A 53,534-nucleotide genomic window follows, 5' to 3' on the forward strand; every position below is an offset into this window, starting at 1 on the left:
CAGTCCGTCATCGTCAACCTGACGGGCGGGCGCATCGCCTCCCAGCGCCTCTCCTCCACCGTGACCGCCCGCGGCACCGTGGGCGAGGCCGAGATCCAGCGCACGCTGCGCCTGGCCACCGCCGGCGGCGTCGGCCAGGGGCGCATCACGCTCCACTCGATCCCGCTCTCCTACACGCTCGACGCCCAGGCCGGGATCGCCGATCCCACGGGCATGCTCGGCGAGAAGCTCTCCGTCGACCTCCACGTCGTCGGCGCCCAGGGCGCGGCCGCGCGCAACCTGATGCTGGCCGTCGAGCGCTGCCACCTCGACGTCGAGGCGGTGGTCGCCACGCCTTACGCCGCGGGGCTCTCCGCTCTGTCGGACGACGAGGCCGAGATGGGCGTGGTCGTCGTCGATTGCGGCGGCGGCACCACGTCCGTGGGCGTCTTCGAGGCGGGCCATCTCGTGCATGCGGACGCGCTCGCCGTCGGCGGGCACCACGTCACGATGGACGTCGCCCGCGGGCTCGCCACCAAGCTTTCCGCCGCCGAGCGCCTCAAGACGCTCCACGGCGCCTGCATCGCCTCCGCCGCGGACGAGCGCGACCTCATCCACGTCCCGACCGTGGACGAGGACGAGCGCGACGTCGCCGCCCACCTGCCGAAGTCGCACCTCGTGCGCATCGTCAGGCCGCGGGTCGAGGAGATCCTCGAGCTCGTGCGCGACCGCCTGGCGGAAGCCGGGCACGGGCCGCGGCCGGGCCGGCGCATCGTCCTCACGGGCGGTGCGAGCCAGCTCGCGGGGCTGCCGGAGACGGCGCGCCGCATCCTCGAAGGACCGGTCCGCATCGGCCGCCCCCTCGGGATCAAGGGTCTCCCCGAGGCCGCCAAGGGTCCCGCCTTCACGGCGGCGGTGGGGCTCCTCGTCTACCCGCAGGTCTCCCACGCCGAGCGCTTCGACGCGCGCGGCGGGCAGGCGGGCGGCGCCGAGGGACAGGGCTACATCTCGCGCGTCGGGCGATGGCTGCGCGAGAGCTTCTGAGTGTGAACACGTCCGGGCCGGCGTAACGGGCTCGGGGACACGAGACAGGGGCGGCGCGAACCAGGCGCCGCGGGACACGGGACAGGGCACGAGAGGGCAAGCCTATGGCTCAGATCAATCTGCAGGCTCCGGACATCCGGGAGCTCAAGCCGCACATCACGGTGTTCGGCGTCGGCGGCGCCGGCGGCAACGCCGTCAACAACATGATCGATTCCGGCCTCCAGGGCGTCGAGTTCGTCGTCGCCAACACGGACGCGCAGGCGCTCGCCTCCTCGCGCTCGAGCCGCATCGTCCAGATGGGAGTGGCGGTGACGGAAGGCCTCGGCGCGGGCTCGCAGCCCGACGTCGGTCGCGCCGCCGCCGAGGAGGTGATCGACGAGATCCGCGATCAGCTCTCGGGCGCGCACATGGTGTTCATCACCGCCGGCATGGGCGGCGGGACCGGCACCGGCGCGGCTCCGGTCATCGCGCGGGCCGCCCGCGAGATGGGCATCCTCACGGTGGGCGTCGTCACCAAGCCCTTCCAGTTCGAGGGCTCCCGGCGCATGCGCCTGGCCGAATCGGGCATCGAGGAGCTGCAGTCGAACGTCGACACGCTCATCGTCATCCCCAACCAGAACCTCTTCCGCGTCGCCAACGAGCGCACCACCTTCGCCGACGCCTTCGCGATGGCCGACCAGGTGCTCTATTCGGGCGTGGCCTGCATCACCGACCTGATGGTGAAGGAAGGCCTCATCAACCTCGACTTCGCCGACGTGCGCGCCATCATGCGCGGCATGGGCAAGGCGATGATGGGCACGGGCGAGGCGTCCGGCGACAACCGCGCCCTCCAGGCGGCCGAGGCGGCCATCGCCAACCCGCTCCTCGACGACGTGTCGATGAAGGGCGCGCGCGGCCTGCTGATCTCCATCACCGGCGGCCCCGACCTCACCCTCTACGAGGTGGACGAGGCGGCGACCCGCATCCGCGAGGAGGTCGACTCAGAGGCGAACATCATCCTGGGCGCCACCTTCGACGAGACCCTCGAAGGCGTCATCCGCGTCTCCGTCGTCGCCACCGGCATCGACCACGAGTTCGCGCAGGCGGCCCTCGAGGTCTCCGCCACCGAGCAGCGCATCGCCGAGGTCGCCGAGCGGCTTCGCGCCGAGGCCCGCGCCCGCGCCGCCCAGGCGGCGCAGACCGCTCAGACCGTCGCTCCGGCCCAGCCCGCGACGACCACCGTCGTCCCGCAGGTCCCCGCCCAGCGCGCCGCCGCTCCGGTGACGCAGGTCCAGGCTCCCGTCCAGGCTCCCGTCCAGGCGCCCGCCGCCGAGCCGGTCGTCGAGACGCGTGCCGAGCCCGTCATCGAGGCGCATGCCGAGACCGTCGCCGAGGCGCGCGTCGAGGCTCCCGCCCCGGCGATCGCCGCCGAGCGTCCGGCCTCTCCCGCGGTGACCGCGGCCGAGCGCGCCGTCGCCGAGGCGATGGCGGGCCTCGCCGCCCAGCCGCAGGCGCAGGCTCCCGTCCACGCAGCGGTTCAGGCCCCGATGCAGGCCGAGGCCCAGGCGGAGCCCTCGCACGACGACATCTTCGTGCCGCCGCAGGCCGAGCGCGTCCATCGCGCGCCGCGCATGCCGCGCGTCGACGAGCTGCCGCTGCCGGCGCAGAACCAGCTGCGTGCCCGCGAGGCCCAGCCGGAGGCCGAGCAGAAGCGCGGCCTGCTGCACCGCCTCGCCACCGTCGGCTTCGGCCGTCGCGAGGAGCCGGCGCCCTCTCCGGCGCCGCGCCAGCAGGCCCCGGCCGCCGCCGCCCCGCGCCAGCAGGCCCCGGCGGTGCGTCCGCAGGCTCCGGCCCACGGCCATGCGCCCGCCCCGCAGGCGAGCGCGCCGGCCGCGCCGGTCCAGCCGCGCGAGCCGGGCATGTCCCCGGTCCACGCGGAATACGCCAAGCGTCCGGCGGCGCCTCAGGGCTATCGCCCGGCCCAGGGCAATCTCGATCCCCACGGCCGTACGCCGGCGCCAGCGCAGCCGCGCTCGCTCGACGACGACCAGCTCGAGATCCCCGCCTTCCTGCGTCGTCAGGCCAACTGACGACGTCTCCCGGCGGCGGTCCGCAAGTCCCCTCTCGCCACCGCCGCCGGCCCTGCCCGATTCCCGCCCGAAAGCGCCCCGGACGCCCCGCGTCCGGGGCGTTCGCGTTGCGGAACCCGAGGCGAAGAACTCAAGAAATACAAGACGATAGGACTTTGCGGCGAAAGCGCGGCGACTTGTAACAGAACGTTAGACAACGTGATTTGGCCGGGGCGAAAGCCGCGACTATGGTGCGCCGCATACAGGAAGAGGCGGTCGCGCTCCCACGCGGTCCGCCCAGGGGCGACACAGACGGACAGGCGGATCACCGGCCGAGGGCTCTCAGAGCCCGCGACGAGGACGCTTTGTCCGGGAAGAGAACGATGAGCCAGATGCACCAGGTCACGCTGCGCGCACCCGTCGAGATCAGCGGAGTGGGCGTCCATTCCGGCGAGAGCGTCTCGGTGACCCTGCATCCCGCCGAACCCGGCCACGGCATCGTCTTCCTCCGCACCGGCCTCCCCAACGGCATCGACCGCCTGATCGAGGCGCGGCACATCAACGTCTCCGCCACCGAGCTGTGCACCGTCGTCGGGTCCCGCGAGAGCGGCGCGGTCGCGACGATCGAGCACCTGATGGCGGCCCTCGCCGGCCTCGCGATCGACAACGTGCTCGTCGAGATCGACGGCGCCGAGATGCCGATCCTCGACGGCTCCGCCGCGCCCTTCGTCGCCGCCATCGAGAGCGTCGGCACCATCGCGCAGGCGGCCCCGCGCCGCATCCTCAAGGTCCGCCGCCCGGTCCGCGTGGAGAAGGGCGCCTCCTTCGTCGAGCTGCTCCCCGCCGAGAAGGGCCTCAAGCTCGACGTCGAGATCGACTTCGCCGATGCGGCCATCGGCCGCCAGCGCCGCGTGTGCGACCTCACCCCGGCGACCTTCCGCCGCGAGATCGCGGCCGCGCGCACCTTCGGCTTCATGCGCGACGTCGAGGCGCTCTGGAAGGCGGGCTTCGCGCTGGGCGCCTCGCTGGAGAACACCGTCGCCGTGGGCGAGGACGGCGTGATCAACCCGGAGGGCCTGCGCTTCGCCGACGAGTTCGCCCGCCACAAGCTGCTCGACGCCATCGGCGACCTCGCCCTCGCCGGCTATCCCCTCGCCGCCACCTACCGCGCCCATCGCGGCGGCCACCGCCTCAATTTCGCCGTCCTGGAAGCCTTGTTCGCCGATCGTGCGAACTACGAGATCGTCGAGGCGGGGACGCGCCGCGAGCCGGTCGAGGCCATCCTGCCGCTGCAGGTGGCGGCCTTCGGCGGCCGCGCCGGCTGACACGCTCCCTCCCCGCTCGCGACCACGAGGCGCACGCGCGCGAACCCGCTTTGCGGATCCGCGGGTCTGAGGTAAACAGCGCGGCAACGAGACGACGGCGCGGCGAAGCGCCTGGACGCGAATCCTTCCGGAGGTTGATCGGGGCATGTCTTTCGCGAATGCGTATCGAGGCGCGAAAGCGGGCGCCGTCCGTTCCCTCGCCATCGCGGGGCTCGCGCTGACGCTCGCGGGCTGCGAGACCGTCTCGGCCCTCAATCCCTTCGGCGGCGGCGAGACCTACGAGCCGGAGATCGTCGAGACCCGCCCGGCCGCGGAGCTCTACAACGAAGGCCTCTCCCTCATCGACCGCGGGCAGTACCAGTCCGCCGCGGATCGGTTCGAGGAGATCGAGGAAGCCTATCCCTTCAGCGACTTCGCGCGCCGCGCGCTCGTCATGCAGGCCTACGCCCAGTTCGCGGGCGGCGCCTACGACGACAGCAGCAACACCGCCCAGCGCTACCTGCAGCTCTATCCGGGCCAGGACGACGCGGACTACGCCCAGTACATCCTGGCGATGTCGAACTACAACCAGATTCCCGACATCACCCGCGACCAGACCCAGACGGCCCAGGCGCTGCGCGCCTTCCAGGAGCTGATCGACCGCTATCCGAACTCGGACTACGTCGAGGACGCCCGCGCCAAGATCGTCTTCGCCCGCGACCAGCTCGCCGGCAAGGAGATGGAGGTCGGCCGCTTCTACCTGGAACGCCGCAACTATACCGGCGCCATCAACCGCTTCCGCACCGTCGTCGCCGAGTACCAGACCACCCGCCATTCCGAGGAGGCGCTCGCGCGCCTCACCGAAGCCTATATGGCCATGGGCATCGTCGACGAGGCGCAGACGGCAGCCGCGGTCCTCGGCCACAACTTCCCCGAATCGCAATGGTATCGCGACAGCTACGCCCTCCTGCAGTCCGGTGGGCTCGAGCCGCGCGAGAACCGTGATTCCTGGATCAGCCGCGCCTTCCGCGGGTTCACGCGGGCGGTGGTCGGCGTCGGCGGCTGAGCCGGCGCGCCCCATGCTCGTCCAGCTCTCGATCCGCGACATCGTCCTGATCGACCGGCTCGAGCTCCAGTTCGGAGAGGGATTGTCGGTCCTGACCGGGGAGACCGGGGCGGGCAAGTCGATCCTGCTCGATTCGGTCTCGCTCGCGCTGGGCGGCCGCGGCGACGGCGCGCTCGTGCGCCACGGCGAGAAGCAGGGCGTCGTCACCGCGATCTTCGACGTGCCCCTCGACCATCCCGCCCGCGCCGTCGCGGCGCAGGCGGAGATCGACACCGAAGGCGAGCTGATCCTGCGCCGCGTCCAGATGGCGGACGGGCGCACCCGCGCCTTCATCAACGATCAGGCCGCGAGCGTGCAGGTGCTGCGCGCCATCGGCGCGACCCTCGTCGAGATCCACGCCCAGAACGCCGACCGCGCCCTCGTCGACCCGACGACCCATCGTGAGATTCTGGACGCCTATGGCGGCCTCTCGCAGGACGTCGCCGTGGTCGCCGCCTGCGCGGAGCGCGTGCGCGACGCCCGTCGCACGCTCGAGCGCCACCGCGCGCGCATCGAGGCCGCGCGTCGCGAGGCCGACTTCCTGCGCCATGCCGTCGAGGAGCTCGCCGCGCTCGCGCCCAAGCCCGGCGAGGAGGAGACGCTCGCCGAGCACCGCGCCACGATGATGCAGTCCGAGAAGGTCGCGAGCGACCTGCAGGAGGCGTTCGACGCCGTCGCCGGCAACGCCTCCCCCGTCGCCGCTCTCTCCGCCGCCGTCCGCCGGCTCGAGCGCCGCGGCGCCCAGGCGCCCGCCCTCGTCGACCCGCCGGTGAAGGCCCTCGACGCCGCCCTCGTCGCGCTCGACGAGGCGCGCGCCGCGCTGGAGGAGGCGATCCGGGCGGCCGAGTTCGATCCGCACGAGCTCGAGCGGGTGGAGGAGCGGCTCTTCGCGCTTCGCGCCGCCGCCCGCAAGTACGACGTTCCCGCCGACGAGCTCGCGGCGCTCGCCGAGCGGCAGGCCGCGGACCTCGCCGAGATCGACGCCGGCGAGGAGACGCTGCATCGCCTCGAGGCGGCGCTCGCCGAGGCGGACACGGCCTACGTCGCCGCGGCACGGGTGCTCAGCGAGAAGCGCCGCGCGGCGGCTCACGCGCTCGATCAGGCGGTTCTCGCCGAATTGCCGCCGCTGAAGCTGGAGCGCGCCGCCTTCATCACCGAGATCTCGGTGGACGACGACAGCCGCGACGCCGCCGGCATCGACCGCGTCGAGTTCTGGGCCCGCACCAATCCGGGCACGCGGCCGGGCCCGATGATGAAGGTCGCGTCCGGCGGCGAGCTCTCGCGCTTCATGCTGGCGCTCAAGGTCGTCCTCGCCGATCGCGGCTCGGCGCCGACCCTCGTCTTCGACGAGATCGACACCGGCGTCGGCGGCGCGGTGGCGGACGCCATCGGCCAGCGCCTCGCGCGCCTGTCGCAGCGCGTGCAGGTCATGGCCGTGACGCACGCGCCCCAGGTCGCCGCCCGCGCCGGCGCGCACTACCTCATCTCGAAGGAGCCCGTGGACGGCTCGGACCGGGTCGCGACCCGCGTCACCCCGCTGCGCGAGGCGCCGCGGCGCGACGAGATCGCCCGCATGCTCGCCGGCGCCACCATCACCGACGAAGCCCGCGCCGCCGCGCGCAAGCTCTTGGAAGCGGCGGTGCGGTGAAGGCGGGCCGCCGGGCCCGCCACGCCCGCCGCCTCAGTCACTCCAGCTCGAACAGCTCCAGCCCCGCGCGCATGGCGATCATGCCGGCACGCTCCAGCGCGCGGGCGTCTCCCCGCGCCAGCGCTTGGCAGACGAGCGCCGACGCGCGTCGTCGCGCCGCGTCGCGGGTCGCAGGCTCGCGCGCGTCGAGCCTCTCCACCGAGGCCGCAGCGATGGCGTCCATCAGCTCGGCCAGGAGCCGCAGCGCGCAGGCCGCCTGCGGGTCGCGCGCGGCGAGCCGCTCTTCCGCCTGGCGGACGAGGTCGCCGACGCCGATCGCCGTACGGGTGATCTCCGCGAGACCTTCGATCGTGTCCACCGCCGAGACGAGCCCGGCCGCGGAGACCCCGGCGAGCGACCCCGGGACGGGCTGCGGCAGCCCGGGCGTCGTGCCGGCTCCAGGCCCCGGCAGGCTGCCGTCGAGCCAAAGCCGCGCTTCGTAGCGGGCACGACAGGCCTCGCTCTCGTGCGCGTCCTCGGAGAGGATCGCGCGGGCCGCGTCGTCCGCCCGGCGCCAGGCGTCGGCGAGCGTCGCCTCGTCGCCGACGTCGGGCGTATGAGCCGCGACCCGCTCGCGCGCCTGCGCCTCCCCGGCGGCCTCGCGCAAGGCCTTCAGAAGCTCTGCCTTGGAGATTTCGGGAGTGCTCGGAGCCATGGTCTTCCGTGTCTGCGTCCTTCCGCGTGCGCGCGGCCCGGCACGCTAGGGGAAGCTACGGATAACGATCAGTCCGGGTTTCCGTACTCCTCAACGGATGATGCCCCGCCGGATGGCCTCGGCCACCGCGTGGGTTCGGTTGCGCGCACCGAGCTTGCGGCGTGCGGCGCGCATGTGCTTCTCGACGCCGTGCGTGGAGATCGTCATCAGGTCACCGATCTCGTCCTCCGTGCGGCCCTCCGCCGCCCATTGCAGCGCCTCGAGCTCGCGTGGCGACAGCCGCACCACCTCCTCGACCTCCGCGTCCAGCACCGGCGCGGAGGCCTGTGCGTTGCGCAGCTTCTGCGAGTGAGCGACGGAATAGGTGGCGAGGAGCGCCAGCGTGCCGCGGGTCTCCGGTGCGACCTCGACCTGCGCTCCGGCGAAGGACACGCCGGCGAGGCGCCCGTCGAGCGTCGTCAAAGGGACCGTGAGCCCGTGGCGAAGGCCGAAATCGCCGGCCTCGTCCATCACGCGCTGCGCCGCCCAGTCCTGGACGCACAGCGGCGTCAGCTCGCTCCACAGGAACGGTCGGCTCTGCTCGCGGACACGCCGGATCGCGGGGTCCGTGAAGAGGTAGCCGCGGCCGAAATAGCGGCGCACCCATCCCTCGGGCCAGTCCGAGACCAGAACGTTCTCGATCTGCTCCGTGCGAGAGGCACCGGGCGCCGGCAGCGTCCCGGCGAGAACGCGCTCGAAGCCCCAGCGGCGAGCGACGCCGATGAGCGCGTCACGCAGCTCGGCTTCCGTCCGAGCCCTGTCGATCGCCGCCACGTCGGCGAGCGTACGGTCGAGCGGGTTGTTGCGCACGCGCGGGTCCTCCATCGGAGATGGTGGCGCAAGGCGTGCGCGGAAGCAAGCCTCACTGTCGTGCGCCGACCTCTTCGAGAGCGCCCGCGACGCCCCGCGTCCCGATCCCGCGCAACGCCGCGACGAGAGCCGCGATACCCTCCTCCGGCGAGCGGTCGTTGACGATGGTCACGTCCGCCTCGATCGGCGCGAGGCCGTCGGAGCGGGCGAGGCGGGCCTGCGCGTCCTCGTCGCGCCCCCGCGCGGCGATGCGCGCTGCGAGCACCTCCCGCGGCGCCGTGACCTCCACGACGACGACCCCCGGCAGCGCCGCGCGCGCCGCCTCCACCCGCGAGCGCGAGCCGTTGACGACGCACACCGCGCCGTCCTCCACCGCCTGCGTCACTTTGCGCGGGATGGCGTAGCCGAGCCCGTGCGCGCGCCACCACAGCGCGAAGCGGCCGGTCGCGACGCCCTCGTCGAAATCGGCCTGCGAGATCGTGTCGTGCGCTTCGTGCGCGCTCACAGGCCGCGTCACCAGGCGATGCGGGAAGCGGATGCGCTCGTCTCCCGCGAGCGCCGCCCGCGCGCCGTCGATCAGCGTGTCCTTGCCGACGCCGCTGGGGCCGACGACGAGGACGAGGGCGCCCGGCCCGCTCCGGTCTGCCGCCCCGCTCACGCCACCCGCTCCCCTTCGCGCCAGACCTGGCGCACGACCGGCGTCTCGCCAGCGATGCGCACGCGCACGAGATCGGCGCGCAGCCCCTTCGCGATCGCGCCGCGATCGCCGAGCCCCGTGGCGCGGGCCGGGTTGAGCGTCACGGTGCGGATCGCCTGCGGGAGCGAGATCGATTCGACCCGCTCCGGCAGGCGGAACGCCGCCATCAGCAGGCTCGCCGGCACGTAGTCCGAGGAAAGGATGTCGAGGAGCCCCTCCTGCGCCAGGGTCTGGGCGGCGACGTTGCCGGAATGCGAGCCACCGCGAATGAGGTTCGGCGCGCCCATCATCACGGTGATGCCGCGCGCGCGGCAGGCCTGCGCGGCCTCCACCGTCGTGGGAAACTCCGCCAGCGACACGCCCGCTTCGTACGAAGCGTCGACGTCCTCGCGGGTGGTGTCGTCGTGGCTCGCCATGGGAATGCCGCGCGCCTGCGCCATGGCGACGAGGGCGGGCCGGTTCGCCGCCACCGCGGCGGCGTTGCGCGCGACGCGCCGGGCGACGAGCGCCTCCGTCTCCTCGCGGCTCTTGTCGTTCTTGCCGCTGTAATAGACGAAGTACTTCTCGAGATCGCGGAACTGGCGCTGCCCCGGCGTGTGGTCCATCAGAGACAGCAGGCCCACCGGGAACACGGCCGCGAAGTTCTCCACCGATTCGAGGATGTCCGGCGAGGGGATCTCGCAGCGCAGATGCGTGTAGTGCTCGGCCCGGAAGAGCTTGTGGCGGCGCGCCTCGTCGAGCGCCTCGGCAATGGTGAAGAGCTCGCCGCCCAGGCTCGGCGCGTCGAGATCCGTGCCCGCCCGCAGCGAATCGAAGACCGTCGTGATGCCCGAGGTGACGATCTGCGCGTCGTAGGCGAGCACGGCGCCCAGCGGATGCCAGCGCACCTTCGGGCGCGGGGCGTAATGGCTCTCGAGATGGTCCGTGTGCAGCTCGACGAGCCCGGGGATCAGCATGTCCCCGCCCATGTCGAAGCCCGTCTCGGGCGCGCGCCCCTCCCCCACCTCGGCGATCGTGCCGTTCTCCACGGCGACGAAGCCGCGGATGACCGCGTCCGGCAAGACGATCTCGGCGTTCTCGATGACGTAGCTCTTCGGGCTGTCGGTGTGCATCTCTCGGGCTCTCGGGCGGTGGCTCAGGCGGCGTGTCTAGACTTGAAGCGTGTCACGTCGACGACGCGGGTCGCGACCGCGTCGCGCACGTCGGCATCGTGGAAGATGCCGACCAGCGCACAGCCCGCCTCCCGCTTCTCGCGGATCAGCTCTATCACGACGGCGCGATTCGCGGCGTCGAGGGATGCGGTCGGCTCGTCGAGGAGGAGCACGGTGCGCGGCGCGATGAGCCCGCGTGCGATGTTCACGCGCTGCTGCTCGCCGCCCGAGAAGGTCGCGGGCGGCAAGTCCCAGAGCCGCTCGGGCAGGTTCAGGAGCGCGAGGAGGTCGCGGGCGCGGGTGTCCGCGCGCGCGGCGTCGAGGCCGCCCTCGCGACCTTCCGCCGCGATCACCTCGCGCGCGCCCACCCGGGGGATCACGCGCAGGAACTGGCTGACGTAGCCCATGGTCGTGCGCCGCAGCCGCATCACCTCCCGCGGTGAGGCGCTCGCGACGTCGACCATCTCGCCGTCGGCCGAGCGCACGCGGATCGCGCCCGCGTCGCAGCGGTAATTGCCGTAGATCATCTTCAGCAGCGAGGACTTGCCCGCCCCCGACGGCCCGCCGAGGACGACGCACTCGCCGGCTTCCACCGCGAAGGTCACGTCCTCGACGACGTCGAGCCGCGTGCCCTCGCGCAGATGCAGGGTGAAGGTCTTGGAGACGCGCTCCAGGGAGACGAGGTCTTCTCTCATGTCGGGCCCCTCCTCACGCCGCCAGCACGGACGAGACGAGCAATTGCGTGTAGGGCTCGTGCGGATCGTCGAGCACCTGGTCGGTGAGCCCCGTCTCGATCACGCGGCCGTGGCGCATGACCATGATCCGGTGCGACAGGAGCCGCGCCACGGCGAGATCGTGCGTCACGATGATCACGGCGAGGCCGAGCTCCGCGACGAGGCCGCGGATCAGGTCGAGGAGGCGCGCCTGCACCGACACGTCGAGGCCCGACGTCGGCTCGTCCATGAGGACGAGGCGGGGATGGGTGACGAGGTTGCGGGCGATCTGCAGGCGCTGGCGCATGCCGCCCGAGAACGTCGTCGGCTTGTCGTCGATGCGCGCGACGTCGATCTCCACCCGCGCGAGCCAGTCCTCGGCGCTGGCGCGGATCTTCCCGTAATGGCGCTGCCCCACCGCCATCAGCCGCTCGCCGACGTTCCCGCCGGCGGAAACGCGCATGCGCAGGCCCTGCGCCGCGTCCTGGCGGATGAAGCCCCAATCGGTGCGCATCAGCACCCGGCGGCGCGCCTCGTCGAGGTCGAACAGGCTCTCCACCGCGCCGTCGCGCATGCGGTAGGACACGGCGCCGTCGCTGGGCTCCATCTCGGTGGAGAGCACCGAGAGCAGCGTCGACTTGCCCGAGCCCGATTCGCCCACGATCGCGAGGACCTCGCCGGGGAAGAGATCGAAGGACACGTCCGCGCAGCCGACATGCGGGCCGTAGAGCTTGGTGAGGCCGCGGGCCTCGAGGAGGGCGCCCTCACGCATGATCGTTCTCCGTTCCTGCCGCTCCCGCGAGCATCGTCCCCCGATGCCCCGCCGCCCGCCGCTCCTCGCAATGATCGCTGTCCGAGCACACGAACATGCGCCCGCCCCGGTCGTCGAGGACGACCTCGTCGAGATACACGCCCGTCGCCGCGCAGAGCGCGCAGGGCTCGGCGAAGCGCTGGATGGTGAAGGGGTGGTCCTCGAAGTCCAGCGAGCGCACCCGCGTGTAGGGCGGCACCGCGTAGATGCGCTGCTCGCGCCCCGCGCCGAAGAGCTGCAGCGCCGGCGACATCTCCATCTTCGGGTTGTCGAACTTCGGCGTCGGCGAGGGCGCCATGACGTAGCGCCCGTTCACCTCGACGGGATAGTCGTAGGTCTTGGCGATGTGCCCGTGCTGGGCGATGTCCTCGTAGAGCTTCACGTGCATGACGCCGTACTCCGCGAGCGCGTGGAGCGTGCGCGTCTCCGTCTCCCGCGGCTCGAGCAGGCGCAGCGGCTCGGGGATCGGCACCTGGTAGACCAGGATCTGCCCCTCGCGCAGCGGCGCCTCCGGGATGCGGTGGCGCGTCTGGATCATCGTCGCCTCGGCCGTGTGCGTCGTCGTCGCGACGCCGGCGGTGCGCGCGAAGAACTTGCGGATCGAGACCGCGTTCGTCGTGTCGTCCGAGCCCTGGTCGATGACCTTGAGCACGTCGTCGGGGCCGATGACGGAGGCCGTCACCTGCACGCCGCCCGTGCCCCAGCCGTAGGGCATCGGCATCTCCCGCGAGGCGAAGGGCACCTGGTATCCGGGGATCGCGATGCCCTTGAGGATCGCGCGGCGGATCATCCGCTTCGTCTGCTCGTCGAGATAGGCGAAGTTGTAGCCGGTGGCGGCGTCGGCGGCTCCTCGCGGAGCGCCGGCCGTCTCGATCGTGGTCTCGGCGCTCATTCCGCGGCCTCCTTCGTCTCGGATGCGCTCTCGTCCTGCGTGCTCTCGCCTTGCGCCGACGCGGCCCGGCGCACGGCGATCTCCGCGCGCATGCCGCGCACGAGATGGAGCTCCGCCTGGAAGTCCACGTAATGCGGCAGCTTCAGGTGCTCGACGAAGCCCGTCGCCTGGACGTTGTCGGCGTGCGAGAGCACGAATTCCTCGTCCTGGGCGGGATTGCGGCGCTCCTCGTCGAGCTCGCCGGCGCGCAGCGCCCGGTCGACGAGGGACATGGCCATGGCCTTGCGCTCGTTCTGGCCGAACGCCAAGCCGTAACCGCGGGTGAATTGCGGGGGCACCTCGGCGGAGCCCTTGAACTGGTTGACCATCTGGCACTCGGTGACGAGCATCTCGCCCAGCGGCACCTCGAAGCCCAGTTCCTCGGGCACGAAGCCCACCTCGACAGTACCGATACGCACCTCGCCCACGAAGGGATGGTTCTTGCCGTAGCCGCGCTGCGTCGAGTAGCCGAGCGCGAGGAGGAAGCCCTCGTCGCCCCGCGTCAGCGCCTGGAGCCGCAGGTCGCGCGACGCCGGGAAGCCCAGGGGCGCACGGGTGAGGTCGGCGACCGGCGCATCGGCGTCGGCGCTCTCGCGCTCGATCAGGTCCTCGCCGGCGAGGAGATCGGTGACGCGCGGCATGCGCGCGGCGTCCTCCTCGCGCGCCGCGTCGAGGGCGGCCTCCGGCGCCGGCGGCGGCTCGACGCCGGCCGCGAGGGCGAAGTCGACGAGGCGATGCGTGTAATCGAAGGTCGGCCCCAGCACCTGCCCGCCCGGCAGGTCCTTGTAGGTCGCCGAGATGCGCCGGCGCACCCGCATGGCGCCCGTGTCGAGGGCCTCGCAATAGCCGAAGCGCGGCAGCGTCGTGCGGAAGGCGCGCAGCAGGAAGATCGCCTCGATCAGGTCTCCCCGCGCCTGCTTGATGGCGAGCGCGGCGAGCTCGCGATCGTACAGCGATCCCTCCGTCATCACCCGGTCGACGGCGAGCGCGAGCTGCTCGGCGATCTGGTCCGTGCCGATCTCGGGCACGGAGCGGTCGCCGCGCCGCGCGTCCGCCAGGAGCGCGTGGGCGTTGTCGATGGCGGCCTCGCCGCCCTTCACCGCGACGTACATGGGCTCACTCCCGGATCATGGTGGTGCGCGGCAGGCCGGCGACGCGATCGCCGGCCGTGAGGAGCACGTCGACGCCCCGTGGGAACAGCGCTCCGTTCGCCCGAAAGCGCGCGAGGAAATCCTTCGGCAGAGGCGAAGCGGCGAGGCGCGCGCTCTCGCGAATGCCGGGCCCCTCCAGGTGGAGCCCCGCGCCGCTCTCCAGCCGCTCGCAGGCGAGCACGAGGGTGGTCGAGCGGTCGGGGAAGGCCTGCTCGCCGAGCGCGAAGGCCTCGAAGCCCGGCATGCCGGCCGGATCGGCGATCAGCGCGAAGGCGGCCTCGCACCCGTCGGTGACGATCCGCGCGCCGGTGTGGAAACGCAGCCAGTCCGCCACCGCCGGCACGCGCGCCAGCGGCACGTCGAGCCAGAGCGGCGCCTCGTGGTCGGCGAGGGTCAGCGCGATCGCGGCGAGCGCCGGGGTCAGCGGCGCAGGCGGCGCGATGGCGACCGGCAGGCGCTGGAGCGTGCCGGGGCGCGCGAGCGCCTCCATCACGGCCCGGAAGGCGCCTTGCGCCTCGATGACGGGATCGGCGAAGCCGGGTGCGAGGGCGAGCGTATCCATCTCAGTCCTCCCCGCGGACCATCGTGAAGAAATCGACCTTCGTCGCGGCGACCTGGCGCGCCTCGCGGGCGCGCTCGGCGGCGACCCGGTCGGCCACAGGTGCCAGCGCCACCTCGACGGCGTCCGGTCGCGCCTGGAAGAGCGCGTCCAGGATCGCCGCCTTTCGAGCGCGGACGGCGTCACGCCCCAGATGGTAGGCGAACCCCGCCTCGCCGGTGGGCAGGCGCACGGCGGCGCGGGTGACCGTCGCCTCGCCGGCGTTGAACGGGCGCCCGTCGCCGCCGATGCGCCCGCGCGTCATCACGAGCCCGGTCTCGGGCCGACGAAGGTCCGCGACGTCGGCGGGTGCGTCGAGGGCGGCGAGCGCCGCGTCGAGCTCGTCGGTGCGCGCCAAGGCGCACAGCCGCATCGCCGCTTGCCGGGCGCGGACGCCCTGCGGGGTTGCGGCACTCGTGGTAGAGGAGGTCATGACCGCTCCGAACGGGTTGGCCGAAAAGTTGTCTAGTGATATAGACAATCCGCCAAGCCGGTCAAATGAAGTTTCGGTGACAGATGCCCGACCCCTCGCCCTCGCCCCCGCCCTCGCCTGCATCCCCGTCCCTGATCCGCGGCGCCGGCGTCGCCGCCTGGCGCCAGATCGTCGACGGGATCGAGGCGGACATCGCCTCCGGGCGCCTGGCGCCGGGGGACAGGCTGGCGCCGGAGACGAGCCTCGCCGAGCGTTTCGGCGTGAACCGCCACACCGTGCGGCGCGCCCTCTCGGAGCTCGCCGCCCGCGGCCTCGTGCGCGCGACGCAGGGACGCGGCACCTTCGTCGAGGCGCGCACGCTCGCCTACCCGATCGGCCCGCGCACCCGCTTCACGGAGATCGTCGCCGGCGCGGGACGCCAGGCCTCCGGCGAGCTGATCTCGGCCCGGGAGACCGCGGCAAACGCGTGGGCGGCCGAGCGGCTGGGCCTCGCCGCGGGCGCGCCGGTGCTCGAGCTCGTGACGATGCGCGCCGCCGACGGCACGCCGATCTCGCTCGCGACGAGCACCTTCCCGCTGCCGCGCTTCGCGGGGCTCGACGCCCTCTTCAGGGAGACGCGCTCCCTCACCCTCGCCTATCGCCGCATGGGCATACCCGATTATCGCCGGCTCACGAGCACGGTCACCGCCCGCCCCGCCGCGCCCGAGGAGGCCGCCGCCCTCGACCTCGCACCGGGCCGCATCCTCCTCGTCCTCGACAACGTCAACACCGACCCGGAAGGGACCCGCATTCAGGCGACCCGCGCGCTGTTTTCGGCGGATCGGGTGGAGATGGTGGTGGAGTGGTGAGTCACCCCAGCTGGAGAGCGACGACGAGAATGAGTGCCGCGACGGCTATGACGAGGCATCGACGGGCGTAGACGGGAACGTGCTTGCGCCAGCCCGGGTCGATGGGCTTCGATCGACGGAGGCGCTCCGTCACGATGGCAGGAAGAACCCAGTGGCGAAAATGCTCCTGGGTCAGCGCGCCCGAATGATCGTATCGGAAGAAGCGATCGACGATCGGCGCGCCATTGAAGCCGCATGTACCCACGGGTCCGTAGACGCTCGGCTTCACCGTCGCCGCCACGAGCGGCCACACGTCGTGGACGCCACATTCGTTCACGACGAAAGTCTCGACGCTATCGAAGAGCCCCGCATCGATAGGGTGACAGATTGCTCCGGCGAGAAAGACTCCGGTGATCCGGCGTTCGATCCTGGGCACAAGCCGCGCGAGAACGCTCGTACCGTAGCTGTGGGCGAAAAAGAAGAGGCGCGCGTCGGGGTGCCTGGCGACGATCGTCGCGATCCTTCCGAGAACGAATTCCTCGATGAGCCGCGCCTTCGAGCCGGTGAGGAACGCCCACGTGTCGAGACGACCGAAGTTGACGGCCTCGATGGCGACCCGCCCGCTGACGAACCGGTCCGCTTCGGCTTGGAACGTGTGGCGCCAGAACCCGTCGTCCCGCATGCCATGCAAGACGACGACGAGCCGCTCCGGGGGTGGCGGAGCGACATCCGTCTCCTGGACGAATGGCGCGATACCGATCTCACGGAAATGATCTGCCATACGCAGCCCCCGCTTCTGCGAGGGCGCCTTAGCCTAAAGCTCGACCAGGGGTCAAATCTAAATCTCGGACGCTATCCGAGCGCGTGCTTTCGGCTCTGCTTAGGCACCCACTGGTTCTTCTGCCGCTCCGCATTCCGCAGGGCGGGCATGGTGACGAAATGCCGATCGCCGTTCTCGTCCGTGAGCGATGCGATGCGGCGACCGTCCACGATCTCGTCCACCGCCCACTCCATCAAGGTCAGCGCGTTGTTGAAGAGGTCCTTGCGCGTCGCGATCCCGCAGACCTCCATCATCCAGTTGAGACGCGCGACCTCTTCGGGAGAAAGGTCGAGCTGGACGCGGGTCTTAGCCGCTCCACTATCGCCCTCGGGCATGATCATCCTCATCCGATGAGTAGTCGATGGGGGTAGAATAGCCGATGGTGCGAATTTCGTCGAACGAAAAGCGGACGACTAAATCCCCTCCCGCTCCAGAAACGCCTCAACCCCGAGCCCCCTGAAAGCCGGCAGCGCGCGGCGCAGGCGCTCGTGGTCCCAGTCCCACCAGGAGAGCGCGAGGAGGCGCTCGGCGACGTCCTCGGGGAAGCGGCGGCGGATGGGGCGGGCGGGGTTTCCGACGACGATCGTGTAGGGCGCGACGTCCTTCGTCACGATGGCGCCCGCCCCCACCACCGCCCCGGTGCCGATCGTGCGCCCGGGCAGGATCACCGCCCCGTGGCCGATCCAGACGTCGTGGCCGATGGTCACGGGGAACGAACGCCGCCATTCGAAGAACGCCGCCTCGTCCTCCTCCAGATCGGGCCAGTAGGCGGAGGCGCGGTAGGTGAAGTGCGCCTGGCTCGCCCGTTCCATCGGATGGTTGCCGGGGTTGATGCGCACCATGCGGGCGATCGAGGTGAACTTGCCGATCGTCGTGTAGGCGACCTCGCCATCCTCGACGATGTAGGAGTAATCGTCGAGCACGCTCTCGGTCAGGCGCGTGCGCGCGCCCACCTCGGTATAGCGGCCGAGCCGCGTGTCGACGATGCGGGCGCCCTCGTGGACGAGGGGCGTTTCGGACAGGCGCTTCACGGGTCTCGGCTCCTCTGGCGGGCTCTCGGGGCGGGCTCGTAGCGCGACGACGGAAGCGGGCTCCCTAGCGCGCCCGTCCGACGGTCTCGTGACGGTGCCCGCGTCACGCGCTTCCGCGTCTCGCCGCTTGCCCTTCCGCGCGGGATTGGCGACAAACGCAGCCGTGACCGACGACCGCTACAATCCCTCCCGCCCCTTCCTCGCCGCCAGCGTCGCCGTCGTGCGCGACGGCCGCGTGCTCCTCGCCGCCCGGGGCAAGCCGCCCATGCGCGGGATCTTCACCCTCCCCGGCGGCCTCGTCGAGACCGGCGAGACCCTCGCCGAGGCGGCCCTGCGCGAGCTCGGCGAGGAAGTGGGCGTCACGGCCGAGATGATCGGCCCGATCCGCCCCGTCGAGATCATCGAGCGCGACGGGAGCGGACGCGTCACCGCGCATTTCGTCATCCAGGCCCACGCCGCGCGCTGGCGCGAGGGCGAGGGCGTCACGGGGCCGGAGGCGACCGCCATCCGCTGGGTCGACGGAGCCGAGGTCGAGAGCCTCCCCACGACGCCGGGCCTGCCCGCCATCGTGCGCACCGCCATCGCCATGGCGGAGGCCGCCCGATGAGCCGTGCCCGCGCGCGCGCCGGCGCGCTCCTCCTCGCCGCCGCGCTCGGCCTCGTCGCGCCCGCCCTGGCGCAGGACGCCCCTCCCCCCGTCGAGCCCACACCCGCACCCGCCTACGAGCCCGATCTCATGCGCTTGTCGGAGGTGATGGGCGCGCTCGCGTTCCTGCGCGATCTGTGCGGCGACGCCGACGCGCCCGAATGGCCGGCTCGCATGCAGCGCCTCATCGAGGCCGAAGGCGAGACCCGCGCCGAGCGCCTCGCCGGCGCGTACAATCGCGGCTACCGCGCCTTCGCGCTCACCTATCGCGTCTGCACCCCCGCCGCCGAGCGCGCCATCGCGGGCTACCTCGTCGAGGGCGAGCGGCTCTCGCGCTCCGTCGCGCGGCGGTTCGGCGGGTGACGCCTCAGCGCGTCTGGCAATCCGCGCAATAGAACGTCGAGCGTCCCGACTGCACGATGCGCGCGATCGTGCCCCCGCAGCCGGCGTTGCGGCAGGGCTCGCCCTCGCGGTCGTAGGCGCGAAAGCCGTGCTGGAAATAGCCGAGCGAGCCGTCCGCGTGCGCGAAGTCGCGAAGCGTCGAGCCGCCGGCCGCGACCGCCTCGTTCAGCACGGCGCGGATCTCCTCCGCCAGCCGATGCGCGCTCGGGCGTGGGCGCCCGGTCTTCGTCGCGATCGAGCCCGCCGGCGCCTCCGGATGCAGCCCGGCGCGGTGGAGCGCCTCGCAGACGTAGATGTTGCCCAAGCCCGCGATCAGCCGCTGGTCGAGGAGCGCGGCCTTGAGCGGGGCGATCTTGTGCACGAAGAGCCGCGCCAGCGTCTCGCCCGAGAGCGCGTTGCCGAGCGGCTCGATGCCGAGCGCGGCGAAGTGCTTGCACGAGGCGAGCTCGGCGGAGGCGACGAGGTCCATGTAGCCGAAGCGCCGCACGTCGTTGTAGGTGATGCGCGTGCCCGTATCGAGCTTGAACACGACGTGGTCGTGGATCGGCATCGTGCCCGGATCGTGGTGGAACTCGCCCGGCACGATCGTGCGCTCCGGCAGCGCCACGGTGAAGCGCCCCGTCATGCCCAGATGCATGATCAGGCTCTCGCCGGTCGAGAGGTCCGCGACGAGGTACTTCGCCCGCCGGGAGAGCGCCTCGACCCGCGCGCCCTCGAGCCGCGCCACGAAGCGCTCGGGGAACGGAAACCGCAGGTCCGGCCGGCGTTGCTCGACCGACGCGAAGCGCGCCCCCACGAGGGCGGGCTCGAGGCCACGGCGGACGGTCTCGACTTCGGGAAGCTCGGGCATTTCGTCGCTGATCTCGGGCGGATGGCGTTGCGCGGGGCGTGCGGGTGGGAAAAGCGGGCCGGCCGCCTAGATCAGATAGCCTCGGGCGGGCACTTTCGCTATGTCTCCCCGCGACGACGACGACGAGGGCCGGCAGGCGACCTTCGAGAACGGACGAGAAGCATGGCCGACGAGACCCAGGCGCGCACCGATCCCGGCACCACCCATTTCGGCTACGAGACCGTCGCGCTCGGCGAGAAGCAGGGGCGCGTCGACGAGGTGTTCCGCTCGGTCGCCTCCCGCTACGACCTGATGAACGACCTGATGTCGGTGGGCCTCCACCGCGCCTGGAAGGACGCCATGGTGTCCGCGCTGCGTCCGCCGCGCACGCGCCCCTACCGCCATCTCGACGTCGCCGGCGGCACGGGCGACATCGCCTTTCGCGTCCTCGACGAGGCCGGGCCGGCGGCGCACGTCACCGTGCTCGACATCAACCCGGACATGCTGGCGGTGGGCCGCGAGCGGGCAGGCGAGCGCTACGGCCCGCGCGCCGAGTTCGTCGAAGGCAACGCCGAGAGCCTGCCCTTCGAGGACAGGAGCTTCGACGGCTACACCATCGCCTTCGGCATCCGCAACGTGCCGCGCATCGAGGCCGCGCTCGCCGAGGCGCACCGGGTGCTCAAGACCGGCGGGCGCTTCCTGTGCCTCGAGTTCTCCATGCCCGACATGCCGGGCTTCGACCGGATCTACGACGCCTATTCCTTCAACGTCATCCCGCGCCTGGGCAAGGCGGTGACGGGGGACGCGGAGAGCTATCGCTACCTCGTCGAATCGATCCGCCGCTTCCCGACGCCGGGCGTCTTCGCCGACATGATCGAGGAGGCCGGCTTCCGGCGCGTCACGCACCGGGCCATGACGGGCGGCATCGTGCGCCTGCATTCGGGCTGGAAGATCTGATGGGCGTGCGTTCGTGATCGGAGCCGCCGTCCACATCGCGCGCATGGCGCGTGCCGGGTTCGTGCTCGCCCGCGAGGGCGCGCTCGCGCTCGTCGATCCCTCCGTCCTGCCGCCCCTGCCGCGGCTCGGTCTCAAGCTCGCCCGCCTCGTGGAGCGCCGCGACGCCGGCTCCTCCGAGAGCCGGCTCGCCGCGGCGCTGACGCGGCTCGGGCCCTCCTACGTGAAGTTCGGCCAGTTCCTGGCGACGCGCCCCGACATCGTCGGCTTCCAGGCCGCACGCGATCTCGAGAGCCTGCAGGACCGCCTGCCGCCCTTCCCCCGCGAGGAGGCGGTGCGCGTCGTCGAGGAGGCGCTGGGGCGTCCGATCGAGGCGATCTTCTCGCATTTCGGCGAGGCCGTCGCCGCCGCCTCCATCGCCCAGGTCCACCGCGCGGTGATGAAGACGCCGGAGGGCACCGAGCAGGTCGTCGCCGTGAAGGTGGCGCGCCCGGGCGTGCGCCAACGCTTCTCGCGCGACCTCCAGGACATGCGCTTCGCCGCGCGCGTCTTCGAGGGCTACGCGCCGGAGGCCCGGCGCCTGCGCACCGTCGAGGTAGTGGAGACGCTCGCGCGCTCCGTCATCATCGAGATGGACCTGCGCCTCGAGGCCGCCGCCCTCTCCGAGCTCGCCGAGAACACCAAGAACGACATTGAATTCCGCGTGCCCAAGCCCGAATGGGACCTCACCGACCGCGAGGTGCTCACGCTGGAATGGATCGACGGCATCAAGCTCAACAAGCTCGACGAGATCGACGCCGCCGGCCACGACCGCGTGGCTCTGGCGCGCATCGTCATCCAGAGCTTCCTGCGCCAGGCGATCCGCGACGGCTTCTTCCACGCCGACATGCACCCCGGCAACCTCTTCGTCGACGCGAGCGGACGGCTCGTCGCGGTGGACACCGGCATCATGGGCCGGCTCGGCCATCGCGAGCGGCGCTTCCTCGCCGAGATCCTGCTCGGCTTCATCCAGCGCGACTACGTCCGCGTGGCGGAGGTGCATTTCGAGGCGGGCTACGTGCCCCCACGCCATTCCGTGCTCGACTTCGCCCAGGCGATCCGCGCCATCGGCGAGCCGATCCACGACCGGCGCGCCGACGAGATCTCCATGGCGCGCGTGCTGGCGCTCCTCTTCGAGGTCACCGCCATCTTCGAGATGCAGACGCGCACCGAGCTCGTCATGCTCCAGAAGACCATGGTGGTGGTGGAGGGCGTCGCCCGTCGGCTCGACCCGCATCTCGACATGTGGACCATCGCGGAGCCCGTCGTGCGCGAATGGATCGAGCGCAATCTCGGCCCCATCGGCCGCATCGAGGACGTCGGCCGCGGCGCGCGCACGCTGTTCGGCGTGCTCCAGGACCTGCCCGACATCGCAGTCCGCGCCGAGCGGCTGCTGGTGCAGCTCGAGCAGGGGACCGAGCGCGGCATCGCGCTCGCGCCGTCCTCGATCGAGCGCGCCGGCGAGGCCGCGGCGGGCCGCGGGCGGGCCGTCGTGCTGGGCGTGTGGGTGATCGCGATCGCGCTGGTGCTGTCGTTGTTCTAGCATTGAAATCAGCATCATCTGATGCGATATTCCGTGCGTCATTGGAGGCCCCCATGCGCACGACGATTGCGCTCGACGACGACCTCGTCGCACGAGCGAAGTCCCTCACCGGCATCAAGGAACACCCCGCGTTGATGCGTGAGGCGCTGAAGGCGCTCGTCGCGCGTGAAAGCGCGCGCCGCTTGGCGCTGCTCGGTGGATCCGAACCCGACCTCGAAGCTCCGCCTCGCCGCCGTAGCGAACCGGAATGATCTGCGCAGACACCTCCGTCTGGGTGGATCATTTCCGGGCGGGGGACGAGCGGCTGATGGCGCTGCTGGCCGAAGAGCGCATCGGGATGCATCCCTTCGTGATCGCGGAGCTGATGCTGGGGAGCCTGCGCAACCGTCATGCAGTTCGCGAAATGCTGGAGGATTTGCCCGAGCTCATCGTCGCGGGCGACACGGAGATCATTCCGTTCATAGAACGATCGCGGCTTTTCGGGCGGGGGATCGGCTTCGTCGACGCACATCTGCTCGCCGGCGTCTGCCTCACGCCGGGAGCGAAGCTCTGGACGCGCGACAAGCGGCTGGCGCGCGCGGCGTCGGATCTGAACGTCGCCGCACCGTTCGACTGAGCGCGATCGTGGACGCCCCCACCACCATCGGCCTCGACCTCGGCACCTCCGCCCTCAAGGCCGTCCTCGTCGACGCCGACCAGCGCGTCCTCGCCACCGCCGAGGTCCCCCTCGGCACCCAGCGCCCGAAGCCGCTCTGGTCGGAGCAGCACCCGGACGCCTGGTGGGACGCCACCCTCGCCGCGCTGGCTACCCTCCGCGCCCAAGCGCCCGAGGCCTATGCCGCCACGCGGGCCATCGGCCTCTCGGGCCAGATGCACGGCGCCGTGCTCCTCGACGACGCGGACCGGCCGATCCGCCCGGCGATCCTGTGGAACGACGGCCGGGCGCACGAGGAAGCCGCGGCGCTCGCGCGAGAACACCCGCACCTCGCGGCGATCGTCGGCGTGAAGCCGATGCCCGGCCTCACCGCGCCGAAGCTCGCCTGGCTCGCGGCGCACGAGCCGGAGGCGTTCGCCCGCATCCGCACGCTCCTCCTGCCGAAGGACGTGATCCGCCTGCATCTCACGGGCGAGCACGCCACCGACATGTCGGACGCCGCCGGCACCTGGCTCCTCGACCAGGCGCGGCGCGACTGGTGCGACGCCGCGCTCGACGCGGTCGCCCTCGAGCGCACGCGCCTGCCGCGCCTCGTCGAGGGCACAAAAACCGCCGGAACGGTCCGCCCCGCGCTCGCGGCGGAGCTGGGGCTTCCCGAGGGGGTGATCGTCGCGGGCGGCGGGGGCGACGTCGCGGCGGGCGCGGTCGGCATCGGCGCCGTCGGCGAGGGGGACGCCTTCGTCTCGCTGGGCACCTCGGCGCAGATCTTCGTGGCGAGCGCCGCGTATCGCGCCGCGCCCGAGGCCCTCGTCCACGCCTTCTGCCATTGCGTGCCGCAGCGCTGGTTCGCCATGGCGGCGATGCTCAACGGCGCGAGCGTCATCGCCTGGGCGGCGCGGCTGCTGGGCCTCTCGGTCGCGGACGCGCTCGCGCTGGCCGAGCGCGAGACGACGGCGCCCGGCCGCGTGCTCTTCCTGCCCTACCTCGCCGGCGAGCGCACGCCCCACGACGACCCGTACGCGACGGGCGTCCTCGTCGGGCTCTCTCACGACACGAGCCCCGCCGACATCGTGCGCGCCGTCCTCGACGGTCTCGTGCTCTCGCTGGTGGACGGCCGCGACGCCCTCGCCTCCGCCGGCGTCTCGATCGAGACCGCCGGGCTGATCGGCGGCGGGGCGAGGAGCCCCTACCTCGCCAGCCTGCTCGCATCCGCGCTCGGCACGCCCCTCGTCCGCCATCGCGGCGCCGAGACCGGCCCAGCCTTCGGCGCCGCCCGCCTCGCCGCTTGCGCCGCGACCGGCGACCCGATCGCCGCGGTCGCGACACCGCCGCCGGTGCTCGACGTCACCCCGCCCGATCCTGCGCTGCGCGACGCCTACGCCGCGCAGCTGCCGCGCTGGCGGGCGCTCTATCGGGCGCTCCGTGAGGAGTTCCGGCGCTCGCACCTGTCTCGTCCCTCGGGCTCATGACCCGCGGCGGCTCGGACGTTCGGGCATTCCGCCGTCGGCGCCTTCGCGGGCCGATCCTGCCGCGCGTCCGTGCTGACGTGCGAACTGCATCGGCGGGATGCCCACGAACCGGGTGAACGCAACGCTGAAGGAGCTGGCGGATCCATAGCCGACGGTCTCCGCGACCGCCTTCACGCTACCCTCCCCGCGTCGCAGCATGTCCCTGGCGAGGGCCATCCTCCAGGACAGCAGGTATTCCATCGGCGGCAGCCCGACCTCCTTGTGGAACCTGTCGAAGAAGACCGAGCGCGAGAGGGATGCCTCTCGGGCCAATTGCGTCACCGTCCAGCGACGTCGCGGGTCCGCGTGAATGCAGCGGATCGCGCTCGCCAGCCGGGCGTCGGCCAGCCCGCGGAGCAATCCCGGATGAGCAGCGGTGCCCGAGGCCGCCCGCAGCGCCTCGATGAGCAGCACATCCAGCAGGCGCCCGAGAACCATCTCTCTCGCTGGTCGCTCGTCCTGCGCCTCGTTCCTGACGAGCTGAACCAAGGTCGCGATCCGCGCGAGCCCCCGGACATGGATGACGTCGGGGAGGAGGAGCGAAAGGAGAAGCCCGGCATCCGGCGAGCCGAAAGCCAGGCGGCCCGCCAGCATGCGCACGTTCGCCGGCCCTTCCGGATCGCCGTGCCTCACCTCGTCGTCGAGGGTCGTATGGACCGACTGCCCCTTGGGCGGGCCGCCGTCGAGGCTCGACATCGTGATGTGGCGAGCGGCCGGCACGAGCACGAAATCGTTCTGCTCGAGCAAGAGCCGCGACCGCCCATCGGCGGACAGGAGCACGGCTCCCTCCATGATCGCGCAGAACAGAGGATCCGCGGCCACCGAGACGTCGATGCGCCACGACGCGGCGCCGCTCGCCTGCTTCGAGAACGGCAGGCTCGGTTGAAGCAGCGCCACGACGTCGGCGAACGGATCGATCATTTCAGGACGCTCGCGAAAGCCAACTGGACGGCTGATGATAGGCAGTCTGCCGAGCAACGTCCACATGTCTCCCGCCACAGGCACCAAAGGAGACAGCATGAACACCGTCCTCATCACCGGCTGCTCGTCGGGCTTCGGGCTCGATATCGCCAAGCACTTTCTCGATCGGGACTGGAACGTCGTCGCGACCATGCGCACGCCCGACGCGAGCGTCCTCCCCTCCTCGGAGAACCTGCGCATCCTCCCCCTCGACGTCCGCAGCGACGAGAGCGTCCATCGGGCGGTCGAGGCGGCAGGTTCGATCGATGTCCTCGTCAACAATGCCGGCATCGGCTGGCTCAATGCCCTAGAAGGCACGCCGATGAGCATCGCCCGCGACATCTTCGAGACGAACACGATCGGGACGATGCGCACCATGCAGGCGGTCCTGCCGCAGTTTCGCGAGCGTCGCTCGGGCACGATCGTCAACGTGACGTCGACCGTCACGGTGAAACCGCTTCCGCTTCTGTCGGTCTACACGGCGAGCAAGGCTGCGGTGAATGCCTTTACCGAATCCGTCGCGCTCGAGCTCGAGCCCTTCGGCATCGCGGTCCGCATCGTGCTGCCGGGCCTCGCGCCCGAGACGAGCTTCGGCAAGACCGCGTTCGGTCGCATCCAGGGCGTGGGCGGGTTTCCGGCGGCCTATGCGGACTACACCGCCGCGGTCGTCGCGAACGTCCAGCAGCCCAGTGGCCCCGTCACCCGTTCGACGGACGTCGCCGAGGCTGTTTGGCGCGCCGCCACGGACCCGAACTGCCCCATGAGGCTCCCCGCAGGTGCCGACGCCGTGGCGGCGTTGGACCGGGAAGCCTGACGAGGTTCTCGACAGGCAGCGGCAGTACCGGCCTTCCGACCCGCCAAGGGTCGGAAGGCCCCCTCTTCGAGCGTGGTGACGACGCGCGGACGCGCCAGGACCGTCTCCTGGCAGGCTCCTCGTGGAGCGGCATCTCCGCCCCCGCCGGTTCGAGCGGCGGGCTGCCGGTTCGGCCGATCGCGGTGCTCCGGCTCGGTCGATCGGACATCGTCGTCATCCACCGACCCTCGCCCGCATCAGCGTGTTCTGATCGATGAGGTAGCGCTCCGACAGCGCGAGCCCGGCGGCGCCGAGCGCCCGCGCCACGGGGCCGACGGCGCCCGCCCGCAGCGCCGGCATGACGATTCCAGTGGCCGGCAGGCGCGCCATCTCGCGCGCGGTCGCGTCGATGAGCCGGTCTCGCACGGCGGCCGGGAAGATACCGTCGACCACCGCGGTCTCGATCTCGACCAGCGCCGCGGCGGAGACGATCGCCATCGCGAGACCCGCTCCCGCCTGCTCGATCCAGGCCGTGAGATGCGGCTCGAAGGCGCTCCAGTCCCCCTGCGCGCGCCAGATCCCGGACGTGTCGATGCCCACGCGCTCGAGCTTCCGCTCGAGGTGGAGCAGGGAGGCCTCGTCGAGCAGCTGGCGGGGGCGCCCGTCCGGCCCGCGCAGCGGCAGGGAGCCGATGGCGGCGGCATTACCGTTCCGCCCGACGAAGAGCCCGTCGTTGAGCGCCAGCCCGCCGCCGACGAACGTCCCCACGAAGATCGTCAGCGCGTCCCCCACGCGCTCGCGCCCGCCGAACAGGATCTCCGCGGCGCAGGCGGCATTGGCGTCGTTGTGCAGCCCGACGGGCCGCGCGAGGCGCTCCGCCAGATGCCCGCGCACGTCGGCCTCGCGCCAATCGTCCATGGCGCCGGGCGGCGCGCCGACGATGTCGCTCCAGCTCCAGATCTCGAAGGGCGTGGCGATCCCCGCCCCCGCGAGGCGCTGCGCCCCCACACCAAGGCCGGCGACGAGGTCGTCCACCGTCCGGTCGATGAAGCCGAGAACCGCGGCGAGCTGCGGATAGGGATAGGCGATCGCGTGCTGAGCCCGCACGCGGCCGAGGAAATCGACCAGCACGACGTCCGTGGACCGCCGCCCGATCTTCACCCCGATCGCGTAGGCGCCGTCGGGATCGAGCGACATCGGCACGGAGGGCTGGCCCACGCGTCCCCGCTGGGGCGTTCCGCGCCGCACCAGCCCGTCCGCCTCGAGATGCCTCACGATCACGGATGCAGCCTGCGCCGACAACCCCGTCAGCCGCGCGATTTCGGTCTTCGTCAAGGGCGCGCCGCGCCACAGGAGCGAGAGCACGAGCCGCTCGTTGTAGGCGCGCACGCCCGTCTGGTTCGAGCCCCGGTGCAGCACCGCGGCGGCCTCTCTCGTGGTCTCGGCCCGCATGGTCGCCAACGCCCCCTCGCTCCAGGATGCGTCGGGGCGCCGCAGGGGTCAATTGATAATTCACAGTGATTTAATTATTGACACGCGATCGCGGCGGGTGTGCACTCCCCTCACGGCCGCATCGAACGGCCGATCGAGAACACACGGGAGGAACGACGATGCGCAATACGATCGCGCTCGCGCTGGCGAGCGTCGCCGGCGCGGCTCTGACGACGGCTCTCATCGCCACGCCCGCGGCGGCGCAGGAGACCACGGCCTGCCTCATCACCAAGACCGACGCCAACCCCTTCTTCGTCAAGATGCGCGAGGGCGCGGAGGCCGCGGCCGCCGAGCACGGCATCGAGCTCCAATCCTATGCCGGGCGCATCGACGGCGACGTCGACAGCCAGATCCAGGCGATCGAGAGCTGCATCGCGGCCGGCGCCGCCGGCATCCTGATCACGCCGTCGGATTCCGCCGGCCTCGTCCCCCTCGTCCAGCAGGCCCGCGACCAGGGCATCCTCGTCATCGCGCTCGACACCCCCTTCGAGCCGGCGGACGCGGCGGACGCCACCTTCGCCACCGACAACCGCCTCGCGGGCGAGCTCATCGGCCGCTGGGCGGCGGCGCAGCTCGGCGACGCGGCGGCGGACGCGAAGATCGTCTCGCTCGACCTCAACGCCATGGTCCCCACCGTCGATTACCTGCGCAACCAGGGCTTCCTCGCCGGCTTCGGCATCGACGTGAAGGACCCCGACGTCATCGGCGACGAGGACGACCCGCGCTACGTCGGCCGCGACGTGACGAACGGCAACGAGGAAGGCGGGCGCACCGCCATGGAGAGCCTGCTCCAGGCCCATCCCGACCTCAACGTCGTCTACACGATCAACGAGCCGGCGGCGGCGGGCGCCTACGAGGCGCTGCGTGCGGTCGGCCGCGAGGGCGACGTGATGATCGTCTCGGTCGACGGCGGCTGCCCGGGCGTGCGCAACGTCGAGGAGGGCGTCATCGGCGCCACCTCCATGCAGTTCCCGCTGCTGATGGCCTCCCTCGGCATCGACGCCATCGCGCAATACGCCGCCGACGGCACCCTGCCCGAGCCCTCGCCCGGCCTCGACTTCTTCAACACCGGCGTCGAGCTCGTCACCGACGAGCCGGTGGACGGCCTGGAGTCGATGTCCGCCGCCGAGGGCCTCGAGCGCTGCTGGGGCTGAGGCGCGGACCACCGCGCCGGCACCGCCCCACGGGGCGGTGCCGCTCCTGCCGTCTCGACGTCGCGTGACGAGGACCCGCATGCATCCCCCCGACACCACGGCCGAGAGCCACGCCTCGTTCGAGCAGCGGCGCACCGCGCTCGGTCGCGTGCAGGCCTTCTTGCACGCCTACCCCACCATGGTGCCCGTCGTGGTGCTCGGCCTCTCCCTCGTCGCCTTCGGGCTGATCGCCGGGGAGCGGTTCTTCTCGCCCTTCAACCTGTCGCTGATCATGCAGCAGGTTACGGTGATCGGCATCCTCGCGGCGGCGCAGAGCCTCGTCATCCTCACGGCCGGCATCGATCTCTCGGTGGCGGCGATCATGGTGCTCACCACGGTGGCCATGGGCCAGCTCGCCGTGGAGCTCGGCCTGCCGGCGGGCATCGCAATACCGCTCGGCATGGCTGTCGGCATCGCCTGCGGCACGCTGAACGGCCTCCTGGTGACGCGCCTCAAGCTCCCGCCCTTCATCGTGACGCTCGGCACGTGGAACGTGTTCTTCGCCCTCAACCTCTGGATCTCGGGCGCGCAGTCCATCCGCTCGCAGGCGATCGACGCGCAAGCGCCCATGCTCAAGGTCTTCGGGCAGAGCTTCGGGCTCTTCGGCACGCAATTCACCTTCGGCTCGATCCTGCTCCTCGCGATCTTCGGCGCGCTCTGGTATCTCCTCAACCGCACCGCCTGGGGCCGGCACGTCTATGCGGTCGGCGACGACAAGGACGCCGCCGAGCTCGCCGGCATCCGCACCGACCGCGTGCTGATCTCGGTCTATGCGCTGGCCGGCCTCGTCTGCGCCGTCGGCGCCTGGGCCGCCATCGGACGGCTCGGCTCGATCTCGCCGCAGAGCTTCTACGAGGGCAACCTGCAGAGCATCACCGCCGTGGTGATCGGCGGCATCAGCCTGTTCGGCGGGCGCGGGTCGATCATGGGCGCGCTGATCGGCGCGCTCATCGTCGGCGTCTTCCAGTCGGGCTTGCGCTTGGCCGGCGTCGACGTGCTCTGGCAGGTCTTCGCCATCGGCTGGCTGATCATCGTGGCGGTGGCGATCGACCAATGGATCCGGAAGGTGGCGTCATGAGCGAGCCCGTCCTTCTCGCCCGCAAGCTGACGAAGCGCTACGGCCGCGTGGTCGCCCTCGACGGCGCCGATTTCGACCTCTACCCGGGCGAGATCCTCGCCGTCATCGGCGACAACGGCGCCGGCAAGTCGACGCTGATCAAGGCCCTCTCCGGTGCCGTGCAGCCCGACGCGGGCGAGATGCGGCTGATGGGCGAGCCCATGCTCTTCCGATCGCCCATGGAGGCGCGAGCTGCCGGCATCGAGACCGTCTACCAGACGCTCGCCCTCTCGCCGGCTCTGTCCATCGCCGACAACATGTTCCTCGGCCGCGAGATCAAGAAGAGCGGCCCGCTCGGGCGCTTCCTCGGCGCGCTCGACCGCGGCGCCATGCGCCGGATCGCCCGCCAGAAGCTCTCCGAGCTCGGCCTCATGACCATCCAGGACATCGATCAGGCGGTGGAGACCCTGTCGGGCGGCCAGCGCCAGGGCGTGGCGGTGGCCCGCGCCGCCGCCTTCGGCTCGAAGGTGGTCATCATGGACGAGCCGACGGCGGCGCTCGGCGTGAAGGAGAGCCGGCGCGTGCTCGACCTCATCCTGGAGGTGCGCGCCCGCGGCCTGCCCATCGTGCTGATCTCGCACAACATGCCCCACGTCTTCGAGATCGCCGACCGCATCCACGTCCACCGCCTGGGCCGGCGCCTATGCGTCGTGCGCCCCGGCGACGTCTCGATGTCCGACGCCGTCGCCTTCATGACCGGTGCCAAGGAGCCGCCGGAGGCACTCGCCGCGTGACGCGGGAGGACCCCACTCTCCTTCCCTGTAAGGGAAGGTGGCGCGCCGCAAAGCGGCGTGACGGATGGGGCGTGGCGCGAAGCGACGCGTTCCGCGAAGCGGAAGCCTCGGTGTCCAGCGACGCACGTCCGTTTCGGCTGTGCCGAACGCGCGTCCCGCGCGCCCCATCCGTCTCGGCTTCGCCGAGCCACCTTCCCCTACAGTGAAGGAAAGGGCGTGCTTTCCTACATGCCGAGCACCGCCTCCACCCATCGCGGCACCGTCTCGCTCGCCCGTCCGTAATCCGTCTCGTCGAACAGATACGCGTTGTCGGAGGGATCGAGGTTGATCTCGCGCGTGGCGATCCCCGCCTGCCGCGCGGCGCCGACGAGCCCCGCCGCCGGGTAGACCGCGCCCGAGGTGCCGATGGCCACGAAAAGGTCCGCCGCCATCAGCCGCTCCTCGATCGCGTCGAGGTGGAAGGGGATCTCGCCGAACCAGACGACGTGCGGACGCAGCGTCCCCTCGCGACCGCAGGCCGAGCAGCGCGATCCTCCCGCGAGATCGCAGCGCACCTCCGCAACCGCCTCGCAGGCGGTGCAGCGCGCCTTGAGGAGCTCGCCGTGCATGTGCAGCACCTCGCGATGGCCGGCGCGCTCGTGCAGGTCGTCGATGTTCTGCGTGACGAGGGTGAGCCGCCCGCCCCGCTCGGCGAGCCCCGCCTCGAGCCGCGCCAGCGCGCGATGCGCCGCGTTCGGCTCGGCCGCCAGCAGGTTCTCCCGACGCGCGTCGTAGAAGGCCTGCACGGTCTGCGGATCGCGCGCGAAGGCTTGCGGGGTCGCGAGCTTCATGGGATCGAACTTCGCCCAGATCCCGCCCACGTCCCGGAACGTGCCGAGCCCGCTCTCCGCGGAGATCCCGGCGCCGGTGAGGACGAGAATGTTCATCGCAAGATCCGCCATGGCGCGAGCCTAGCGCATGCGACACCGACCGCGAAAGCAGGAGCGCCTCCCTCTCCTTCCCTGTAGGGGAAGGTGGCTCGGCGCAGCCGAGACGGATGGGGCGCGCGACGCGCGTGTTCGGCAAAGCCGAAACGAGGCGAAACCAGATCAGGCGACACACCCCACCGCTGGCCGCCTGCGGCGGCATTCCCCTTCCCTACAGGGAGGGAGGAAGGTCGCGCCTTCAGAGCAGCCCCAGCTCCGCCAGCTCCCGCCTCAAGCCCTCGGGCATCTCCGCGAGCCCCGCGGCCGCTTCGCCCGAGAGGTCGGCCGGCGCGTCCTTCTCCTCGAGGTAACGCCAGCCCTGAAACGGGCGGCACGGTCGCGGCTGGACCGGCACCACCACGGGTTCGAGCACGAGGTGGCAGCGCCCGATCCCGGCCTCGTCGGTGAAGGGGCGGATCTCGAGGAGCCGCTGGCGCGCGCAGAGCTGGCCCTTGATCACCCAGTAGAGCGAGCCGCGCCCGGCGATTTCGTCCATGCGCTTGGGCACCATGCGCGTCGTGTGCCGCTGCTCGTAGGCGCGCCCGGCGCGCTTCGCCCAGATCCGGTTCTCCTCGATCCAGCCTTCGAGATCCGCGATCGACTCGGCGCCGACGCAGAGCTTGAGCAGGTGGAGGGGAGCGCGTGCATGCATGGGAGGGATGTAGCGCGTGACGCGCGGGCGGTCGAGGCACGCGCGGGGGATGTCCACGGCGATATCGCCGCGGCGGCAGGCGCCCCGCCTTCGTTGACACCCGCGCCGTCCTCGTCTATGCCGCACCCCGAAGCGCGGGTCTCGCCACGAGGCCCGCGTTCTCGTTCACGCACCCGTGGATCCGGCCGGCAGGTCGGGCCTGTCGTCCCGATCGGTTCGCCGCGCACGCGGCTCGCCGCGAGGGAAGAGGAGGGCGCGTTCCTCGCAAGACCAGACAACGCAAAGAGGAACCGCGATGTCGAAGCGCATTGAGGCGAAGTACAAGATCGACCGCCGCCTCGGTCAGAACATCTGGGGCCGTCCCAAGAGCCCCGTCAATCGTCGCGAGTACGGCCCCGGCCAGCACGGACAGCGCCGCAAGGGCAAGATGTCCGACTTCGGCACGCAGCTGCGCGCCAAGCAGAAGCTCAAGGGCTACTACGCGAACATCACCGAGAAGCAGTTCCGCCGCTACTACGCCGAGGCGATCCGCCAGAAGGGCGATTCCGGCGAAAACCTGGTCGGCCTGCTCGAGCGCCGTCTCGACGCGGTGATCTACCGCGCGAAGTTCGTGGCGACCCCGTTCGCCGCCCGCCAGTTCGTCAACCACGGCCACATCCGCGTCAACGGTCGCCGGGTGAACATCCCGAGCTACCTCGTGAAGCCGGGTGACGTCATCGAGGTGAAGCAGGCCTCCAAGCAGCTCGTCGTGGTCCTCGAGGCCTCGCAGCTCGCCGAGCGCGACGTGCCGGACTACATCGACGTCGACCATTCCAAGATGGTCGCCACCTACGGTCGGATCCCGACCCTCTCCGAGGTGCCGTATCCGGTGCAGATGGAGCCGAACCTCGTCATCGAGTTCTACTCGCGCTGATCGCCCACGGGCGTCGCGCCGAGAGCCGAGAACGACGAAGCCGCCCGGGAGACCGGGCGGCTTCTTTCGTTTCACGAGCCGTGCGCGGCAGGGGCGCTCAGTGCCAGCCGCGGCCCCCGCCGTGCATGCCGTGATGCATGCCCCCGTACATGCCCCCGTGCATCCCGTGCTCCATGCCGGCGCGGCGCGGACGCATGTCGAAGCCGCCGAGCTCGCGCACCAGCACCGGCAGGAGCTCCTGCTGCTGCGCGTCGAGGCTGTCCCAGAAGGGCCGCATGGCCTGCGCCAGCCCGCCGATCTCCTCGGCCCGGGCGCTGGCGCCGGCGGCGCGGCGCTCGAGGCGCTCCATGAAGTCGCCGCGCGCGCCTTCACGCATCGCGCCGCGCATCTCCTCATCGCTCATCATCGGCCCGAAGCCGGGCGCGCCCGGGCGACCCTCGCCGCGGCGCATGGCGTCGCGCCGCTCGGCCATGGCCTCCCAGCGCTCCCGGCGCTCCTCGCGCATCGCCTCGCGACGGCCCTCGCGTGCCTGCGCCGCCGCGCGCCAGGCCTGCGCCACCGGCTCGAACAGGGCCGCCTGCTCGTCGGTGAGGTCGAGCCCGACGCGGATGCCGGCGAGGCGCGCGTCGAGGATCGCGCCGCGGTCGACGCCCCGCGCCTCACCCCGCATCTCGTCAGCGCGCATCATCTCGTGCCCGCCCATCATGCCTCGACCCATCGTACCTTGGCCCATCATCCCCTGCCCCATCATGCCCGGCCCGCTCCCGGGACCCGGCTGCTGGGCGAGCGCCGGCGCTCCGGCGAGGGCGGCGACGGTCGCCAGGGCGAGGAAGGTGGCGCGGCGTGACTGTGTCATGGCTGTCCTCGTTCGTTACGGGGCGCGCTGCGATGCGCGCGCTTCGAGACGCAATGTCGCAGGCCCCGGCTCCGCACGAGGTGGCCGGAACATGACGATTTGGTCATGAACGCACGAGACGAGGTCGGGTGCCGTCTCAGCCCACGGGCTTCTGCCAATCCCCGGAGGGCGGCTGCGCCGGCTTCGCCGCGGCGCCGCTCTCGCCACCGCCGACCTTCGACATGAACCCGCGCAGGAGATCGATGGGCACGGGAAAGACGATCGTCGAGTTCTTGTCGCCGGCGATGTCGTAGAGGCTCGACAGGTAGCGCAGCTGCATCGCCTCGGGGGTCTGCGCCAGGATGCCGGCCGCTTCCGAGAGTTTCTGGGAGGCCTGCATCTCGCCCTCCGCGTCGATGATCCGGGCGCGCCGGTTGCGCTCGGCCTCGGCCTGGCGGGCGATGGCGCGCACCATGCTCTCGTCGATGTCGACGTGCTTGATCTCGACGTTGGCGACCTTGATGCCCCAGGCGTCGGTCTGGCTGTCGAGGATCTCCTGGATGTCCGAATTGAGCTTGTCGCGCTCCGACAGCATCTCGTCGAGGTCGTGCTTGCCGAGCACCGAGCGCAGCGTCGTCTGGGCGAGCTGGCTCGTGGCCATCATGTAGTCCTCCACCTGGATGATGGAGCGATCGGCGTCGACGACGCGGAAATAGATCACCGCGTTGACCTTCACCGAGACGTTGTCCTTCGAGATCACGTCCTGGGAGGGCACGTCCATGGTGATGGTGCGCATGTCCACCTTCACCGCCTGCTGCAGGAAGGGGATGACGAAGATGATGCCCGGCCCCTTCACGCCCGTGTAGCGGCCCAGCGTGAAGACGACGGCGCGCTCGTATTCCCGCATGATGCGGATCGCGCTCGCGACGATGCCCAGCACGACGAGGGCGATGACGAGATAGGCGACGAGGTCGAGACCGAGCATCCGGTGCTCCTCAGGGTTCGGGGCGGGTGGTTGCGGAGCGCGGCGCGCCCGCTGCCGCGTCGGTGCGGAACGGCGTTCGGGACACGGTGAGGGTGAGCCCGTCGCGCGCGTGGACGTGGACGCGCTCGCCCGTCGCCATCGGCTCGTCGGCGCGGGCGCGCCAGCGCTCGCCGTGGATCTCGACCTCGCCGGCGAAGCCCTCCCAGTGGATCACCCGCGCGACCTCCGAGACGAGCGCCTCGTCGCCGCTCGCGGGGCGCCGGCGCAGGGCGCGCACCGCGGCGGCGAGGACGAGGGTCAGGAGCAGGGTGGTCGCCGCCGTGGCGGTGAGCGCGACCGCGGGCGAGAGCGTGAAGCCCGGCGCGTCGGTATCGAACAGGATGAAGGAGCCGAAGGCGAAGGCCGCCGCGCCCCCGATGCCGAGCGCCCCGAAGGAGGGCACGAACACCTCCGCCACCATCAAGGCGAGGCCGAGAGCCAGCAGCAGCACCCCCGTCACGTCGATCGGCAGGAAGTTGAGCGCGAACAGGCCCAGCAGCAGCGAGATCGCGCCGACCACGCCCGAGAAGATCATGCCCGGGTTCGCGAACTCGAAGACGATGCCGTAGACGCCGATGAGCAGCAGGATGTAGGCGATGTTGGGGTTCGTCAGCAGCGTCAGCGCCTCGACGAGGAAGCCGGCCTCGTGCTCCACGATGGCCGCCCCGTCGGTGTCGAGCCGCACGTCCGTCTCGCCCAGGCGCACCACGTATCCCGCCGCCTCGCGCACGACGTCGCTCGTGTCCGCGGCGAGGATTTCGACGATGCCGTCCTGCACCGCGTCCGCGGCGGTCGCGGTGGCGGCCTCGCGCACCGCGCGTTCGGCGAAGCCGACGTCGCGCCCGCGCAGCTCGGCCAGCGAGCGTATCCAGGCGACGGCGTCGTTCACGGCCTTGGCGCGCAGGTCGTCGCCGATGTCGCCGCCCATGCCCACCGGCGTCGCGGCGCCGAGCGTTGTGCTCGGCGCCATGGCGGCGAGATGGCTCGCATAGAGGATGTAGGTGCCCGCCGAGGCCGCCCGCGCGCCGGCGGGGGCGACGTGCGTCACCACCGGCACGGGCGACGCGAGGATCGCTGCGACGATGTCGCGGGTCGCGTCCAGGAGCCCGCCTGGGGTGTCGATGCGCAGGAGCAGCATGCCGCCCTCGGCGTCGCGCGCCTCGGCGAGCGCGTTCTCGGCGAGGAGCGTCGTCGCGGGGCCGATGGGGCCGTCGATCTCGGCGACGATCACGGTCTCGACCGGGTAGGCGGACGGCCCGTCCGGCGCCGCCCGAATCTGCGCGCGCGTCCCGCCGCTCTCGCCGAGCGCGCCCGCGAGGAGCAGCACGAGGCCGGCGAGGAGGCAGGTGAGCGCGCGCAGGCCCTTCATCGGCGCGCCTCCGCACCTTGCGTGTCGACCTTGGCGGGCCCGACCTGGTCGGCGACGACCGCCCCGCGGGCGCCCAGCGGCGATTCGGGTCGGCGGGTGGTGTCTCGTGCGGTCTGATGCTCCATCTCGGCGTCCAGCTCCGCCCCGACGAGCAGGATGACCGTGGAGATCCAGGCCCACATCATCACCGCCGCGATCGTGCCCAGCGACCCGTAGGTCGCGGAGAAGTCGGTCAGGTTCGAAACATAGTACGAAAATCCTGCCGAACCGATAAGCCAGACCGCGGACGCCGTGAGCGAGCCCGGCGTGATCCAGGCCCAGCGCGCGGGCACGCGGCTCGGTCCGTAGCGGTAGAGCGCGGCGATGCCGATGTTCGCGACCACGAACAGGACCAGCGTCGGGAACACGGCTATCAGGAGCCGCCCGATCCCGCCGAGCGGAAGAGCCGCGAGCACCACCGGCACGCCGACGACGACGTTCACGAGGATCATCGTGAAGACGAGCGTGGCGAGCGTGAACAGGAACGAGCGCCCGTAGAGCGAGACGAGCGAGCGCTTCTCCTGCTCGCCGTAGATGACGTTGAGCGCGTCGAAGAGCGCGAGCACCGCGCCGTTGATGATCCACAGGGCCACCGCCAGCGTGATGGCGAGGGTGAAGCTCAAGGTCCCGGTCTGCGCGGAGATGAGCCTATCGAGCTCGCTCGCGAGGAGCTCGAGCAGGCCCGTCGGCAGGAAGCCCTCGAGATCGTCGAGCTGCTGCGAGAGCACCTGCGGGTCCGCCACGAGCCCGAAGAGCGCGACCAGGGCGGCGAGCGAGGGCACGATGGCGAAGACGAGGAAGAAGGCGGCGCCCGCCGCGTTGGGCGCGATGCGGTCGCGCGTGTAGCCCTCGATCACGCGCCAGAAGACGTCTCTCAGCCCGCGCCGGGGGATCGCCCACGGGCTCGTCGCGTCGCGGCCGCGCCCGTCCTCGCGGGCACGCGCCTGCGAGATCGTCAGCGGCTCGCGCCCGCGGCCCGCTGGCCGCCTGTGGCGGCGCGGCGGCGGCGGATCGTCGACGTGGCTGCGATCGGCACCGCTCTGGCTTCGGTCGTCGTCTCCTTCGCGCACGAGGTCGCTCCGTCTTCGTTGCACCGGATCGGGCCTGCAGCCTTCCGCGAGGCGCGGCCGTGTGCGGACCTTGTGCGAACGCGCCCGCGATGGAAACCGTTCGTCGCGCGTGACGAAGCGTCGCCATTGCCGACTCGAGCCCGCGGAACCCTGTCGTCTCTCGCGCGGTTGAGTGGCCACACAGACAGGAGGGCGAATTCATGACCGTCAGCGCTCAGAATGGCGACGACCGCGCCCGCGCCGATTGGGACGATCTCAAGCGCGAGGCCTCGGATGCCGCGCGCGACACGGCCGAGGAAGCCCGCGATGCGGGCTACGCCTTCGTCCATGGCGCGCGCGATCGTGCGGCCGACTACCTCGAGCGGCGCAAGGAGAGCGCCGTCCAATCCATCGACGACGTCGCGCATTCCCTGCGCGAGAGCTCGGAGAACTTCGACGACCGGCCGAACCTGCGCCTCTTCGTGGACAGTGCGGCGGACGGGCTCGAGAACCTCGCCGAGGAGATCCGCGACCGCAGCTTCATCGAGGTCTATGCCGACGTGGAGCAGTTCGCGCGTCGCCGTCCCGCGGTGTTCGCCGCGGCGGCGGGCGTGGCGGGCTTCATGCTCGCGCGCTTCCTCAAGAGCTCGGCCGAGGAGGTCGAGGCGCGCGCCGTCTACGGCGACGAGATGCGCGCGCGTCGCAGCGCGCGCCGCTACGGCGGCGGCGACTACGCGCCCGGCGCCGACGCGGCCGGCTTGAGGCCCACCGGCGGCCATGCCGCGGAGCGCACGCCGCCCGGCGAGACCCGTACGGGTCCCACCGGAACGGAGTCCGGGCGGAGCAACTCGTCGGCGACGTCGAGCTCGCATGCGGGTAGCGACGTGTCGGGCACCCGCACGCCCGATCGTGCGGGCTCGCAGCCCGGCACGGCCAACGCCGCCTCGGCGCAGGCCGCCGCCAACGCGGCCGCGCGTCCGCGCGGCGAGAGCTGAGGAGGCGCGCCATGGACCATCGTGATCCCGCCGTCGATGCCGACCTCGCGCGCCGCAACGCGCGCGAGGGCGCATCGATCCAGAGCCTCGTCGCCGAGGCTCTGCGCGAGGCCACCGACCTCGCCCGCAAGGAGGTGGCGCTCTTCCGGGCCGAGATGAGCCACAACGTCAAGCTGCTCGTCGCCGGCATCGTGGCGCTGCTGGCCTCCAGCGTGTTCGCCATCGCGACGCTGGTGCTGCTCACCGACGCCTTCGTCGACTGGCTCGCCGTCGTCGTCGAGTCGCAAGCCCTGGCCTCGCTCATCGTCGCGGGCGTGATGCTCGTGATCACCATCGCGCTCGTGATGTACGGCCGTTCGAAGCTGTCCTCCGCGACGCTCGAGCCCACGCACACGATCCGCTCGGTGGAGCGCGACGGCGACGTGCTCTCGCACCGCCGGCACTGACCGGAAGGGAGACGAGATGACCAAGATGAACGATCTCGAGCGCGACATCGAGGAGAGCCGCGCTCGTCTCGATCGCACGATCGACAAGCTCCAGGACCGCATGAACGCGTCCGGCGTGGCCGACGACGTGCTGGGGACCGCGCGCCGCTACGGCTACGGCTCCCAGCTCGACCAGGCGGCGGCGGCGATCCGCAACAACCCGATCCCGGTCCTGCTGGTCGCGGCCGGCATCGGCTGGCTGGCGCTGTCGATGACCGACGGTTCCAAGCGCCGCAAGGCGCGCGAGGAGCTGCGCCGAAAGGGGCTGATGGATCGGCCGCCCCGCCGCCACGTCGCGGGCGACCCGACGATCCGCGACACGGACGTCGATCCGCTCTCGCGCGGCCGCACGGTCCCGCCCGACATGGTCCGCACCGAAGGCGCGGCGCCCATCGGCGCGCCCCCGGTCGACCCGATCACGCCCGCGCGTCCCACGCCCTACGAACCGGTGACGGGGACGACGTCGGGAGTGCGCCGCTGAGCGCACGACGCGAACCATTCCGGTCCGCGAACCATTCACGTCGAGGAGAAATCCTCGCGAAAGGAGGCAATCCATGGCCGAGATCAAGAAGGACGAGAAGCCGATCGGCGCTATCGGCGAGACCCGCACGGATCGCCCGGCCCAGCCGGCGACCGCCGCGAGCCCCGTCTCGCCCGTCGCTCCCGGCACGACGCCGGGCATGAGCCCGACGCCGATGCCGGCGACGCCCGGCGCCGCCGCGACCCCGCCCTACACGCCGAGCCCGGCTCCCGCCGCCGGCACCTACGCGCCGCGCCCCACCTACGCGACGCCGCCGGCGGGCGGGCACACGCAGGGCTCGTCGCATTCGACCGACAGCGTGCGTGACCGCGCCAGCCGCGCCTACGAGGAGACGCGTCACCGCGCCTCGGAGGCCGGCGAGCACGGCCGCGAACGCATGGACGAGGCGCGCGCCCGCGGCGAGGGCTATTACGAGGAGGCTCGACGCCGCGGCGGCGAGTACTACGACGAGGCCCGTCGTCGCGGCGAGGGCTACTACGAGCAGGCCCGCCATTACGGCGAGGAATATTACGACAGCGCCGTGGAGTACGGCCGCGAGGCGTACGAGGCAGGCCGCGGGGTGATCCGCGAGAACCCGCTCCTCGTCGGCGTTCTCGGCCTCGCCGCCGGTCTCGCGCTGGGCGCGCTGCTCCCGCGCACGCGTCAGGAGGACCGCTATTACGGCCCCTACGCGGACGACCTGCGTCATCGCGGCTACGACTACGCCCGCGACGCGCAGGAGCGCGGCATGGACTATGCCCGCGACGCGATCCATCGCGGTCGGGACGCGGCGCACCACGCCTTCGCCGACGAGGGCGGCCATCCGGTCCACGAGGACGAGTGGCGCCGCGAGCGCAGCTCGGAAGACGAGGCGGTCCGCCGCACCGGCCCCGGCGGCTATTCCAGCCGCCACTGAGCGGTGACCATGTCGGTGACAGGAGAGGCGGGGCGTCCATCGGGCGCCCCGCTTTTCTTTTCGCCGCGTCGCCTCAGCCCTCGCCGATGACGCTGACGTGGGCGGCGACGACCTTCCAGCCGTCGCGCGTGCGCATCCAGGTCTGCATCTGCCGCCCCACCTTGCCCGGAGCGCTCTCACGGTGGAACAGCGTCGCGGCGACCGCCATGTCCCGGCCGTAGGTCGTGATCTGCGTGCGGGAGAGCGTGCGTGCGAGCCCCGCCGCCGGCCGTGCGAGGCGGAAGGCGCGGATCTCCTCGATGCCGTAGAGGTTCTCGCCCCCGCCGTAGCGGATCGTGCGCGGGTCGGCGAGGAAGAGCGCGTCGAGCGTCTCGACGTCGTTCGTCACGAGCGCCTCCTCGTAGGCCGCGAACACGCCCTCCACTTCCGCCTTCACCTCCGGGATGTCGATGGCGAGGTCGCTCATGCGCAGGCTCCTCTCATGCGGATGCTCCCGTCATGCGATCGCGAAGCGCCGCGAGGAAGGGGATGTCGGCGAGCTGGTCCGGGCGCACGCGATCCCAGTCGACGCCGGCCGGGCGGGGATCGACGTTGCCCGTGACGATCAGCGCGGCTTCCGTTGCGACGTAGTCCAGCGGCGAATCGTGCGCCTCGATGGGCACGTCGCCGTCTGCGACCAGCTGGACGGAATGCACCGTCGTCGCTAGAGGCGTGCGCTCGTCGACGAGGCCGAGCGCGCGGAAGATGCCGGTCTCGAGATCCGCGAAGCCCGCGCCCTTGCCTGTTCGCCCACCGGCGCGGCTCACGGCCACGGAGCCGACGACGCAGAAATCGAGGGGCTCCACCTCCTCGAAACCGATCCGCTCGCCGTGCAGGAGATAGCCCTCCGACGTCGCGGCGAGCTCGAAGGAGACGCCCTTCTCCACGAGCCGCGCGGGGTCGATGCGCAGATAGGGGAAGTCCTTCGTGAGGTAGGGCACCGGCGCGTAGAGGATCTTGCCGTCGTAGAGGGCGCGCAGGCGCACCGGGATCTGCGGCGGGTCGGGATTGCACTTGACCGTGCGCGCCGCCTTCCATTCCGGCGTCTGCGCGAGGCGCCAGGCGGCGACGTCGGCGCCGACGAAATTGGGGATGTGCGAGACGAGCGGGCCGATGTCCACCTCGTTCTCCTCGAGCCGCGCCCAGGCGGCGGCGCGCACCACGTCCTTGTCCGGGTTGCGCCCGGCCCAGCGGCCGATGGCGTTCGCGCTCTCGCTCATGACGTGCCCTCCCCGACGGGCGCCGTCGCGACGCCCGCCTGCTCGAGAGCCGCCGCGAGGCGCAGGGCGACGTCCTCGCGCCAGGGCGGGGCGATGATCTGCACGCCGAGCGGCAGGCGCTCGCCTTCCTCGAAGAGCGGCGCCGCCACGACGGGCAGGCCGACGAAGGAGATCGGCTGCGTGTAGAGCCCGAGATTGGGCCGCACCGGCATCTCGACGCCCTCGAGCACCATCGTCTCCTGGCCGATACGCGGCGCGCGGCAGGGCGTGGCCGGCGCGAGGAGCGCGTCGTAGCGCTGGAACACGCGCACGAAGCGCTCGGCCATCAGCCGCCGCAGCTTGTGCGCCCGCACGCCCCAGGCGCCCGGCAGCATCGCGCCGGCGATCAGGCGCGTGCGCACCGCCGGATCGAAGTCGGGACCGCGCGTGCGCAGGCGCTCGAGATGCAGCGCCGCGCCCTCCTGCATCGTGACGACGTAGGCGGCGGCGCGCGCCGCCTCGATGTCGGCGATTTCGACGCTCTCGCGCGCGCCGAGCGCCTCCGCCGCGCGAGCGACGGCGGCGTATGCCTCCGGCCGGCCGCCGCTGGCGAAATAGCCGCCGAGCACGCCGACGCGAAGGCCGTCCACGCCGCGAGGAAGCGCGGGCAGCGTCGGCTCGACGGGACGGCGGGCGCAGGCCGGGTCGCCCGCGTCGAACCCCTGCATCGCATCGTAGGCCAGCGCGAGGTCCGCGACCGACCGCGCCATCGGCCCCAGATGATCGAGGCTCGCGACGAAGGGGAAGGTCCCCGAGCGCGGCAGGCGGCCGTAGGTGGGCTTGAGGCCGAAGGTCCCGCACAGGGCCGAGGGCACGCGGATCGAGCCGTTCGTGTCGGAGCCGAGCGCCAGCGGCACGAGGCCGGCGGCGACCGCGGTGCCCGATCCGCCCGACGAGCCGCCGGACATGTGGGCCGGGTCGTGCGGATTGCGCGAGGCGCCGTCGTGGACGTTCTCACCGGTGAAGTCGTAGGCGTACTCGCCCATGTTCAAGGCGCCGACGAGCACCGCGCCCGCCGCCTCGAGCCGCGCCACGAGGGTCGCGTCGGCGAGCGCAGGGGAGACGTCGCGGTTGATCTTCGAGCCGGCGCGGGTCGCGAGCCCCTCGACGTCGAAGAGGTTCTTCACCGCGAAGGGCACGCCCGCGAGCAGGCCCGGATCGGCGCCCGCCGCCACCGCCTCGTCGAGCGCCGCAGCCTTCGCGCGGGCGCGCTCCGCCGTGACGTCCGTGAAGGCGCCGAGCGAACGCGTCGCCGCGATCGTCGCGAGCGCGGCCTCGACCACATCGCGCGCCCGCGTCTCGCCGGAGCGGACACGAGCGGCGATGCTGGTCGCAGAGGAGACCTTCGCGATCATGTCACGCCCTCCCCGATCGGAGCTGGCGTGAAGATCGCGGCCGGTTCCTCCGCGTCGGGGATCGCCACGGCCTCGACGAGGGCATAGAGCCGCGCGGCCGTGGCGAGATGGGTTGCGACGCCCGCGCGATCCTCGTCCGCGATCTCGAGGCCGAGGAGCGGGGCGAGCGCGTCGATGACGGCGTTCGGGTCGGCGGGATCGCTCATCGCAGCGCCTCGTCCAGGGTTTCTTGCAGCGCCTCCTGCAGCGCCGAGAACGGCGTCGTCCAGCCGACGATGCCGCCCTGGGCGCGGATCATGGCGAGCGTCGCCGCCTTGAACTCGGGAAAGTAGCTCTCCGTCGCGTCCTCCACGAGGAGGCAGTCGTAGCCGCGATCGTTGGCCTCGCGCATGGAGGTCTGCACGCAGACCTCCGTCGTCACGCCGGCGAAGACGAGATGGGTGATGCCGCGCGCCTGCAGCGTCTCGTGCAGCCCCGTCGCCCAGAACATGCCCTTCCCGGGCTTGTCGACGACGATCTCACCGTCGATCGGCGCGAGGTCGGGGATGATCTGGTTGCCCGGCTCGCCGCGCACCAGCAGGCGCCCCATCGGGCCTACGTCACCGATCTTCAGCGGCGGGTCGCCGCGCAGGCGCTTGGCCGGCGGGCAGTCGGAGAGATCCGGCAGGTGCGCCTCGCGGGTGTGGACGATCGGCCAGCCTTTGGCGCGAAAGAGCGCGATGAGCCGCGCCACCGTGGGCACGATGGCGAGGAGGCGCGTCACGTCGTTGCCGAGCGCCTCGCCGAAGCCACCGGGCTCGACGAAGTCGCGCTGCATGTCGATCACGACGAGCGCGGTGGCGCCGGGCGCCAGCGGATAGGGGTGCGGCTCGGCGGGAACGGGGATCATCGCTGCCCTCCGGCCGCCGCATGACCCGCGCCGTGCCCCGCCATGTGCTTGCCGATCGTGTTGCGATCGGTCTCGCCGACGGGCGCGACGTAGGCGATCTTGCCCTCCGACATCACCGCCACGCGGTCGGCGAGCTCGAGGATCTCGTCGAGGTCCTCGGACACCAGCAGCACCGCCGCACCCCGGTTGCGCGCCTCCAGGATCTGCGAGCGGATCTCGGAGACGGAGGCGAAGTCGAGCCCGAAGCACGGGTTCGCCACGACGAGCACGTCCACGTCGCCGGAGAGCTCCCGGGCGAGGATGGCACGCTGGACGTTGCCGCCCGAGAGATGCTCGATCGGCGTGTCCGGCGAGGGCGTCTTCACGCGGTAGCGCGCGATGAGGTCGCGCGCCTTCTCGCGCATGGGGCCGGGCGAGAGCCACCAGCCGAGGCTCGCGATGGGCGGGCGGTCGAAGGAGCGGAAGGCGATGTTCTCGGCCACCGACATGCGCGGCACGGCGGCGTTCTTCAAGGGCTCCTCGGGCAGGCCGAAGACCTTGTACTTGTGGTAGTTCTCCCGCGTCGGCTCGAAGGGCTCGTCGCGGATGAAGATGCGCCCGTCGGCGAGCGGCCGCTGGCCGGCGAGCGCCTCGACGAGGGCGGACTGCCCGTTGCCCGAGACGCCCGCAATGCCGACGATCTCGCCGCCCTTCACCTTGAGGCTGATCTCGGCGAAGGCGCGCGAGCCGTCCGGGTTGTCCGCAAAGAGGCCGGCGAGCTCGAGCACGGTCCCCTCACCCACCGGCGCGCGGGCGGCGCGCTCGCGGATGGTGGTCTCGCCGATCATGAGGCGCGACATGTCCTCCACGCTCAGCGCGGCCGTCGCCCCGCCGCCGGCGCGCTTGCCGCGGCGCAGCACCGTGACGTCGTCGGCATAGGCGCTCACCTCGCGGAACTTGTGGGTGATCATCAAGACGGTGAACTCGCCGCGCCGCGCCATGGCGCCGAGCAGCCCCAGCACCTCGTCCGCCTCGTCCGGCGTGAGCACCGACGTCGGCTCGTCGAGGATGAGGAAGCGCTGGTCGAGGGCGAGGAGCTTGAGGATCTCGAGCTTCTGCTTCTCGCCCGCGGAGAGGTCGGCCACGGGAATGTCGAGAGGCACCTGGAAGGGCATGCGCGCCATGAACTCGGCGAGCTTCGCCTTCTCCGCCGCCCAGTCGATGACCGACGGCGCGTCCGCGCGCGCGACGACGAGGTTCTCCGCGGCGGTGAGCGAGGGCACCAGCGTGAAGTGCTGGTAGACCATGCCGATGCCCGCACCCTGCGCGTCCCGCGGCGAGCGGATCGCGGTCGCCGTCCCGTCGAGCAGCACATCGCCCCGGTCCTGCCGGTAGAAGCCCATGATGCACTTGACCAGCGTCGACTTGCCCGCGCCGTTCTCGCCGAGCAGCGCGTGGACCGTGCCGGCGGGCACGGCCAGGGAGACGTCGTCCAGCGCGACGAGCCCGCCGAAGACCTTCGTCATGCCCAGCGCCTCGAGCGAGGGCGCGCGGCGCGGAGCCGTCTCGGCGGGCGGGGCCGCGGGAGCGGGGGCGGAGAGCGCCGTCATGCGAGCCCCGCGATCACGGCGTCCGCCGTCGCCACCGCGCCGAAGACGCCGCCCTGCATCGTCACCATCTTGAGTGCGGCCTCGTGATTGCCGCGGTCCGTCGCCCCGCAGCAATCGGCGACGATCAGGCATTCGAGACCGCGATCGTTCGCCTCGCGCATGGTCGTGTGGACGCACACGTCCGTCGTGATGCCGGTGAGGATCAGGTTGCGGATGCCGCGCGCGCGCAGCACGAGCTCGAGGTCGGTGGCGTAGAACGACCCCTTGCCGGGCTTGTCGACGACGATCTCGCCGGGCTCGGGCGCGAGCTCGGGGATGATCTCCCAGCCGGGCTCGCCGCGCACGAGGATGCGCCCGCAGGGGCCCGGATCGCCGATGCCCGCTCCGATGCGCTGCGAGCGCCATCTCTTGTTCGCCGGCAGGTCCGCGAGGTCGGGCCGGTGGCCCTCGCGGGTGTGCACGATCGTGTAGCCCTTCGCGCGCATGGCCGCGAGGACGCGGGAGATCGGCTCGATCGGCGCGCGGGTGAGCGAGAGGTCGTAGCCCATGGCGTCGACGTAGCCGCCGCGCCCGCAGAAATCCGTCTGCATGTCGATGACGACGAGCGCCGTCGTGTCGGGCGAGAGCGAGCCGTCGTAGGGCCAGGGATAGGGATCGGCGTCGACGAGGCGCATGGCGTCCCTCCTCACTTGACGATGGAGAGCTCCCCGGGCGCGTCGCGGCCGGAGAAGCGGGAGCGGGCGGAGGACGCCATGATGAGCAGCGTCAGGATGTAGGGGGCGGCGTTGAAGAAGTAGAAGCCCTGCGTCACGCCGATTGCCTGCATCGCCGGGCCGATGGCGCCGGCGGCGCCGAAGAGCAGCGCCGCCCATACGCAGCGGATCGGGTCCCAGCGCGCGAAGATCACGAGCGCCACCGCCATCAGCCCCTGGCCCGACGAGAGTCCCTCGTTCCACGATCCCGGATAGGACAGCGACAGGAACGACCCGCCGACGCCCGCGAGGAAGCCGCCCGCGGCGGTGGCGAGGAAGCGCACGAGATCGACGGAGACGCCCATCGCCTTCGCCGCCGGCGCGCTGTCGCCCGTCGTGCGCACCACGAGCCCCATCCTTGTGTTGCGGAAGAACCACGACATGCCGACCGCTAGCGCGATGCCGACGAAGAAGAGCGGGTTGATGGCGAGCGCCTGCGCGAGGCTCGGAATGCCGGTCCATTCGCCGAGCGGGATCGCCTCGAGCCGCGGCGCGGAGGGCTGGATGTACGGCTTGCCGAGATAGAAGGCGAGGCCCGTGCCGAAGGCCATCATGGCGATGCCCACCGCGATGTCGTTCACCCGCGGCAGCTTGCAGACGTAGCCGTGGATCGCACCGAGGAAGAGCCCCGACAGCCCCGCCGCGAGCACGCCCGTCCAGGGCGAGCCCGTGTGAAAGGAGATCGCGTAGGCGATCATGGCGCCGAGCACGAGGTTGCCCTCGAGCCCGAGATTGATGCGCCCGGACTTCTCCGTGAGGCATTCGCCGAGCGCCACGAACATGAAGGGCGTCGACACCCGGATGGCGCCGCCGAGCATGGCGACCAGCAGCGTGAAGAGCGCGGTGTCCGCGAAGGCGTCCATCTCAGCGCCCCTCCTCTGCCGGCCGGAAGATCTTGGCGCGTCCGTAGAGCGTCTCGGAGGCGAGCAGCACCACGAAGATGATTCCCTGGAGCACGAGCACGCTCGCGTCCGGCAGGTCCATGCGGCGCTGGACGAGCCCGCCCGCCGCCGCGAGCGCGCCGAACAGGATCGCCACCGGCACCACCGCCAGCGGGTTCTGCCGTGCGAGGAAGGCGACGAGGATGCCCGTGAAGCCGTATCCCGCGACCAGCGCCGCGTTCGCCTGGCCGTGCACGGCGGCGACCTCGAAGAAGCCGGCGAGCCCGGCGCAGGCCCCCGCTATGGCGGCGCACGCCACGATCAGCGTGCCCACCGGCAGCCCCTGCGCGAGCGCCGCGCGCGGATTGCCGCCGGTGAGCCGCGCGGCGAAGCCGAAGGTCGTGCGCGACATCAGCACCCACAAGGCGCCCGCGAGCGCGATGCCGACGAGGAGCCCCCAATGCACGCTCGTGCCGGGAATGTCGCCGATCATCGTCTCGCGTCCGATCGGCAGCGTCGAGGGCCGGTTGGCGGAGCCGGGATCGCGCAGCGCGCCCTCGACGAAGAAGAACATGATCGCGATGGCGATGTAGGTGAGGAGCAGCGACGAGATCGTCTCGTTGACGCCCCGCGCATGCCTGAGCCACCCGGCGAGCGCGGTCCAGAGCCCGCCGGCGATCATCGCGGCGCTCGCCATGATCGCGAGCGTCAGGACGGGCGGCGCGCCGCTCGTCACGAGCGGGATCGCGATCGCGGCCGAGGCGAAGCCGCCGATGACGAGCGCACCCTCCGCGCCGATCATGGTGAGCCCGATCCGCGCGGGGATGGCGAAGGCGAGCCCCGTGAGGATCAGCGGCGCGGCGCGCTGGAGCGTGTTCTGGAAGGAGAACGCCGTCCCGAAGCCGCCGAGCCAGACGAGCTGGAAGAAGGTGATCGGCGAGGCGCCGATCACGAGGAGAAAGAGCGAGAACAGGATCGCGGACGCGATCAGCGCCAGCGCCACGATGCACACGACCTCCGCCGCCGGCCCGAGCCTCGGCCCGGCGGCGCGGGCGCGCGGCGCGGATTTCGGGATTGCGGCGGCGGTTTCGGCCATGGCGGATCCCTCCCGGTGGTGACGCTGTCGCTGGACGTCGACGGAGCCCGCGACGTCTCCCCTCTCCACGAGGGAGAGGGGAGAAGAGGCGGCAGCGCTCGCCGAAATCAGGTGATCGAGCCGACCACGCCGTCGAGCAGGTAGTTCATGCCGTCGAGCTCGGGGTCGTAATTGTCCTTCTCGCCCTCGATCACGAGGTTGCCGGCATTGTCGTTGAGCGGCCCGACGTAGATCGGCTTGCCGGCCTTGAGCCCCTCGATCGCAGCCTCCGCGGCGGCGATGGCCTCCGGGGTCGCACCGGCGCCGAAGGCGGTGTTCTGGACCATGTCGTTGTGGTAGCCGCCCACGACCACGTTCGGCAGCGCCTCGCCCTTGGCGAAGTTGTCCGCGTAGAGGCGGTAGATCGTCTCCCACTTGTACTCGGCGCCGGTGATGAAGCCGTTCGGCGCCAGCGCCGCCTGGGAGGCGTTGTGGCCGCAGCTCTTCACGCCGCGCGCTTCCGCCGTCTCGATCACCACCTTCGGCCCGTCCACGTGGCAGGTGATGACGTCGCAGCCGGCATCGACGAGTGCGTTCGCCGCCTCGGCCTCGCGCACGGGCATGGACCAGTCGCCCGTGAAGATCAGCTGCACGGTGGCGTTCGGGTTCACCGAGCGCGCGCCGAGCAGGACGGAATTGATGTTCGACAGAACGCTCGGGATGGGCTTGGCCGCCACGAAGCCGATCTTGCCCGACGCCGAGGAGAGGCCGGCGGCGACGCCGTTCACGTAGTGCGCCTGGTTCAGGTAGCAGAAGTACGAGCCGAGATTGGCGGGGTGCTTGTCCGCCGACCAGAGCGGCGCGGCGTGGCGGAACTGGACGTCCGGGTACCTCGCCGCGAGATCGACCATGAACGGCTCGAAATAGCCGAAGGACGTGCCGAGGATGACGTTCGCCCCGTCGAGGTTGATCATCGATTCCATCGTCTGCGCGACGGCGTCGGTCTCGGGGACGTTCTCCTCCTCGATGACCGTGACGCCGGGAACGCCCTTGATGATGTCCATGGCCATCGCGTGCGCCTGGTTCCAGCCGAAATCGGCGCGCGGGCCGACATAGACGGAGCCGATGACGACGGAGCCCTGCGCCCGGGCGAGCCCGGCGGGGAGCGTCGCGGCGGCGAGACCGGCGGCGCCGGCCTTGAGCAACGAACGACGTGAGAATTCGATCTTCGGCATGGTTGCGCTCCCCTCGAGACAGGCGGCCGGCGCTCTTCTCCAGCGCCGTGTTCCAGCGAATGTTGCAATGCCCGTGCCAGCGGCGCGCGGCGCGTAACGCCTTGTGAACCATGGGTCCGCGTGACGCACGCCCCGGCGATCGCCTGCGCATCTGCTCAACGATGCAGCAGACGAAGCCTTGTTGTATACAAGATGATCAGGCGAACTTCCGTGCCGCCGCCGAATGCGCCTCGCGCAGGGCGACGAGATCGACGCCCGGCGGGACGCCGTCGACGATGCGCCAGACGCCCGCCACCATGACCCGGTCGGCCCGGTTCGCCCCGCACAGGACGAGCCCGGCGATGGGGTCGTGCGCGCCCGAGAAGCGCAGCTCGTCCATGGTGAACAGTGCGAGATCCGCCTGCTTTCCCGGCGCGATCGTGCCGATGTCCTCGCGCCCGAGGCAGCGTGCGGAGCCCTCCGTCGCCCAGCGCAGCGCGTCGCGATGGGTGACGGCGGACGACGAGCGGTAATGCAGGCGGTTCACCATCACCGCGTGGCGCACCTCCTCCATCAGGTTCGAGGAATCGTTCGAGGCCGAGCCGTCGACGCCGAGCCCGACGGGGCTGCCGGCGGCTTCCAGCTCGCGGGTCTTGCAGAAGCCGGAGGCGAGCGTCGCGTTGGAGGTCGGGCAATGGCACACGCCCACGCCGGCGCGGCCGAGCCGCTCGCACTCCTCGCAGGTGAAGTGCACGCCGTGGGCGAGCCAGGTGCGCTTGCCCATCCAGCCGGCCTCCTCCAGCCAGTCGAGGGGGCGCATGCCGAAGCGCTCGAGGCAATATTCCTCCTCGTCCACGGTCTCGGCGAGATGCGTGTGCAGCCGGCAATCGAAGCGCTCGGCGAGCTGCGCGGACTTGCGCATCAAGGAGAGGCCCACGACGAAGGGCGCGCAGGGCGCGAGCGCGATCTGCGTCATCGCCCCGTCCGAGGTGTCGTGGTAGCGGTTCAGCAGGCGCTCGGAATCGGCGAGGATCGTGTCCTCGTCCTGCACGCAATGGTCGGGGGGCGCCGCGCCGTCCTTGACGCTCAGCGTCAGCGATCCGCGCGCCATCACGGCGCGAATGCCGAGCGCGCGCGCCTCCTCGACCTCGATGTCGATGGCGTCCTCGAGACCCTGCGCGAACAGGTAATGGTGGTCCATCGCCGTGGTGCAGCCCGACATCAGGAGCTCGGTGAGCGCGAGCCTGACGCCGAGCCGGAACATGTCCGGGTCGATGCGCCCCCAAATCGGGTAGAGGCTCTGCAGCCAGGGGAAGAGCTCCTTGTCGATGCCCTGCGGGTGCGCCCGCGCGAGCGTCTGGAAGAAGTGGTGGTGCGTGTTGATCAGCCCCGGCAGCACCACGTGCCGCGAGGCGTCGAAGCGCTCGTCCACCGGCGTCGACGGCGCCCCTCCCGCGGGCACGAGCTCGACGATCCGCGAGCCCTCCACGACGATCCCCCCGCCGGCCCCCTCCGCCAGGATGGCGAGGGGGTTCTCGATCCAAAGCCGCATGGTACGCTCCCGCTGTCGATTACGGGACGCAGCGCAGCAAGTCTCGCGCCAGACGCGGCGGTGGGGGATCGGCGGGCGACGCCTCAGAGGAATTCCGGCACGCCCGGCATCGTCGTGAAGCCGGGCAGCGCACGCACGCGTCGCGTCCACAGCCGCGTCTTGGGCAGGAGCGCGAGGTCCTCGCCCCAATCGACGGCGAGCGCCGCGGCCGGGAAGGCCGCGAGGTCGGCGATGGTGGGCTCCTCGCCTGCGAGAAACGCCTCGCCCGCGAGCGCCCGACGAGCGAGCAGGCTCTCCAGCACGCGCAAGGCCGCCCGCGCCTCCGCCAAAGGATCGGCGATCCGCGAAGGCGTCTCGAACAAGGCCGCGTCCCGCGCCGCGTCGCAGGCGCGCAGCGATCCCAGGGCGAAGAGCAGGCGATCGAGGCAGCGCGCGCGCCGCGCAGGCTCGCGCGGCAGCCAGGTGCCGGCAGGGTCGTGCCGCTCGGCGAGGTGGATCAGGATCGCGCCGATCTCGCTGAGCACGAGATCCCCCTCGACGAGGACCGGCATCGCGCCGGTCGGCGAGAGGGCGCGGAAGGCGGGCGTGTCCGTCTCGCGGCCCGGCACCACGTCCACCGGCACCTTCGTGTACGGCAAGTCGAGCATGCCGAGCGCGAGGCGCGCGCGATAGGCGTCGGCCGAGAGCTCCCAATCGTGGAGGACGAGGCTCACGGCACGCCCTCCGCTTCACCGTGCCCGGCCAGACCTTCCACCGTGCCGTACCGCACGCCCTTCTCCTTCAGCCATCTGCGATAGGCCACCGACGACATGTCGGCGCGCGTCGGCGTCTCGGCATTGGGCGCGAGCGGCAGGAGGCGCGGGCGCTGGTTCTCCAGCACGATGCGGTCCTGCAGGAAGATCGTCTGCTGGAAATGCACGATCGCCGTCTCGCTGCTCGCCTCGTCGAGGACGAGCACGAAGGCGTAGGCGTAGGAGAGATCCGGCTCGGCCGGTCGGATCAGGAGGCCGATGACGTCGAAGCGCGAAGGGTCGGCGGGGCAGGTCTTGTAGAGCATCACCGCGAAGGGGCCAGCCACGCGGTAGAGATACTCGCTCATCTGCCCCTCGGCGGAGGAGGCCGCCGCCCGCGGCTGCCAGAAGCGGCAATTCGTGGCCCAGACCTCGTCGACGTCCCGGCGGATCTCGATGTCGTAGCGCGGCACCTCGGGGCGCTCCTCGACGCCGAGCAGGTCCGTGTGGACGAAGGGGAAATGCGCCATGTCGAGGAAGTTCTCCACGAGCCGCAGCCCCGAGGCCCGCACCCGCACCGCCCCGCAGGTGGCGAGCCGCCGGTCGTCCTCGGCGAATTCCGCGATGTCGAAGAGCGGGGCAGCGGGCGTGCCGAGGCAGGCGAAGACGTGTCCGTAGGCCTCCCGGGTCGCGACTGCCTCGCCGTCCAAGAGCCGCGCAGAGACCGTGCCGGCGGCATTCCGGGCGACCTCGACGTCGCGCGAGAGGAGGCGAAGGCGCGTGGCCGCTCCGGGTGCGAGGTCGGCGCTGCGGCAGAGCACGTGCCAGGCGTCACGGACCGCCGGCTCGAGGTCGCGGGTCATGCGGGCGCTCCTTCTCGCTCGATACGCATCCGCAGAGCCTCCGCCGCATCGAGCGCCGCGAGCGGCGAGGCGTCCGCGCCCCGCAGGAGGACGTGGAGCGACGAACGGCGCGCATCCACCGGCTGGATCGCGAGGAGGAGCGCGAACCCGGCCTCTTCCTTCTCGACGAGGCGCTCCTCTCCCGCACCGAGCGCGGCCGAGACCACGTCCGCCGGCAGATCGATGGCCAGCGTCGCGAGCGGGCGCACGTCCGCGGGCGTCTCCGGCGGCGGATCGTCGGGTCCGTCGCCGAGCGCCGCCCAGACGAGCCCGCCCGCCTCGCGCACGGCGAAACGCGGCACGACGAGGCTCTTCGGCGGCGTCAGCTCCGGATGGGCGGGGATCGCCCGGCAGCCGCCGTCCGCGCCCCAGCGCCAGCCGTGATAGAGGCACACGAGCGCATCGCCCCGCACGAAGCCGAAGGAGAGGCGCATGCCGCGATGCGGGCAGCGATCCTCGAACAGTCGAAGGACGCCCTCGCCCGTGCGCCAGGCGACGAGCTCGCGCCCGTCGAGGATCACCGGCGCCGCGATGCCTGCGGGCAGATCCTGCGACAGGCCGATCGGACACCATCCACCCCGCACGGCCCTCTCCCCGCGTCGACACGTCCCGCGGTCAGGCAAGCGCCGTGCCGAGTGTCGCGTCCTCTGACACGCAGCTCTCCACCAGGCTGCGCGCCGGCCCGAGCAGGCAGGCCACCTCCAGCATGTCGACGAGCGCCGCCGGACCGCGCGCGACGATCGTCGCCTCCCGCGCGCCCGGCTCCACGCGCACGCCGCCCGCGAGCCCGTAGCGAAAGAGCCGCTCCTCGGCGAAGGCGCGGTAGCCCTCGTCGAG

At 71.7% G+C, this 53,534-nt stretch carries 59 protein-coding genes (2 of these 59 only partly in view); 22 read left to right on the plus strand and 37 right to left on the minus strand.

Going from position 1 to position 53,534, the window contains the following annotated elements:
- The 5 genes from ftsA to recN all read left to right on the plus strand — a co-directional run.
- Window positions 1-1,023, plus strand: the 3' portion of a protein-coding gene (gene ftsA, locus IEX89_RS07820) for a cell division protein FtsA (protein WP_188911403.1). 291 nt of this gene lie to the left of the window's left edge; only the last 1,023 of its 1,314 coding nucleotides appear in the window; its start codon lies beyond the left edge, outside the window; it ends in the stop codon at window positions 1,021-1,023.
- Between the two features lie 104 nt (window positions 1,024-1,127).
- Complete coding sequence (ftsZ, locus tag IEX89_RS07825; protein WP_188911405.1) at window positions 1,128-3,092, plus strand: cell division protein FtsZ; 1,965 nt, start codon at window positions 1,128-1,130, stop codon at window positions 3,090-3,092.
- A gap of 362 nt (window positions 3,093-3,454) precedes the next feature.
- The gene (gene lpxC, locus IEX89_RS07830) at window positions 3,455-4,396 is read left to right on the plus strand and encodes a UDP-3-O-acyl-N-acetylglucosamine deacetylase (RefSeq protein WP_188911407.1); all 942 of its coding nucleotides are present in this window, start codon (window positions 3,455-3,457) and stop codon (window positions 4,394-4,396) included.
- A gap of 145 nt (window positions 4,397-4,541) precedes the next feature.
- A complete protein-coding gene (locus IEX89_RS07835; protein ID WP_188911409.1) occupies window positions 4,542-5,441 on the plus strand; it encodes an outer membrane protein assembly factor BamD in 900 nt (299 codons plus the stop codon).
- Between the two features lie 13 nt (window positions 5,442-5,454).
- Window positions 5,455-7,128, plus strand: a complete 1,674-nt coding sequence (gene recN, locus IEX89_RS07840; RefSeq protein WP_188911411.1) for a DNA repair protein RecN — start codon at window positions 5,455-5,457, stop codon at window positions 7,126-7,128.
- A 37-nt stretch (window positions 7,129-7,165) separates the two neighbouring features.
- On the opposite strand, the gene IEX89_RS07845 is transcribed toward recN, so the two are convergent.
- The 10 genes from IEX89_RS07845 to phnG all read right to left on the minus strand — a co-directional run bounded on the left by IEX89_RS07845 (window position 7,166) and on the right by phnG (window position 15,156).
- Complete coding sequence (locus IEX89_RS07845) at window positions 7,166-7,822, minus strand: hypothetical protein (protein ID WP_188911414.1); 657 nt, start codon at window positions 7,820-7,822, stop codon at window positions 7,166-7,168.
- A gap of 90 nt (window positions 7,823-7,912) precedes the next feature.
- Window positions 7,913-8,671: a helix-turn-helix transcriptional regulator gene (locus tag IEX89_RS07850; protein WP_188911416.1), complete on the minus strand. Its 759-nt coding sequence runs from the start codon at window positions 8,669-8,671 to the stop codon at window positions 7,913-7,915.
- Window positions 8,672-8,723: 52 nt separating this feature from the next.
- Window positions 8,724-9,329 carry a phosphonate metabolism protein/1,5-bisphosphokinase (PRPP-forming) PhnN gene (gene phnN, locus IEX89_RS07855; protein ID WP_188911418.1) on the minus strand — a complete coding sequence of 202 codons (606 nt, stop codon included), beginning with the start codon at window positions 9,327-9,329 and terminating at the stop codon, window positions 8,724-8,726.
- Entirely contained in the window at window positions 9,326-10,480 is a 1,155-nt protein-coding gene (locus IEX89_RS07860) for an alpha-D-ribose 1-methylphosphonate 5-triphosphate diphosphatase (protein ID WP_188911420.1), read from the minus strand. The genes phnN and IEX89_RS07860 overlap by 4 nt, the downstream gene beginning before the upstream one ends.
- Before the next feature lie 23 nt (window positions 10,481-10,503).
- The gene (gene phnL, locus IEX89_RS07865) at window positions 10,504-11,214 is read right to left on the minus strand and encodes a phosphonate C-P lyase system protein PhnL (protein WP_188911423.1); all 711 of its coding nucleotides are present in this window, start codon (window positions 11,212-11,214) and stop codon (window positions 10,504-10,506) included.
- 13 nt (window positions 11,215-11,227) lie between these two features.
- Window positions 11,228-12,004 carry a phosphonate C-P lyase system protein PhnK gene (phnK, locus tag IEX89_RS07870; protein ID WP_188911425.1) on the minus strand — a complete coding sequence of 259 codons (777 nt, stop codon included), beginning with the start codon at window positions 12,002-12,004 and terminating at the stop codon, window positions 11,228-11,230.
- Complete coding sequence (locus IEX89_RS07875; protein ID WP_188911427.1) at window positions 11,997-12,935, minus strand: alpha-D-ribose 1-methylphosphonate 5-phosphate C-P-lyase PhnJ; 939 nt, start codon at window positions 12,933-12,935, stop codon at window positions 11,997-11,999. The genes phnK and IEX89_RS07875 overlap by 8 nt, the downstream gene beginning before the upstream one ends.
- On the minus strand, window positions 12,932-14,086 hold the full coding sequence (locus tag IEX89_RS07880; protein ID WP_188911429.1) for a carbon-phosphorus lyase complex subunit: 1,155 nt from the start codon (window positions 14,084-14,086) through the stop codon (window positions 12,932-12,934). The genes IEX89_RS07875 and IEX89_RS07880 overlap by 4 nt, the downstream gene beginning before the upstream one ends.
- 4 nt (window positions 14,087-14,090) lie before the next feature.
- A complete protein-coding gene (gene phnH / locus IEX89_RS07885) occupies window positions 14,091-14,687 on the minus strand; it encodes a phosphonate C-P lyase system protein PhnH (RefSeq protein ID WP_188911431.1) in 597 nt (198 codons plus the stop codon).
- Between the two features lies 1 nt (window position 14,688).
- Complete coding sequence (phnG, locus tag IEX89_RS07890) at window positions 14,689-15,156, minus strand: phosphonate C-P lyase system protein PhnG (protein ID WP_244645178.1); 468 nt, start codon at window positions 15,154-15,156, stop codon at window positions 14,689-14,691.
- Window positions 15,157-15,239: 83 nt separating this feature from the next.
- Here phnG and phnF point away from each other — a divergent pair, with 83 nt between their 5' ends.
- Window positions 15,240-16,004 (plus strand): phosphonate metabolism transcriptional regulator PhnF, encoded by a 765-nt coding sequence (phnF, locus tag IEX89_RS07895; RefSeq protein ID WP_188911433.1) that lies wholly within the window; start codon window positions 15,240-15,242, stop codon window positions 16,002-16,004.
- A gap of 1 nt (window position 16,005) precedes the next feature.
- Here phnF and IEX89_RS07900 read toward each other — a convergent pair whose 3' ends face one another.
- The 3 genes from IEX89_RS07900 to IEX89_RS07910 all read right to left on the minus strand — a co-directional run bounded on the left by IEX89_RS07900 (window position 16,006) and on the right by IEX89_RS07910 (window position 17,834).
- Window positions 16,006-16,764, minus strand: a complete 759-nt coding sequence (locus tag IEX89_RS07900) for an alpha/beta fold hydrolase (protein ID WP_188911435.1) — start codon at window positions 16,762-16,764, stop codon at window positions 16,006-16,008.
- 71 nt (window positions 16,765-16,835) lie between these two features.
- Window positions 16,836-17,138 (minus strand): hypothetical protein, encoded by a 303-nt coding sequence (locus IEX89_RS07905; RefSeq protein WP_188911437.1) that lies wholly within the window; start codon window positions 17,136-17,138, stop codon window positions 16,836-16,838.
- Window positions 17,139-17,216: 78 nt separating this feature from the next.
- The gene (locus IEX89_RS07910; protein WP_188911439.1) at window positions 17,217-17,834 is read right to left on the minus strand and encodes a DapH/DapD/GlmU-related protein; all 618 of its coding nucleotides are present in this window, start codon (window positions 17,832-17,834) and stop codon (window positions 17,217-17,219) included.
- 163 nt (window positions 17,835-17,997) lie between these two features.
- On the opposite strand from IEX89_RS07910, the gene IEX89_RS07915 reads away from it, so the two are divergent.
- Both IEX89_RS07915 and IEX89_RS07920 read left to right on the plus strand, forming a co-directional pair.
- Window positions 17,998-18,441, plus strand: a complete 444-nt coding sequence (locus tag IEX89_RS07915) for an NUDIX hydrolase (RefSeq protein ID WP_244645180.1) — start codon at window positions 17,998-18,000, stop codon at window positions 18,439-18,441.
- Window positions 18,438-18,842 carry a TIGR02301 family protein gene (locus tag IEX89_RS07920; protein ID WP_188911443.1) on the plus strand — a complete coding sequence of 135 codons (405 nt, stop codon included), beginning with the start codon at window positions 18,438-18,440 and terminating at the stop codon, window positions 18,840-18,842. Before IEX89_RS07915 ends, IEX89_RS07920 begins: the two co-directional genes overlap by 4 nt.
- A 4-nt stretch (window positions 18,843-18,846) precedes the next feature.
- Here IEX89_RS07920 and mutM read toward each other — a convergent pair whose 3' ends face one another.
- Window positions 18,847-19,731 carry a bifunctional DNA-formamidopyrimidine glycosylase/DNA-(apurinic or apyrimidinic site) lyase gene (gene mutM / locus IEX89_RS07925; RefSeq protein ID WP_188911445.1) on the minus strand — a complete coding sequence of 295 codons (885 nt, stop codon included), beginning with the start codon at window positions 19,729-19,731 and terminating at the stop codon, window positions 18,847-18,849.
- Between the two features lie 162 nt (window positions 19,732-19,893).
- Between mutM and ubiE the strand changes: the two genes are divergently transcribed.
- The 5 genes from ubiE to xylB are packed head-to-tail and all read left to right on the plus strand — an operon-like array spanning window position 19,894 to window position 24,370.
- Window positions 19,894-20,667, plus strand: a complete 774-nt coding sequence (ubiE, locus tag IEX89_RS07930; protein WP_188911446.1) for a bifunctional demethylmenaquinone methyltransferase/2-methoxy-6-polyprenyl-1,4-benzoquinol methylase UbiE — start codon at window positions 19,894-19,896, stop codon at window positions 20,665-20,667.
- Window positions 20,668-20,680: 13 nt separating this feature from the next.
- The gene (gene ubiB, locus IEX89_RS07935; RefSeq protein ID WP_188911448.1) at window positions 20,681-22,246 is read left to right on the plus strand and encodes a 2-polyprenylphenol 6-hydroxylase; all 1,566 of its coding nucleotides are present in this window, start codon (window positions 20,681-20,683) and stop codon (window positions 22,244-22,246) included.
- A 53-nt stretch (window positions 22,247-22,299) separates the two neighbouring features.
- Window positions 22,300-22,497: a type II toxin-antitoxin system VapB family antitoxin gene (locus IEX89_RS07940; protein WP_188911450.1), complete on the plus strand. Its 198-nt coding sequence runs from the start codon at window positions 22,300-22,302 to the stop codon at window positions 22,495-22,497.
- Complete coding sequence (locus IEX89_RS07945; RefSeq protein WP_188911451.1) at window positions 22,494-22,862, plus strand: type II toxin-antitoxin system VapC family toxin; 369 nt, start codon at window positions 22,494-22,496, stop codon at window positions 22,860-22,862. The genes IEX89_RS07940 and IEX89_RS07945 overlap by 4 nt, the downstream gene beginning before the upstream one ends.
- Window positions 22,863-22,870: 8 nt before the next feature.
- On the plus strand, window positions 22,871-24,370 hold the full coding sequence (gene xylB, locus IEX89_RS07950) for a xylulokinase (RefSeq protein WP_244645184.1): 1,500 nt from the start codon (window positions 22,871-22,873) through the stop codon (window positions 24,368-24,370).
- On the opposite strand, the gene IEX89_RS07955 is transcribed toward xylB, so the two are convergent.
- Window positions 24,365-25,330, minus strand: coding sequence for a helix-turn-helix transcriptional regulator (locus IEX89_RS07955; RefSeq protein WP_188911453.1), 966 nt, complete (start codon window positions 25,328-25,330; stop codon window positions 24,365-24,367). The two genes, xylB and IEX89_RS07955, sit on opposite strands and share 6 nt — an antisense overlap.
- Window positions 25,331-25,427: 97 nt before the next feature.
- On the opposite strand from IEX89_RS07955, the gene IEX89_RS07960 reads away from it, so the two are divergent.
- Window positions 25,428-26,183, plus strand: a complete 756-nt coding sequence (locus IEX89_RS07960; RefSeq protein WP_188911456.1) for an SDR family oxidoreductase — start codon at window positions 25,428-25,430, stop codon at window positions 26,181-26,183.
- Window positions 26,184-26,396: 213 nt separating this feature from the next.
- On the opposite strand, the gene IEX89_RS07965 is transcribed toward IEX89_RS07960, so the two are convergent.
- On the minus strand, window positions 26,397-27,614 hold the full coding sequence (locus IEX89_RS07965; RefSeq protein WP_188911852.1) for an ROK family transcriptional regulator: 1,218 nt from the start codon (window positions 27,612-27,614) through the stop codon (window positions 26,397-26,399).
- Between the two features lie 158 nt (window positions 27,615-27,772).
- Between IEX89_RS07965 and IEX89_RS07970 the strand changes: the two genes are divergently transcribed.
- The 3 genes from IEX89_RS07970 to IEX89_RS07980 all read left to right on the plus strand — a co-directional run bounded on the left by IEX89_RS07970 (window position 27,773) and on the right by IEX89_RS07980 (window position 30,697).
- Window positions 27,773-28,807 carry a substrate-binding domain-containing protein gene (locus IEX89_RS07970; protein ID WP_188911457.1) on the plus strand — a complete coding sequence of 345 codons (1,035 nt, stop codon included), beginning with the start codon at window positions 27,773-27,775 and terminating at the stop codon, window positions 28,805-28,807.
- Window positions 28,808-28,886: 79 nt separating this feature from the next.
- On the plus strand, window positions 28,887-29,924 hold the full coding sequence (locus IEX89_RS07975) for an ABC transporter permease (protein WP_188911459.1): 1,038 nt from the start codon (window positions 28,887-28,889) through the stop codon (window positions 29,922-29,924).
- Window positions 29,921-30,697: an ATP-binding cassette domain-containing protein gene (locus tag IEX89_RS07980; protein WP_373290559.1), complete on the plus strand. Its 777-nt coding sequence runs from the start codon at window positions 29,921-29,923 to the stop codon at window positions 30,695-30,697. The genes IEX89_RS07975 and IEX89_RS07980 overlap by 4 nt, the downstream gene beginning before the upstream one ends.
- Before the next feature lie 224 nt (window positions 30,698-30,921).
- Here the strand turns inward: IEX89_RS07980 and IEX89_RS07985 are convergent, their stop codons facing one another.
- Together IEX89_RS07985 and IEX89_RS07990 are read right to left on the minus strand one after the other, a co-directional pair.
- On the minus strand, window positions 30,922-31,623 hold the full coding sequence (locus tag IEX89_RS07985; RefSeq protein ID WP_210317596.1) for an NAD-dependent deacylase: 702 nt from the start codon (window positions 31,621-31,623) through the stop codon (window positions 30,922-30,924).
- A gap of 238 nt (window positions 31,624-31,861) precedes the next feature.
- Window positions 31,862-32,314 (minus strand): DUF1489 family protein, encoded by a 453-nt coding sequence (locus tag IEX89_RS07990; protein ID WP_188911854.1) that lies wholly within the window; start codon window positions 32,312-32,314, stop codon window positions 31,862-31,864.
- A 295-nt stretch (window positions 32,315-32,609) separates the two neighbouring features.
- Between IEX89_RS07990 and rpsD the strand changes: the two genes are divergently transcribed.
- Window positions 32,610-33,227: a 30S ribosomal protein S4 gene (rpsD, locus tag IEX89_RS07995; RefSeq protein WP_188911471.1), complete on the plus strand. Its 618-nt coding sequence runs from the start codon at window positions 32,610-32,612 to the stop codon at window positions 33,225-33,227.
- A gap of 97 nt (window positions 33,228-33,324) precedes the next feature.
- Here the strand turns inward: rpsD and IEX89_RS08000 are convergent, their stop codons facing one another.
- From IEX89_RS08000 to IEX89_RS08015, 4 genes are all read right to left on the minus strand, one after another.
- A complete protein-coding gene (locus IEX89_RS08000) occupies window positions 33,325-34,083 on the minus strand; it encodes a Spy/CpxP family protein refolding chaperone (protein ID WP_188911473.1) in 759 nt (252 codons plus the stop codon).
- A gap of 136 nt (window positions 34,084-34,219) precedes the next feature.
- Window positions 34,220-35,047, minus strand: a complete 828-nt coding sequence (locus tag IEX89_RS08005) for a slipin family protein (protein ID WP_188911475.1) — start codon at window positions 35,045-35,047, stop codon at window positions 34,220-34,222.
- Window positions 35,048-35,057: 10 nt separating this feature from the next.
- Entirely contained in the window at window positions 35,058-36,455 is a 1,398-nt protein-coding gene (locus IEX89_RS08010; RefSeq protein ID WP_188911478.1) for an NfeD family protein, read from the minus strand.
- Window positions 36,452-37,564 (minus strand): YihY/virulence factor BrkB family protein, encoded by a 1,113-nt coding sequence (locus tag IEX89_RS08015; protein WP_188911480.1) that lies wholly within the window; start codon window positions 37,562-37,564, stop codon window positions 36,452-36,454. The genes IEX89_RS08010 and IEX89_RS08015 overlap by 4 nt, the downstream gene beginning before the upstream one ends.
- Window positions 37,565-37,764: 200 nt before the next feature.
- On the opposite strand from IEX89_RS08015, the gene IEX89_RS08020 reads away from it, so the two are divergent.
- The 4 genes from IEX89_RS08020 to IEX89_RS08035 all read left to right on the plus strand — a co-directional run bounded on the left by IEX89_RS08020 (window position 37,765) and on the right by IEX89_RS08035 (window position 40,459).
- On the plus strand, window positions 37,765-38,538 hold the full coding sequence (locus tag IEX89_RS08020; protein ID WP_188911482.1) for a hypothetical protein: 774 nt from the start codon (window positions 37,765-37,767) through the stop codon (window positions 38,536-38,538).
- 11 nt (window positions 38,539-38,549) lie between these two features.
- Window positions 38,550-38,984, plus strand: a complete 435-nt coding sequence (locus IEX89_RS08025) for a phage holin family protein (RefSeq protein WP_188911484.1) — start codon at window positions 38,550-38,552, stop codon at window positions 38,982-38,984.
- A gap of 16 nt (window positions 38,985-39,000) precedes the next feature.
- Complete coding sequence (locus IEX89_RS08030; RefSeq protein WP_188911487.1) at window positions 39,001-39,504, plus strand: DUF3618 domain-containing protein; 504 nt, start codon at window positions 39,001-39,003, stop codon at window positions 39,502-39,504.
- A gap of 73 nt (window positions 39,505-39,577) precedes the next feature.
- Complete coding sequence (locus IEX89_RS08035; RefSeq protein WP_188911896.1) at window positions 39,578-40,459, plus strand: RAD23 family protein; 882 nt, start codon at window positions 39,578-39,580, stop codon at window positions 40,457-40,459.
- Between the two features lie 73 nt (window positions 40,460-40,532).
- On the opposite strand, the gene hpxZ is transcribed toward IEX89_RS08035, so the two are convergent.
- The 15 genes from hpxZ to IEX89_RS08110 form a co-directional block, all read right to left on the minus strand.
- Window positions 40,533-40,925 (minus strand): oxalurate catabolism protein HpxZ, encoded by a 393-nt coding sequence (gene hpxZ, locus IEX89_RS08040; RefSeq protein ID WP_188911489.1) that lies wholly within the window; start codon window positions 40,923-40,925, stop codon window positions 40,533-40,535.
- 13 nt (window positions 40,926-40,938) lie between these two features.
- Complete coding sequence (locus tag IEX89_RS08045) at window positions 40,939-41,718, minus strand: 5-formyltetrahydrofolate cyclo-ligase (protein ID WP_188911491.1); 780 nt, start codon at window positions 41,716-41,718, stop codon at window positions 40,939-40,941.
- The gene (locus tag IEX89_RS08050; protein ID WP_188911493.1) at window positions 41,715-43,112 is read right to left on the minus strand and encodes an AtzE family amidohydrolase; all 1,398 of its coding nucleotides are present in this window, start codon (window positions 43,110-43,112) and stop codon (window positions 41,715-41,717) included. The genes IEX89_RS08045 and IEX89_RS08050 overlap by 4 nt, the downstream gene beginning before the upstream one ends.
- Window positions 43,109-43,318, minus strand: a complete 210-nt coding sequence (locus IEX89_RS08055) for a DUF4089 domain-containing protein (protein WP_188911495.1) — start codon at window positions 43,316-43,318, stop codon at window positions 43,109-43,111. Before IEX89_RS08055 ends, IEX89_RS08050 begins: the two co-directional genes overlap by 4 nt.
- Complete coding sequence (locus IEX89_RS08060) at window positions 43,315-44,001, minus strand: cysteine hydrolase family protein (protein WP_188911497.1); 687 nt, start codon at window positions 43,999-44,001, stop codon at window positions 43,315-43,317. Before IEX89_RS08060 ends, IEX89_RS08055 begins: the two co-directional genes overlap by 4 nt.
- Entirely contained in the window at window positions 43,998-45,590 is a 1,593-nt protein-coding gene (locus IEX89_RS08065) for an ABC transporter ATP-binding protein (RefSeq protein WP_210317597.1), read from the minus strand. Before IEX89_RS08065 ends, IEX89_RS08060 begins: the two co-directional genes overlap by 4 nt.
- Window positions 45,587-46,264, minus strand: coding sequence for a biuret amidohydrolase (biuH, locus tag IEX89_RS08070; RefSeq protein WP_188911499.1), 678 nt, complete (start codon window positions 46,262-46,264; stop codon window positions 45,587-45,589). Before biuH ends, IEX89_RS08065 begins: the two co-directional genes overlap by 4 nt.
- 11 nt (window positions 46,265-46,275) lie before the next feature.
- Window positions 46,276-47,205: an ABC transporter permease gene (locus IEX89_RS08075; protein WP_210317598.1), complete on the minus strand. Its 930-nt coding sequence runs from the start codon at window positions 47,203-47,205 to the stop codon at window positions 46,276-46,278.
- A 1-nt stretch (window position 47,206) separates the two neighbouring features.
- Complete coding sequence (locus IEX89_RS08080; RefSeq protein WP_188911501.1) at window positions 47,207-48,319, minus strand: ABC transporter permease; 1,113 nt, start codon at window positions 48,317-48,319, stop codon at window positions 47,207-47,209.
- A 107-nt stretch (window positions 48,320-48,426) separates the two neighbouring features.
- The gene (locus IEX89_RS08085) at window positions 48,427-49,533 is read right to left on the minus strand and encodes a BMP family ABC transporter substrate-binding protein (RefSeq protein ID WP_188911503.1); all 1,107 of its coding nucleotides are present in this window, start codon (window positions 49,531-49,533) and stop codon (window positions 48,427-48,429) included.
- Window positions 49,534-49,729: 196 nt separating this feature from the next.
- Window positions 49,730-51,064, minus strand: a complete 1,335-nt coding sequence (locus IEX89_RS08090) for an 8-oxoguanine deaminase (protein ID WP_188911505.1) — start codon at window positions 51,062-51,064, stop codon at window positions 49,730-49,732.
- Between the two features lie 83 nt (window positions 51,065-51,147).
- A complete protein-coding gene (locus tag IEX89_RS08095; protein ID WP_244645187.1) occupies window positions 51,148-51,777 on the minus strand; it encodes a glutathione S-transferase family protein in 630 nt (209 codons plus the stop codon).
- Window positions 51,774-52,658, minus strand: a complete 885-nt coding sequence (locus IEX89_RS08100; protein ID WP_188911507.1) for an aromatic ring-hydroxylating oxygenase subunit alpha — start codon at window positions 52,656-52,658, stop codon at window positions 51,774-51,776. Before IEX89_RS08100 ends, IEX89_RS08095 begins: the two co-directional genes overlap by 4 nt.
- Window positions 52,655-53,281, minus strand: coding sequence for a Rieske 2Fe-2S domain-containing protein (locus IEX89_RS08105; RefSeq protein WP_188911508.1), 627 nt, complete (start codon window positions 53,279-53,281; stop codon window positions 52,655-52,657). The genes IEX89_RS08100 and IEX89_RS08105 overlap by 4 nt, the downstream gene beginning before the upstream one ends.
- Window positions 53,282-53,312: 31 nt before the next feature.
- Window positions 53,313-53,534, minus strand: partial view of a hypothetical protein gene (locus tag IEX89_RS08110; protein WP_188911510.1) — the 3' portion only. 66 nt of this gene lie beyond the right edge of the window; only the last 222 of its 288 coding nucleotides appear in the window; the start codon falls outside the window, past its right edge; its stop codon occupies window positions 53,313-53,315.

The organism is Salinarimonas ramus (assembly GCF_014645695.1).
Lineage (GTDB): Bacteria > Pseudomonadota > Alphaproteobacteria > Rhizobiales > Beijerinckiaceae > Salinarimonas > Salinarimonas ramus.

Excerpts from the sequence above, each read along its gene's own strand:
- IEX89_RS08075 (WP_210317598.1), bottom strand. The coding sequence starts at position 47,205 with ATGGACGCCTTCGCGGACACCGCGCTCTTCACGCTGCTGGTCGCCATG.
- IEX89_RS07880 (WP_188911429.1), bottom strand. The coding sequence starts at position 14,086 with ATGTACGTCGCGGTGAAGGGCGGCGAGGCCGCCATCGACAACGCCCAC.
- IEX89_RS07955 (WP_188911453.1), bottom strand. The coding sequence starts at position 25,330 with ATGATCGATCCGTTCGCCGACGTCGTGGCGCTGCTTCAACCGAGCCTG.
- phnG (WP_244645178.1), bottom strand. The coding sequence starts at position 15,156 with ATGACCTCCTCTACCACGAGTGCCGCAACCCCGCAGGGCGTCCGCGCC.
- IEX89_RS07945 (WP_188911451.1), top strand. The coding sequence starts at position 22,494 with ATGATCTGCGCAGACACCTCCGTCTGGGTGGATCATTTCCGGGCGGGG.
- IEX89_RS07845 (WP_188911414.1), bottom strand. The coding sequence starts at position 7,822 with ATGGCTCCGAGCACTCCCGAAATCTCCAAGGCAGAGCTTCTGAAGGCC.
- IEX89_RS08080 (WP_188911501.1), bottom strand. The coding sequence starts at position 48,319 with ATGGCCGAAACCGCCGCCGCAATCCCGAAATCCGCGCCGCGCGCCCGC.
- ftsZ (WP_188911405.1), top strand. The coding sequence starts at position 1,128 with ATGGCTCAGATCAATCTGCAGGCTCCGGACATCCGGGAGCTCAAGCCG.
- IEX89_RS07990 (WP_188911854.1), bottom strand. The coding sequence starts at position 32,314 with ATGCATGCACGCGCTCCCCTCCACCTGCTCAAGCTCTGCGTCGGCGCC.
- IEX89_RS08020 (WP_188911482.1), top strand. The coding sequence starts at position 37,765 with ATGACCGTCAGCGCTCAGAATGGCGACGACCGCGCCCGCGCCGATTGG.
- IEX89_RS08090 (WP_188911505.1), bottom strand. The coding sequence starts at position 51,064 with ATGCGGCTTTGGATCGAGAACCCCCTCGCCATCCTGGCGGAGGGGGCC.
- IEX89_RS07980 (WP_373290559.1), top strand. The coding sequence starts at position 29,921 with ATGAGCGAGCCCGTCCTTCTCGCCCGCAAGCTGACGAAGCGCTACGGC.
- ubiE (WP_188911446.1), top strand. The coding sequence starts at position 19,894 with ATGGCCGACGAGACCCAGGCGCGCACCGATCCCGGCACCACCCATTTC.
- IEX89_RS08050 (WP_188911493.1), bottom strand. The coding sequence starts at position 43,112 with ATGATCGCGAAGGTCTCCTCTGCGACCAGCATCGCCGCTCGTGTCCGC.
- phnH (WP_188911431.1), bottom strand. The coding sequence starts at position 14,687 with ATGGATACGCTCGCCCTCGCACCCGGCTTCGCCGATCCCGTCATCGAG.
- rpsD (WP_188911471.1), top strand. The coding sequence starts at position 32,610 with ATGTCGAAGCGCATTGAGGCGAAGTACAAGATCGACCGCCGCCTCGGT.
- IEX89_RS07900 (WP_188911435.1), bottom strand. The coding sequence starts at position 16,764 with ATGGCAGATCATTTCCGTGAGATCGGTATCGCGCCATTCGTCCAGGAG.
- IEX89_RS08010 (WP_188911478.1), bottom strand. The coding sequence starts at position 36,455 with ATGAAGGGCCTGCGCGCGCTCACCTGCCTCCTCGCCGGCCTCGTGCTG.
- IEX89_RS07835 (WP_188911409.1), top strand. The coding sequence starts at position 4,542 with ATGTCTTTCGCGAATGCGTATCGAGGCGCGAAAGCGGGCGCCGTCCGT.
- recN (WP_188911411.1), top strand. The coding sequence starts at position 5,455 with ATGCTCGTCCAGCTCTCGATCCGCGACATCGTCCTGATCGACCGGCTC.
- IEX89_RS07975 (WP_188911459.1), top strand. The coding sequence starts at position 28,887 with ATGCATCCCCCCGACACCACGGCCGAGAGCCACGCCTCGTTCGAGCAG.
- IEX89_RS08065 (WP_210317597.1), bottom strand. The coding sequence starts at position 45,590 with ATGACGGCGCTCTCCGCCCCCGCTCCCGCGGCCCCGCCCGCCGAGACG.
- IEX89_RS07970 (WP_188911457.1), top strand. The coding sequence starts at position 27,773 with ATGCGCAATACGATCGCGCTCGCGCTGGCGAGCGTCGCCGGCGCGGCT.
- IEX89_RS07940 (WP_188911450.1), top strand. The coding sequence starts at position 22,300 with ATGCGCACGACGATTGCGCTCGACGACGACCTCGTCGCACGAGCGAAG.
- IEX89_RS08055 (WP_188911495.1), bottom strand. The coding sequence starts at position 43,318 with ATGAGCGATCCCGCCGACCCGAACGCCGTCATCGACGCGCTCGCCCCG.
- IEX89_RS08035 (WP_188911896.1), top strand. The coding sequence starts at position 39,578 with ATGGCCGAGATCAAGAAGGACGAGAAGCCGATCGGCGCTATCGGCGAG.
- biuH (WP_188911499.1), bottom strand. The coding sequence starts at position 46,264 with ATGCGCCTCGTCGACGCCGATCCCTATCCCTGGCCCTACGACGGCTCG.
- IEX89_RS07965 (WP_188911852.1), bottom strand. The coding sequence starts at position 27,614 with ATGCGGGCCGAGACCACGAGAGAGGCCGCCGCGGTGCTGCACCGGGGC.
- IEX89_RS07920 (WP_188911443.1), top strand. The coding sequence starts at position 18,438 with ATGAGCCGTGCCCGCGCGCGCGCCGGCGCGCTCCTCCTCGCCGCCGCG.
- IEX89_RS08085 (WP_188911503.1), bottom strand. The coding sequence starts at position 49,533 with ATGCCGAAGATCGAATTCTCACGTCGTTCGTTGCTCAAGGCCGGCGCC.
- IEX89_RS08100 (WP_188911507.1), bottom strand. The coding sequence starts at position 52,658 with ATGACCCGCGACCTCGAGCCGGCGGTCCGTGACGCCTGGCACGTGCTC.
- IEX89_RS08025 (WP_188911484.1), top strand. The coding sequence starts at position 38,550 with ATGGACCATCGTGATCCCGCCGTCGATGCCGACCTCGCGCGCCGCAAC.
- IEX89_RS07905 (WP_188911437.1), bottom strand. The coding sequence starts at position 17,138 with ATGCCCGAGGGCGATAGTGGAGCGGCTAAGACCCGCGTCCAGCTCGAC.
- phnK (WP_188911425.1), bottom strand. The coding sequence starts at position 12,004 with ATGCGTGAGGGCGCCCTCCTCGAGGCCCGCGGCCTCACCAAGCTCTAC.
- IEX89_RS07960 (WP_188911456.1), top strand. The coding sequence starts at position 25,428 with ATGAACACCGTCCTCATCACCGGCTGCTCGTCGGGCTTCGGGCTCGAT.
- phnL (WP_188911423.1), bottom strand. The coding sequence starts at position 11,214 with ATGAGAGAAGACCTCGTCTCCCTGGAGCGCGTCTCCAAGACCTTCACC.
- mutM (WP_188911445.1), bottom strand. The coding sequence starts at position 19,731 with ATGCCCGAGCTTCCCGAAGTCGAGACCGTCCGCCGTGGCCTCGAGCCC.
- hpxZ (WP_188911489.1), bottom strand. The coding sequence starts at position 40,925 with ATGAGCGACCTCGCCATCGACATCCCGGAGGTGAAGGCGGAAGTGGAG.
- IEX89_RS08030 (WP_188911487.1), top strand. The coding sequence starts at position 39,001 with ATGACCAAGATGAACGATCTCGAGCGCGACATCGAGGAGAGCCGCGCT.
- IEX89_RS08060 (WP_188911497.1), bottom strand. The coding sequence starts at position 44,001 with ATGATCCCCGTTCCCGCCGAGCCGCACCCCTATCCGCTGGCGCCCGGC.
- IEX89_RS07985 (WP_210317596.1), bottom strand. The coding sequence starts at position 31,623 with ATGAACATTCTCGTCCTCACCGGCGCCGGGATCTCCGCGGAGAGCGGG.
- IEX89_RS07860 (WP_188911420.1), bottom strand. The coding sequence starts at position 10,480 with ATGCACACCGACAGCCCGAAGAGCTACGTCATCGAGAACGCCGAGATC.
- IEX89_RS08000 (WP_188911473.1), bottom strand. The coding sequence starts at position 34,083 with ATGACACAGTCACGCCGCGCCACCTTCCTCGCCCTGGCGACCGTCGCC.
- IEX89_RS08045 (WP_188911491.1), bottom strand. The coding sequence starts at position 41,718 with ATGAGCGAGAGCGCGAACGCCATCGGCCGCTGGGCCGGGCGCAACCCG.
- phnF (WP_188911433.1), top strand. The coding sequence starts at position 15,240 with ATGCCCGACCCCTCGCCCTCGCCCCCGCCCTCGCCTGCATCCCCGTCC.
- IEX89_RS07875 (WP_188911427.1), bottom strand. The coding sequence starts at position 12,935 with ATGAGCGCCGAGACCACGATCGAGACGGCCGGCGCTCCGCGAGGAGCC.
- lpxC (WP_188911407.1), top strand. The coding sequence starts at position 3,455 with ATGAGCCAGATGCACCAGGTCACGCTGCGCGCACCCGTCGAGATCAGC.
- IEX89_RS08005 (WP_188911475.1), bottom strand. The coding sequence starts at position 35,047 with ATGCTCGGTCTCGACCTCGTCGCCTATCTCGTCATCGCCCTCGTCGTG.